At 62.8% G+C, this 56,685-nt stretch carries 57 protein-coding genes and 1 riboswitch (2 of these 58 running past the window's edge); of the genes, 26 read left to right on the plus strand and 31 right to left on the minus strand.

Going from position 1 to position 56,685, the window contains the following annotated elements:
- Window positions 1-514, minus strand: the 5' portion of a protein-coding gene (gene pdxH, locus LVD11_RS10890; protein WP_237058915.1) for a pyridoxamine 5'-phosphate oxidase. It extends 122 nt beyond the left edge of the window; 514 of the gene's 636 nt are visible here — the first part of the coding sequence; the start codon lies at window positions 512-514; the stop codon falls past the left edge of the window.
- 235 nt (window positions 515-749) lie between these two features.
- Between pdxH and LVD11_RS10895 the strand changes: the two genes are divergently transcribed.
- From LVD11_RS10895 to sodC, 6 genes are all read left to right on the plus strand, one after another.
- Window positions 750-2,354: a 5-guanidino-2-oxopentanoate decarboxylase gene (locus tag LVD11_RS10895; protein ID WP_237058917.1), complete on the plus strand. Its 1,605-nt coding sequence runs from the start codon at window positions 750-752 to the stop codon at window positions 2,352-2,354.
- Window positions 2,355-2,397: 43 nt separating this feature from the next.
- Window positions 2,398-3,849: an aldehyde dehydrogenase family protein gene (locus LVD11_RS10900; protein ID WP_369413315.1), complete on the plus strand. Its 1,452-nt coding sequence runs from the start codon at window positions 2,398-2,400 to the stop codon at window positions 3,847-3,849.
- Between the two features lie 65 nt (window positions 3,850-3,914).
- A riboswitch (SAM-I-IV-variant riboswitch) is annotated at window positions 3,915-4,056 on the plus strand.
- Between the two features lie 54 nt (window positions 4,057-4,110).
- The gene (locus LVD11_RS10905) at window positions 4,111-4,326 is read left to right on the plus strand and encodes a hypothetical protein (protein ID WP_237058918.1); all 216 of its coding nucleotides are present in this window, start codon (window positions 4,111-4,113) and stop codon (window positions 4,324-4,326) included.
- A gap of 51 nt (window positions 4,327-4,377) precedes the next feature.
- Complete coding sequence (locus LVD11_RS10910; RefSeq protein WP_237058919.1) at window positions 4,378-5,577, plus strand: glycine C-acetyltransferase; 1,200 nt, start codon at window positions 4,378-4,380, stop codon at window positions 5,575-5,577.
- A gap of 108 nt (window positions 5,578-5,685) precedes the next feature.
- Window positions 5,686-6,711: an L-threonine 3-dehydrogenase gene (gene tdh / locus LVD11_RS10915; protein WP_237058920.1), complete on the plus strand. Its 1,026-nt coding sequence runs from the start codon at window positions 5,686-5,688 to the stop codon at window positions 6,709-6,711.
- A 219-nt stretch (window positions 6,712-6,930) separates the two neighbouring features.
- Window positions 6,931-7,461 (plus strand): superoxide dismutase [Cu-Zn] SodC, encoded by a 531-nt coding sequence (sodC, locus tag LVD11_RS10920; protein ID WP_237058921.1) that lies wholly within the window; start codon window positions 6,931-6,933, stop codon window positions 7,459-7,461.
- Between the two features lie 53 nt (window positions 7,462-7,514).
- Here sodC and LVD11_RS10925 read toward each other — a convergent pair whose 3' ends face one another.
- Window positions 7,515-8,240, minus strand: a complete 726-nt coding sequence (locus tag LVD11_RS10925; RefSeq protein ID WP_237058922.1) for an esterase/lipase family protein — start codon at window positions 8,238-8,240, stop codon at window positions 7,515-7,517.
- A 204-nt stretch (window positions 8,241-8,444) separates the two neighbouring features.
- Between LVD11_RS10925 and LVD11_RS10930 the strand changes: the two genes are divergently transcribed.
- Window positions 8,445-8,999 (plus strand): DUF1439 domain-containing protein, encoded by a 555-nt coding sequence (locus tag LVD11_RS10930; RefSeq protein WP_237058923.1) that lies wholly within the window; start codon window positions 8,445-8,447, stop codon window positions 8,997-8,999.
- Here LVD11_RS10930 and LVD11_RS10935 read toward each other — a convergent pair.
- Both LVD11_RS10935 and LVD11_RS10940 read right to left on the minus strand, forming a co-directional pair.
- Window positions 8,983-10,254 (minus strand): cation:proton antiporter, encoded by a 1,272-nt coding sequence (locus tag LVD11_RS10935; protein WP_237058924.1) that lies wholly within the window; start codon window positions 10,252-10,254, stop codon window positions 8,983-8,985. The two genes, LVD11_RS10930 and LVD11_RS10935, sit on opposite strands and share 17 nt — an antisense overlap.
- Complete coding sequence (locus LVD11_RS10940) at window positions 10,254-11,798, minus strand: FMN-binding glutamate synthase family protein (RefSeq protein ID WP_237058926.1); 1,545 nt, start codon at window positions 11,796-11,798, stop codon at window positions 10,254-10,256. The genes LVD11_RS10935 and LVD11_RS10940 overlap by 1 nt, the downstream gene beginning before the upstream one ends.
- Before the next feature lie 129 nt (window positions 11,799-11,927).
- Between LVD11_RS10940 and LVD11_RS10945 the strand changes: the two genes are divergently transcribed.
- Complete coding sequence (locus LVD11_RS10945) at window positions 11,928-13,022, plus strand: PA0069 family radical SAM protein (protein ID WP_237058928.1); 1,095 nt, start codon at window positions 11,928-11,930, stop codon at window positions 13,020-13,022.
- A 151-nt stretch (window positions 13,023-13,173) separates the two neighbouring features.
- On the opposite strand, the gene LVD11_RS10950 is transcribed toward LVD11_RS10945, so the two are convergent.
- A complete protein-coding gene (locus LVD11_RS10950) occupies window positions 13,174-15,543 on the minus strand; it encodes a nitric-oxide reductase large subunit (RefSeq protein ID WP_237058930.1) in 2,370 nt (789 codons plus the stop codon).
- A 17-nt stretch (window positions 15,544-15,560) separates the two neighbouring features.
- A complete protein-coding gene (gene ytfE, locus LVD11_RS10955) occupies window positions 15,561-16,241 on the minus strand; it encodes an iron-sulfur cluster repair protein YtfE (RefSeq protein ID WP_237058932.1) in 681 nt (226 codons plus the stop codon).
- Window positions 16,242-16,386: 145 nt separating this feature from the next.
- On the opposite strand from ytfE, the gene LVD11_RS10960 reads away from it, so the two are divergent.
- Entirely contained in the window at window positions 16,387-16,812 is a 426-nt protein-coding gene (locus tag LVD11_RS10960) for a YbaN family protein (protein WP_237058934.1), read from the plus strand.
- On the plus strand, window positions 16,809-17,264 hold the full coding sequence (locus LVD11_RS10965) for an Rrf2 family transcriptional regulator (protein ID WP_237058936.1): 456 nt from the start codon (window positions 16,809-16,811) through the stop codon (window positions 17,262-17,264). The genes LVD11_RS10960 and LVD11_RS10965 overlap by 4 nt, the downstream gene beginning before the upstream one ends.
- Before the next feature lie 498 nt (window positions 17,265-17,762).
- Here LVD11_RS10965 and LVD11_RS10970 read toward each other — a convergent pair whose 3' ends face one another.
- On the minus strand, window positions 17,763-17,927 hold the full coding sequence (locus LVD11_RS10970; protein WP_237058938.1) for a hypothetical protein: 165 nt from the start codon (window positions 17,925-17,927) through the stop codon (window positions 17,763-17,765).
- Window positions 17,928-18,273: 346 nt separating this feature from the next.
- Between LVD11_RS10970 and LVD11_RS10975 the strand changes: the two genes are divergently transcribed.
- On the plus strand, window positions 18,274-18,588 hold the full coding sequence (locus tag LVD11_RS10975; protein WP_237058940.1) for a GIY-YIG nuclease family protein: 315 nt from the start codon (window positions 18,274-18,276) through the stop codon (window positions 18,586-18,588).
- A 46-nt stretch (window positions 18,589-18,634) separates the two neighbouring features.
- Here the strand turns inward: LVD11_RS10975 and LVD11_RS10980 are convergent, their stop codons facing one another.
- The 3 genes from LVD11_RS10980 to LVD11_RS10990 form a co-directional block, all read right to left on the minus strand.
- Window positions 18,635-18,871, minus strand: coding sequence for a zf-HC2 domain-containing protein (locus LVD11_RS10980; protein WP_237058942.1), 237 nt, complete (start codon window positions 18,869-18,871; stop codon window positions 18,635-18,637).
- On the minus strand, window positions 18,868-19,512 hold the full coding sequence (locus tag LVD11_RS10985) for an RNA polymerase factor sigma-70 (RefSeq protein ID WP_237058944.1): 645 nt from the start codon (window positions 19,510-19,512) through the stop codon (window positions 18,868-18,870). The genes LVD11_RS10980 and LVD11_RS10985 overlap by 4 nt, the downstream gene beginning before the upstream one ends.
- A gap of 186 nt (window positions 19,513-19,698) precedes the next feature.
- A complete protein-coding gene (locus LVD11_RS10990) occupies window positions 19,699-20,394 on the minus strand; it encodes an SDR family oxidoreductase (protein WP_237058946.1) in 696 nt (231 codons plus the stop codon).
- A 51-nt stretch (window positions 20,395-20,445) separates the two neighbouring features.
- Here LVD11_RS10990 and LVD11_RS10995 point away from each other — a divergent pair, with 51 nt between their 5' ends.
- The 6 genes from LVD11_RS10995 (at window position 20,446) to LVD11_RS11020 (ending at window position 25,945) form a co-directional block, all read left to right on the plus strand.
- Window positions 20,446-20,766: a DUF3301 domain-containing protein gene (locus tag LVD11_RS10995; protein ID WP_237058948.1), complete on the plus strand. Its 321-nt coding sequence runs from the start codon at window positions 20,446-20,448 to the stop codon at window positions 20,764-20,766.
- Window positions 20,767-20,786: 20 nt separating this feature from the next.
- Window positions 20,787-20,999, plus strand: a complete 213-nt coding sequence (locus tag LVD11_RS11000) for a DUF1653 domain-containing protein (protein ID WP_237058950.1) — start codon at window positions 20,787-20,789, stop codon at window positions 20,997-20,999.
- Window positions 21,000-21,182: 183 nt separating this feature from the next.
- Entirely contained in the window at window positions 21,183-22,250 is a 1,068-nt protein-coding gene (locus LVD11_RS11005; RefSeq protein ID WP_237058953.1) for a saccharopine dehydrogenase family protein, read from the plus strand.
- A gap of 163 nt (window positions 22,251-22,413) precedes the next feature.
- Window positions 22,414-22,929, plus strand: coding sequence for a phosphatase PAP2 family protein (locus LVD11_RS11010; RefSeq protein WP_237058958.1), 516 nt, complete (start codon window positions 22,414-22,416; stop codon window positions 22,927-22,929).
- Window positions 22,926-23,936: an MJ1255/VC2487 family glycosyltransferase gene (locus tag LVD11_RS11015; RefSeq protein ID WP_237058960.1), complete on the plus strand. Its 1,011-nt coding sequence runs from the start codon at window positions 22,926-22,928 to the stop codon at window positions 23,934-23,936. Before LVD11_RS11010 ends, LVD11_RS11015 begins: the two co-directional genes overlap by 4 nt.
- A gap of 206 nt (window positions 23,937-24,142) precedes the next feature.
- Window positions 24,143-25,945, plus strand: coding sequence for an acyl-CoA dehydrogenase (locus LVD11_RS11020; protein WP_237058962.1), 1,803 nt, complete (start codon window positions 24,143-24,145; stop codon window positions 25,943-25,945).
- Window positions 25,946-25,963: 18 nt separating this feature from the next.
- Here LVD11_RS11020 and LVD11_RS11025 read toward each other — a convergent pair whose 3' ends face one another.
- From LVD11_RS11025 to LVD11_RS11060, 8 genes are all read right to left on the minus strand, one after another.
- Window positions 25,964-27,307, minus strand: coding sequence for an ATP-binding protein (locus LVD11_RS11025; RefSeq protein WP_237058963.1), 1,344 nt, complete (start codon window positions 27,305-27,307; stop codon window positions 25,964-25,966).
- Window positions 27,308-27,331: 24 nt separating this feature from the next.
- On the minus strand, window positions 27,332-28,006 hold the full coding sequence (locus LVD11_RS11030) for a response regulator transcription factor (protein WP_237058964.1): 675 nt from the start codon (window positions 28,004-28,006) through the stop codon (window positions 27,332-27,334).
- Between the two features lie 37 nt (window positions 28,007-28,043).
- Window positions 28,044-28,373, minus strand: a complete 330-nt coding sequence (locus LVD11_RS11035; protein ID WP_237058965.1) for a PepSY domain-containing protein — start codon at window positions 28,371-28,373, stop codon at window positions 28,044-28,046.
- Window positions 28,374-28,476: 103 nt separating this feature from the next.
- Window positions 28,477-29,013, minus strand: coding sequence for a glycine zipper 2TM domain-containing protein (locus LVD11_RS11040; RefSeq protein ID WP_237058966.1), 537 nt, complete (start codon window positions 29,011-29,013; stop codon window positions 28,477-28,479).
- Window positions 29,014-29,106: 93 nt separating this feature from the next.
- Complete coding sequence (locus tag LVD11_RS11045) at window positions 29,107-29,808, minus strand: alpha/beta fold hydrolase (protein ID WP_237058967.1); 702 nt, start codon at window positions 29,806-29,808, stop codon at window positions 29,107-29,109.
- Window positions 29,809-29,856: 48 nt separating this feature from the next.
- On the minus strand, window positions 29,857-31,224 hold the full coding sequence (locus tag LVD11_RS11050; protein WP_237058968.1) for an L-cystine transporter: 1,368 nt from the start codon (window positions 31,222-31,224) through the stop codon (window positions 29,857-29,859).
- Window positions 31,225-31,407: 183 nt separating this feature from the next.
- Window positions 31,408-31,845 (minus strand): TlpA family protein disulfide reductase, encoded by a 438-nt coding sequence (locus LVD11_RS11055; RefSeq protein WP_237058969.1) that lies wholly within the window; start codon window positions 31,843-31,845, stop codon window positions 31,408-31,410.
- Window positions 31,820-33,247, minus strand: coding sequence for a YihY family inner membrane protein (locus LVD11_RS11060; protein ID WP_237058971.1), 1,428 nt, complete (start codon window positions 33,245-33,247; stop codon window positions 31,820-31,822). The genes LVD11_RS11055 and LVD11_RS11060 overlap by 26 nt, the downstream gene beginning before the upstream one ends.
- A gap of 119 nt (window positions 33,248-33,366) precedes the next feature.
- Between LVD11_RS11060 and arsC the strand changes: the two genes are divergently transcribed.
- The 6 genes from arsC to LVD11_RS11090 all read left to right on the plus strand — a co-directional run bounded on the left by arsC (window position 33,367) and on the right by LVD11_RS11090 (window position 38,388).
- On the plus strand, window positions 33,367-33,711 hold the full coding sequence (gene arsC, locus LVD11_RS11065; RefSeq protein WP_237058973.1) for an arsenate reductase (glutaredoxin): 345 nt from the start codon (window positions 33,367-33,369) through the stop codon (window positions 33,709-33,711).
- Entirely contained in the window at window positions 33,711-34,325 is a 615-nt protein-coding gene (wrbA, locus tag LVD11_RS11070) for an NAD(P)H:quinone oxidoreductase (RefSeq protein WP_237058975.1), read from the plus strand. Before arsC ends, wrbA begins: the two co-directional genes overlap by 1 nt.
- Complete coding sequence (locus tag LVD11_RS11075) at window positions 34,322-34,669, plus strand: DUF2069 domain-containing protein (protein ID WP_237058977.1); 348 nt, start codon at window positions 34,322-34,324, stop codon at window positions 34,667-34,669. The genes wrbA and LVD11_RS11075 overlap by 4 nt, the downstream gene beginning before the upstream one ends.
- A gap of 80 nt (window positions 34,670-34,749) precedes the next feature.
- The gene (sppA, locus tag LVD11_RS11080; protein ID WP_237058979.1) at window positions 34,750-36,609 is read left to right on the plus strand and encodes a signal peptide peptidase SppA; all 1,860 of its coding nucleotides are present in this window, start codon (window positions 34,750-34,752) and stop codon (window positions 36,607-36,609) included.
- Between the two features lie 259 nt (window positions 36,610-36,868).
- Window positions 36,869-37,609 (plus strand): RT0821/Lpp0805 family surface protein, encoded by a 741-nt coding sequence (locus LVD11_RS11085; RefSeq protein WP_237058981.1) that lies wholly within the window; start codon window positions 36,869-36,871, stop codon window positions 37,607-37,609.
- A 320-nt stretch (window positions 37,610-37,929) separates the two neighbouring features.
- Complete coding sequence (locus LVD11_RS11090; RefSeq protein ID WP_237058983.1) at window positions 37,930-38,388, plus strand: nuclear transport factor 2 family protein; 459 nt, start codon at window positions 37,930-37,932, stop codon at window positions 38,386-38,388.
- A gap of 29 nt (window positions 38,389-38,417) precedes the next feature.
- On the opposite strand, the gene LVD11_RS11095 is transcribed toward LVD11_RS11090, so the two are convergent.
- On the minus strand, window positions 38,418-38,825 hold the full coding sequence (locus LVD11_RS11095) for a DUF3175 domain-containing protein (RefSeq protein WP_237058984.1): 408 nt from the start codon (window positions 38,823-38,825) through the stop codon (window positions 38,418-38,420).
- Between the two features lie 202 nt (window positions 38,826-39,027).
- Between LVD11_RS11095 and LVD11_RS11100 the strand changes: the two genes are divergently transcribed.
- The 3 genes from LVD11_RS11100 to LVD11_RS11110 all read left to right on the plus strand — a co-directional run bounded on the left by LVD11_RS11100 (window position 39,028) and on the right by LVD11_RS11110 (window position 42,974).
- Window positions 39,028-39,864: an HAD-IIB family hydrolase gene (locus LVD11_RS11100; protein ID WP_237058986.1), complete on the plus strand. Its 837-nt coding sequence runs from the start codon at window positions 39,028-39,030 to the stop codon at window positions 39,862-39,864.
- A 115-nt stretch (window positions 39,865-39,979) separates the two neighbouring features.
- Window positions 39,980-41,203, plus strand: coding sequence for a glycosyltransferase family protein (locus tag LVD11_RS11105; protein ID WP_237058988.1), 1,224 nt, complete (start codon window positions 39,980-39,982; stop codon window positions 41,201-41,203).
- A 16-nt stretch (window positions 41,204-41,219) separates the two neighbouring features.
- Window positions 41,220-42,974 (plus strand): sugar phosphorylase, encoded by a 1,755-nt coding sequence (locus LVD11_RS11110; RefSeq protein WP_237058990.1) that lies wholly within the window; start codon window positions 41,220-41,222, stop codon window positions 42,972-42,974.
- 31 nt (window positions 42,975-43,005) lie between these two features.
- Here the strand turns inward: LVD11_RS11110 and LVD11_RS11115 are convergent, their stop codons facing one another.
- The 12 genes from LVD11_RS11115 to trpB form a co-directional block, all read right to left on the minus strand.
- Window positions 43,006-44,241, minus strand: a complete 1,236-nt coding sequence (locus LVD11_RS11115; RefSeq protein ID WP_237058992.1) for an MFS transporter — start codon at window positions 44,239-44,241, stop codon at window positions 43,006-43,008.
- Window positions 44,242-44,271: 30 nt separating this feature from the next.
- Window positions 44,272-46,263 carry a transglutaminase TgpA family protein gene (locus LVD11_RS11120; RefSeq protein ID WP_237058994.1) on the minus strand — a complete coding sequence of 664 codons (1,992 nt, stop codon included), beginning with the start codon at window positions 46,261-46,263 and terminating at the stop codon, window positions 44,272-44,274.
- Window positions 46,263-47,261 carry a DUF58 domain-containing protein gene (locus LVD11_RS11125; protein WP_237058996.1) on the minus strand — a complete coding sequence of 333 codons (999 nt, stop codon included), beginning with the start codon at window positions 47,259-47,261 and terminating at the stop codon, window positions 46,263-46,265. Before LVD11_RS11125 ends, LVD11_RS11120 begins: the two co-directional genes overlap by 1 nt.
- Window positions 47,262-47,266: 5 nt before the next feature.
- A complete protein-coding gene (locus LVD11_RS11130; protein ID WP_237058998.1) occupies window positions 47,267-48,178 on the minus strand; it encodes an AAA family ATPase in 912 nt (303 codons plus the stop codon).
- 183 nt (window positions 48,179-48,361) lie between these two features.
- Window positions 48,362-49,546 carry an O-succinylhomoserine sulfhydrylase gene (locus LVD11_RS11135; protein ID WP_237059000.1) on the minus strand — a complete coding sequence of 395 codons (1,185 nt, stop codon included), beginning with the start codon at window positions 49,544-49,546 and terminating at the stop codon, window positions 48,362-48,364.
- Between the two features lie 186 nt (window positions 49,547-49,732).
- A complete protein-coding gene (gene purF / locus LVD11_RS11140; protein ID WP_237059002.1) occupies window positions 49,733-51,220 on the minus strand; it encodes an amidophosphoribosyltransferase in 1,488 nt (495 codons plus the stop codon).
- 45 nt (window positions 51,221-51,265) lie between these two features.
- Window positions 51,266-51,757 carry a CvpA family protein gene (locus LVD11_RS11145; RefSeq protein WP_237059004.1) on the minus strand — a complete coding sequence of 164 codons (492 nt, stop codon included), beginning with the start codon at window positions 51,755-51,757 and terminating at the stop codon, window positions 51,266-51,268.
- A gap of 162 nt (window positions 51,758-51,919) precedes the next feature.
- Window positions 51,920-52,561 (minus strand): SPOR domain-containing protein, encoded by a 642-nt coding sequence (locus LVD11_RS11150; protein ID WP_237059005.1) that lies wholly within the window; start codon window positions 52,559-52,561, stop codon window positions 51,920-51,922.
- Entirely contained in the window at window positions 52,548-53,813 is a 1,266-nt protein-coding gene (gene folC, locus LVD11_RS11155) for a bifunctional tetrahydrofolate synthase/dihydrofolate synthase (protein ID WP_237059006.1), read from the minus strand. The genes LVD11_RS11150 and folC overlap by 14 nt, the downstream gene beginning before the upstream one ends.
- 108 nt (window positions 53,814-53,921) lie before the next feature.
- Window positions 53,922-54,776 (minus strand): acetyl-CoA carboxylase, carboxyltransferase subunit beta, encoded by an 855-nt coding sequence (gene accD / locus LVD11_RS11160; protein WP_237059007.1) that lies wholly within the window; start codon window positions 54,774-54,776, stop codon window positions 53,922-53,924.
- A gap of 152 nt (window positions 54,777-54,928) precedes the next feature.
- The gene (trpA, locus tag LVD11_RS11165; RefSeq protein WP_237059008.1) at window positions 54,929-55,738 is read right to left on the minus strand and encodes a tryptophan synthase subunit alpha; all 810 of its coding nucleotides are present in this window, start codon (window positions 55,736-55,738) and stop codon (window positions 54,929-54,931) included.
- 66 nt (window positions 55,739-55,804) lie between these two features.
- Window positions 55,805-56,685: the 3' portion of a tryptophan synthase subunit beta gene (gene trpB, locus LVD11_RS11170; protein ID WP_439651288.1), read on the minus strand. It continues 337 nt past the right edge of the window; only the last 881 of its 1,218 coding nucleotides appear in the window; its start codon lies beyond the right edge, outside the window; it ends in the stop codon at window positions 55,805-55,807.

A 56,685-nucleotide genomic window follows, 5' to 3' on the forward strand; every position in this document is an offset into this window, starting at 1 on the left:
CGCCCCAGTAATCCGGTAACGGCACCTCATCCGGGTAGCGCTTCCGGGCTTCCAGGAACGCACTCTCCAGCTTGTCACGGGACGCTACCGGCTCGCTCTGGTGGGAGGCCCAGGCGGCCAGCTGGCTATCCCGTGGGCGGGAGTGGAAATAGGTCTCCGCCTCCGCGCGGCCGAGTTCCTCGGCGCGACCGTAGACGATCACCTGGCGATCCAGCGCGTGCCAGGGGAAAAGCAGGCACACCTGCGGGTTGGCGGCAATGTCCCTGGCTTTTTGACTCTGCAGGTTGGTGAAGAAGGTAAAGCCCTGCTCCCCGTAACCCTTCAGCAACACAATGCGCTGGGAGGGCCGGCCACTGGCGTCCACTGTCGCGAGGCTCATCGAGCTCGGGTCCTTGAGGCCTGCCGGGGTAAGTTCCTGCAGCCACTTATCGAACTGCTCCACCGGTGTCTCCAGAAGGTCTTCACGGCTCAGGCCGCCACTGACATACTCACGACGCCACTGATCAATTTCCATCCAGTATTTTTCCTTTTCCTGTACGGTTCACCATTCCGCTAGTCTATAACGTCTGCGCCGCCTTTTCCCGGTTGTCCCCGATTGCGCGATTTTCCTTCTCGGGCCGGGGCGCAAAGCACAATTATCCGGCGATTTTTCCGCGCTTTGTGCAGACTCTGCGGGCGCTTGCGCCCCCCTGTGGTGCCCGCTAGGCTGCTTGCCACTTCATACCAATCACAAAAAGGAACGAGCAGATATGTCCTCCGCGCCAACCTGTGCCCAGGTGCTGATGCGCCTGCTGCGTCAATACCAGGTAGAAAAAGTCTTCGGCATTCCCGGCGTCCACACCATCGAGTTGTACCGGGGCCTGCCGGGCAGCGACCTGCAACATGTGACCCCGCGCCACGAGCAGGGCGCCGCTTTTATGGCGGATGGCTATGCCCGGGCCAGCGGCAGGCCGGGCGTCTGCTTCCTGATCACCGGGCCCGGCCTCACCAATGCGGCCACCGCCATGGCCCAGGCCTATTCCGACTCCATTCCCATGCTGGTCATCTCCGCTGTCAACCGGCGCGAGGACCTGGGCATGGGGCGCGGGCGGCTCCACGAACTGCCGCGGCAGAGCGACGTGAGCCGTGGCTACTGTATCTGGCAACACTCCCTTACCGACGCCGGGCAACTGCCAGAGGTGATGGCCCGGGCATTTCAGGTGCTGACCTCGAGCCGCCCCGGACCGGTACATATTGAAATCCCCATCGACCTGTTCCCGGCACCCATGCCCGGCAACCTGGATGATTACCGCGCATGTCCGCCAGCCGCACTGCCCGCGCCGGGCCCCGGCGCCCTGGCAACAGCCACAGACTGGCTGGCCCGGGCGGAACGCCCGGCGATCCTGCTGGGCGGCGGCGCCCAGGCATGTACCGACAGCGCCACCCGGCTGGCAGAACAGCTGGCGGCACCGGTATTCCTTTCCCTGGCCGCCAAGGGCATCGTCGATGAACGCCACCCACTTTGCGGCGGCGCCAACCTGAGCTTCGACTGTGTGCGGGCGCGGGTGGAGAGTGCCGATGTGGTACTGGCCGTGGGCACCGAGCTGGCGGAAACCGATCGCAACCTGGTACGGGACAACTATGCATTCAAGGGCCGGCTGATTCGCGTGGATATCGATCCCGCCCAGCTGGTGTGCAATGCCGCCCCGGACCTGGCCATCTGCGCCGATGCCGATGCCACCCTCACGCAGCTGTCCGGACAACTGCCGGAAGGTGAAGCAGCTCATCGTGCCAGTGCAGAACAAGAGGTCGCGGAACTGGTGGCCGCCTGCCGCCAGGAGTGGTGGCCGGGCTCTGAAGACCGCTTCCCCTGGGTCGAGGCGCTGCGTGCAGCCCTGCCGGAAGACGGGATACTGGTCACCGACTCCACCCAGCTGGCCTACAACACCAACCACGCGCTGCCGCTCTACAGTGCCCGCAGCCACATCACATGCACCACCGGCTACGGCACACTGGGCTTTGCCCTGCCTGCGGCCGTGGGTGCCCGCCTCGCCGGGGAACGCGATGTGGTGGCGCTGATCGGCGACGGCGGCCTGATGTTTACCCTGGGCGAACTCGCGGTGGCGGTGGAACAGCGGTTGCCGCTGCCGATCCTGGTCTGGAACAATTCCGGTTACGGTGAGATCCGTGACTTTATGGATGAGGCCAGGGTGCCCCAGGAAGGCGTCAACCTGGTCACCCCGGATTTCGTTGCGTTGGCAAAATCTTTCGGTGCCGAAGGCTGCCGGATTGAGCAGCCGCAACAACTGGGCGAGGCGGTGGCGCAGGCGTTACAGCGCAACACACCGACCCTGATCGAAATCACCGCGCCCTGAGGGCGGTTATTCAAGCGAACACGCAAATACTGCGGACAAGCGATTGCAGAGTAATTCAACCATGATCGACTTCAGCAAGATGCAAATGGACAAACTATATATCAACGGCCAGTGGCAGGCTTCCCGCGGCGGTGACCTGCACCCGGTGATCAACCCTGCCACCGAGGAGGAGATCTGCAAGGTGGTCCAGGGCACCGCCGAGGATGTGGATATCGCTGTGGCGGCCGCCCGCGAGGCTTTCAAGAGCTGGCGCTACAGCAGCGCTGCCGAGCGTCGCGATTACCTCAATGCCATCGCCGATGCCATGGAGGCGCGCAAGGACGACCTGGTCCAGGCCGTATCCCAGGCGCTGGGTTGCCCGCCCCATATCAGTGAGTGGCTGCATGTAGAGGGCCCGATTTACTCCATGCGCTACTACGCCGAACGCACCGCGCTGATGGAAAAAACCGAGAAAGCGGCACATTCGCTGGTGCTGCGCGAGCCGGTGGGAGTCTGTGGTTTTATCACTCCCTGGAACTATCCCCTGCACCAGTTCGTGGGCAAGGTGGCGCCGGCACTCGCCGCCGGTTGCACCATGATCACCAAGCCCTCAGAGATGACCCCGCTGCAGGACTATGTAATGGCGGAAATCATTGACTCCGTGAAACTGCCTGCCGGGGTGTTCAACCTGTTGCCGGGCGCAGGGCCGGTAGTAGGCGCGGCACTGTCGGCGCACCCGCACATCGATATGGTGTCGTTCACCGGCTCCACCCGAGCCGGCATCGAGGTGGCCCGGGCGGCGGCCCCCACGGTCAAGCGTGTAACCCAGGAGCTGGGCGGCAAGAGCCCACTGATCATCACGCCCGATGCCGACCTGGAAACTGCGGTACGCTGGGGCTGCGAGGATGTGTTTATCAACACCGGCCAGACCTGCACCGCCCTGACCCGCATGCTGGTGCCTGCGGACCGCTACGAGGAGGCGGTGGAGATCGCCCGGCGCGTGGCTGAGGAAATCACCCTTGGCACCGGCCCGGACAACTTCATGGGGCCCCTGTCTTCCGCGCGCCAGCGGGACATCGTTCGCAGCTATATCGAGAAAGGTATCGCCGAGGGCGCGCGCCTGGTGACCGGTGGAGCCGAGCAGCCGGAAGGGGTTGACCGTGGGTTCTACGTCAAGCCCACCGTGTTCGCGGATGTCACCAATGATATGGCCATCGCCCGCGAGGAAATCTTCGGCCCGGTAACCTGCCTGATCCCCTACCGGGATATGGACGAGGCTATCGCCATTGCCAACGATTCCGAGTACGGCCTGTCCAGCGGCGTCTGGGCCAAAGACCCGGAAAGCGCGCTGCCGGTGGTCCGCCGGATCGAGGCGGGCCTGTGCTTCGTGAACGGGGGCGAGTTCAACTACGATGCCCCCTTTGGCGGCTACAAGCGCTCCGGTAACGGGCGTGAATTCGGCGACGCCGGGCTGGACGAGTTTATCGAACTGAAATCCGTGCAACTGCCCGCATAAAATTCTGTGCCGCGCCACCTCCCGGTGGCGCGGTTGACTGCCTATTCGCACCCCGCTATCTTTGCTCCCGACATCAAGAGAGTGGCTGACGCCAACGCCAACCTGCCGACCGGGGCAAGGTGGTTTTCTCACCGCACATTATCTGTCACTTGTGGCAATCAATATGCGGGAGAGATGGGGCTCTTAGGAGCAATCCAACCGGAGACGCGAACCCGATTTCGCCGCTTCCTCGTCAGCCCTCCAGTTTTTAATGGAGGGACCATGTCCGAATCATCGCTTAACAGCACAGAAGTCATCGAAATTGAGATTGCCAGCCAGCGCAACCGCACTGCCGTACGCGCCCTGCGACGGGCCGACCAGCAGCTGCTGTGGCAACTACTGTTCGACACCGCGGAAGAGGCACTACAATTCGCCACCCATTGCCGCGCCAGCCAGGATCCCGTTACGGCCCACAAGGCCTGCGAACTGGCCGGTTAACAGCTAGACTAAGCGCCAAAAGCGCCAGTTTGAGGAGCTAAAAAGAAGACCATGTCCAAGCCAGAGCAATTCTTCCAGCACCTGCGCGACGAGCTCAAGCAGATCGAGGCGGACGGGCTGTACAAGCGCGAACGCATCATCACCTCGCAGCAGGCCGCACAGATCCAGGTCAATAACGAGGCCGAGGTACTCAACTTCTGTGCCAACAACTACCTGGGGCTCGCCAATCACCCGGACCTGATCGCCGCGGCGAAGGAGGGGCTGGACCAGTACGGCTTCGGCGTGGCTTCGGTGCGCTTTATCTGCGGCACCCAGGATATTCACAAAGCCCTGGAATCCCGGTTGTCTGAGTTCCTGCGCACCGAGGACACCATCCTCTACACTTCCTGTTTCGACGCCAATGGGGGCCTGTTCGAGACCCTGCTGGGACCGGAAGACGCGATTATTTCCGACGCCCTGAACCACGCCTCTATCATTGACGGTGTACGCCTGTGCAAGGCCATGCGCTACCGCTATGCCAACAACGACATGGCGGACCTGGAGTCAAAGCTGAAGGAGGCGGACGCGGCCGGTGCGCGCACCAAGCTGATCGCCACCGATGGGGTCTTCTCCATGGACGGCGTCATCGCCGACCTCAAGGCCCTCTGCGACCTGGCGGACAAGTACAACGCCCTGGTGATGGTGGATGACTCCCATGCGGTGGGCTTCCTCGGCGAGCACGGGCGCGGCACCCATGAGTACTGCGACGTGATCGACCGGGTGGACATCATCACCGGCACCCTGGGCAAGGCCCTTGGTGGTGCTTCCGGCGGTTTCACGTCCGGGCGCCGGGAAATCATCGACTTGTTGCGCCAGCGGTCGCGCCCCTACCTGTTCTCCAATTCGGTAGCACCTTCCATTGTCACTGCCTCGTTGAAAGTGCTGGACATGTTGATGGAGGGCGGCGAGCTGCGGGAAAAGCTGCACGAGAACTCCACCTACTTCCGTAAGCGTATGACCGAGGCCGGCTTTACCCTGGCTGGCGCAGACCATCCGATCATCCCCGTCATGATCGGTGACGCCGCCCTGGCCCAGCAGATGGCGGACAAGATGCTGGAACGCGGCATTTACGTCATTGGGTTCTTTTACCCGGTGGTGCCCAAAGGGCAAGCGCGTATCCGTACCCAGATGTCTGCCGCGCATACCCGCGAACAACTCGATCGCTGTATCGACGCATTCGTGGAAGTGGGCCGCGAGCTCAATATTATTTAATTCTGTTTCCGATCGCGGCCACCGGCCGCTCCAGCGGTGAGCTGAATGGCTGTACCGGGTACTGGAGCGGCCGGTGGCGGCGATCCATGCATATTCTGGCACCGAACTATGAAAGCACTCTCCAAACTGAAATCCGAACCGGGCATCTGGCTCACCGAAGAGGAAGTCCCGGAGCCCGGCCACAACGACCTGCTGATCAAGATTCGCAAAACCGCCATTTGTGGCACCGATATGCATATCTACAGCTGGGATGAGTGGTCCCAGAAGACCATCCCCGTCCCCATGGTGGTGGGGCACGAGTACGTGGGGGAAGTCGTCGGCATGGGCCAGGAGGTCGCCGGCTTTGAAGTCGGCGACCGCGTCTCTGGTGAGGGACACATCACCTGCGGCCATTGCCGCAACTGTCGCGCTGGCCGTCGCCACCTGTGCCGCAATACCTACGGAGTTGGCGTGGACCGTCAGGGGGCCTTTGCCGAGTACCTGGTGATCCCCGCCCTGAACGCCTTCAAGATCCCCGATAATATTTCCGACGAACTGGCCTCCATCTTCGACCCGTTCGGCAATGCGGTGCATACCGCCCTGTCGTTCGACCTGGTGGGCGAGGACGTGCTGATCACCGGTGCCGGCCCCATCGGTATCATGGCGGCGGCAGTGGCCCGCCACGTGGGCGCGCGCCACGTGGTCATCACCGATATCAATGACTATCGCCTGGAGCTCGCGGCCAGGATGGGCGCGACCCGCACCGTCAACGTCAGCCGGGAAAAACTCTCTGATGTAATGAACGAGCTGGGCATGAGCGAGGGCTTCGATGTGGGCCTGGAGATGTCCGGCGTGGCGGTGGCCTTCCGCGATATGCTTGAGGCCATGAACCACGGCGGCAAGGTCGCCATGCTCGGCATCCCACCGGGTGAGATGGCCATCGACTGGAGCCAGGTGATCTTCAAGGGACTGATCCTCAAGGGCATCTACGGCCGCGAGATGTTCGAGACCTGGTACAAGATGGCCAGCCTGATCCAGTCCGGCCTGGACCTGACCCCGGTCATTACCCACCAGTTTCCGGTGGACCAGTTCCAGCAGGGTTTTGACACCATGGCCTCCGGCAAGTCCGGGAAGGTTATCCTCGACTGGCAGTAACCCCCCACACTCGCCGGGCCACCGCCACACGGCCCGGCACCTATTCCAGCGCCCTCCTGGCCCCGATGGTGTGATCCGACCGGGCAGTTCTACCGAAACGGTTCTAGACTCTGGTGACAGGCCTTTGGCATTGAATTTCACGCCAACCCCCGCTGCGGCAATCCAGGCACTGCCGGAACCGCCGTACCGGGAACACTGGAACATACACAGGAGCCAAACATGAATCTGAGCTGTCGTTCCCTGTTGGGCGCCGCCGCATTATCGCTGGCAGCGTTCGCGCACGCAGACGTAGTGATCGAAATGCACGCCGTCAGCAAGGATGGCGTCGGCAAGCCCGTGGGCAAGGTGGTGGCTACCCAGTCCAAATACGGTGTTGTTTTCACCCCGATGCTGGAGGGGCTGCCTTCGCCCGGCACCCTGCACGGCTTCCATGTGCACCAGAATCCCAGCTGCGAGCCGGCCGAGAAAAACGGCAAGGTTGTGCCCGCACTGTCCGCCGGCGGCCACTTTGACCCGAAGAAGACCGATCGGCACAGCTTCCCCTGGGGCACGGGCCACCTGGGTGACCTGCCGGCACTCTATGTGGACGGCAACGGCAAGGCCACCAGCCCGGTGCTGGCACCGCGGCTGAAACTCTCGGACCTGAAGGGCCGCGCACTGATGATCCACGTCGGTGGTGACAATTATTCGGACCAGCCGAAACCCCTTGGGGGCGGTGGTGCCCGCGTTGCCTGTGGAATTATCCAGTGAGGTAAAGCTCGCCAAGCGCCGGATCCCCCCGGGGGATCCGGCGCTCCCGCCTCCTAGTGGATCAGTGACACCTGTCGATCGTAGGTGTATTCCTGCAGCCCGAAGTGCCCATAGGGGTAACTGTAAGTGGCCCGCTCACCGGCGATACGGCTGGAGTGAATACCGCCAACCGTGCACACACCGGTGGCACAGACAATCTGGTCAGACCAGCTTTTGATGCTGTACACCCGCGCCGCAATGTTCCTGCCATAGAGCCAGTCCAGGAACGGGCTCGATACCGACAGGCCGTAGGTGCCACAAGTACTGTTGTAAACATTGAAGGGGTAGGTACCGCAAGTCCACAGGCCCCGGTAGGCGCCGGCGACACCGACAAAAGTATCCACCTGCCCCTGTCTGCCAAGCTTGATTATCTGCTGCGCCGCCAGTGTCACTCCCATTGAGTGGCCAATCACGTCAATCTTTCCGCTGCAGGAACCGGCGATTGCCGCCTCGATAGCATTACGGACCGGCGTCTCCTCCGATCCGCTGTGGTTATTGCAGGCGGCACAGGTCTTGGAGCCCCAGTCCGGACGATGGATCTGCCCCGCATCGTAACCCTGCGCCAGTAATTCATTGTAAGTATTGTCCCAGTCGCCAGGTGCCCCGGTATTGCCGTGCACCAACACCACGCTGTCGCGACAGGCGGCGCCGGCACCGCCAGCCTGAAGCAGGCAAAACCACGCCAGCAGAATACGGGTGGCAACCGCAAGGCCAGTTGTGAAATTCGCTTCGTTATTCATTGTTTTCTCTCGCTTGAGCCACCCGGCACCAGCTGGTACCAGGCGGTGTCACTGGAATCCAGGCCCGACGGCATCGCCACGGGTACCTCACGGCGAACCAGGCTCGCACTGCTACAATTTCCCGCAACCGCGACCGGGCCGAAACCCGACCAAGGTCGCAATCTGTCGCGCAATATCACTCCAATCTGGTTACGGGGATCCTCCATGGCACGGGTTGTAACAGCGCTGCTGATTGCCCTGCTCCTTCTTGTGGCAGCGGGTTACCTCTATTTCTCCGGCAAGGAAGTCGAGGTGAGGATCAGCGAGGCTCAGATACAGGAAACCCTGGAGCGCAGCCTGCCGGTCACCCGCACCTATCTGGTGATTTTCGACCTGACCCTGGAAAATCCTCGCATTGACCTGGAGGCCGGGTCCGGACGGGTCAATGCGGGGCTCGATATCAGTCTGGACATCCAGTCCCGGGAGGGAAGCAGGACCTTTCGCGGCACCGCGGACGTTTCCGGGGTACCCTCATTCGTGGCCCAGAACGGCGAGTTTTACCTGCAGTCGATTGAAGTGGAAAAACTGGAAATCGATGGGCTCGATGAAAAGCAGCAGGCGCGGGCGCGCAGCGCGGTGCAGGTGGCGCTGCGCGAATATTATCGCAATCACCCCATCTATCGCTTGAATGACGAAAGCATGCGCCAACGCCTGGCACGCATGGCTTTAAAGGAGATCAGCATCGGGGACAACGAGCTGGTAATCACTCTTGGGCTTTAGCCTTCACCGCAGCATCCGCCTCGGCCATCTTGCGGATCAGGAAACTGCTGGTGGTCCCCTGCAACAACAGGGAAAAAAGGACCACCCCAAATACCATCGATTGCACCACATACCAGTAGGGCAGCTCGGTGGGCAGGGACAGCACCAGCGCCAGGGCAATCACCCCACGTAGGCCGCCCCAGCTCAGGAGCACCCGCCAGGGCTTGGGAATCGGCGGCCCCACAAAACCACTCAATGGCGCCACCAGGAATATCGCCAGAGCACGCGCACCCACCGCAGCGGCGATAGCTATCAGCATCGCCAGCCAGTACTCGGTAAACATGACAGGGGTAATCACCAGCCCCATAATCACAAATATCAGTGCGCTGAACAGCAGCGCCAGCCACTCCCAGGTTGGTGCGGCATCAGCAAGGTAGGTGCTCTCCTGCTCTCGCAGACAGGTGCGTGCAACAATGGCACAAATCATCACCGCCAATATCCCGGAAACATGCGCCACATGTTCTGCCAGGTAAAAAGTGCCAAAGGCAGACAGTACCAGAGTCACCAGCCCTGCACCGGCGGACCGCAGGAACAGCACGACAATCGCGGTGACAAGCCCACAGACCAAACCCAGCGCCAGCCCACCCAAAAAAATCACTGCGAAATACAGTGCGACGGCACCAAAGCCCGCCAGGGGCTCGCCGGTGACCGCAGCACCCTCCATCACACTATGGGATGCCATCCCCAGGACAAGGGAAAACAGTACGATGGCGGCGGCATCATTAAACAGGCTTTCCCCCTCCACCAGCGTCAGTAATTCCTCACCAGCATCCGTCTGGCGCAGCCGCTTGATCACCGCTACCGGGTCGGTGGCGGCCAGGGTGGCACCGGTGAGGAAAGCAGCGGCCCAGGGGAATCCCGGATGGCCGATACCGTAGTAGAGCAACACCCCGGTCAACAGCGCGGTAATCACCACGCCCAGGGTCGCTAGCAGCAATATTGGACCGAGCCAGCGCTTCAGCACCTCTGGCTCGATACGCCACGCTGCCTCGAAAATCAGTACCGGCAGGATGACAAAAAACACCAGCTGCTGAAGGTTATCCGCACGGATACCGGTATCAAAATCGATGACGGGCAACAGTAGCCCCGCCAGCACCCCGGCGATCAGGCAGCCGAGGGTGTTGTCAGTGCGCAGCACCCGCGCCAGTGCCAGGCCGGCCACAGCGGCCACAGCCATATAGAGTCCCTGCCCCACCAGGGTGGTGACACCGTTCACTACTCAACTCCCCGGTCGCTGGCAATCACGGACTTGGGCTTGACGTCCGGCACCACTTGACTGAGAGGCTCCGCCATACCGCGCTCATTGATCACCTCCACGTGATGGCGGCGCAACTGCCGCGGTTCCGGCACCCCGCACGAGTGGGCGATATAGCCCACCTCATAGGCCATGTTGCGTGCGTAGTTATAGACTCTTTCCGCCTTGTCTATCGGATCCAGGCCCTGCTGCAGGTCCGGGTTGTGCGTGGTTACACCCGTGGGGCAGGTGTTCTTGTTGCATTGCATTGCCTGGATACATCCCAACGAAAACATAAAGCCTCGCCCGCAGTTGACGAAATCCGCACCCATCGCCAGTGCCCAGGCCACCATTGAAGGGGTCAGCAATTTGCCGGCACAGATTACCTTGATACGCTTGCACAAACCGTACTGGTCCAGCAGGTCCACCACCAGCGGCAGGCTGCGGTTCAGGGGCAACCCCACATAGTCCATCAGGCTTTGCGGCGCCGCCCCACTGCCACCATCCGCACTGTCGATAGTGATAAAGTCCGGCGCACTCTCCAGGCCGCGCCGCTGTATCGCCTCGCACATCTGGTGCAACCAGTCACTGGAACCGATCACGCACTTGAACCCGGTGGGTTTGCCGCTGACCTCGCGAATATGCACGATCATGTCCAGCAGGCCGTCGACATCGCCGAATTCCGGATGCGCATTGGGACTGATGGAATCTTCCCCCGCGGGAATGCCACGGATACGCGCGATCTCCGGGGTGACCTTGATCCCGGGCAGAATGCCCCCCTTGCCCGGCTTGGCGCCCTGGGACAACTTCAGCTCGAACATGCGCACCTGCTCGTGCGCGGCCACGGCAGCGAGCTTTTCGTCGGACAGTCGCCCGTCCTGGTCGCGCACTCCGTATTTTGCTGTACCGATCTGGAAGACCACATCGCATCCACCTGCGAGATGCTGTGGTGCCAGGCCACCCTCCCCAGTGTTGAGCCAGATCCCGGCCCTGGCCGCCCCGTGGGACAATGCCGTCACCGCAGGTACCGACAGCGCCCCAAAGCTCATCCCGGAAATATTGAAAAAAGAGCTGGTGGTATAGGGCTGGGCGGCATAGCCCTCCCCCACCGTTACCGGGGTTGGGGGCACAGCGTCTTTCTCCAGGGTGGGGAAAGGGTGGTTCAGGAACAGGACGTCCCCGGGCTGGTTGAGCGGCCGGGTAGAACCGAACGCCAGGGTGGAATCCACATTCTTGGCCGCCCGGTAGACCCAGCTGCGCTGGGCCCGGTTGAAAGGTAGTTCTTCCCGGTCCAGGGCAAAGAAGTATTGGCGGAAGAATTCGCCCAGGTGCTCAAACTTGTAGCGAAGGTGCCCGATGACCGGATAGTTACGCCGTATGGCGTGCTTGGTCTGGCTGATATCGGACAGGTATACATAGATGATGTAAAGCACCAGGACCACTAGTGCGAACGCAAACAGCAGTGCAAACACCTGTAACACCTGCACCACAAAGGCGCGAATGGTATCTACCACGTCTAAATCCATAAACTGCTTCCGGTTGCGATAGGGGAATGTCAGGGTTTCATTGTATGCCCTGCCGGTCACACTTGCATGTACCCAGCCCGCCACAATAAACTGTATGTATATACAGTTACCGGGAAGTAAACCTCCAAGATGGCGAACGAAGATCCCTTCAGCCCGCTGCAGGTACATACCGGTCGCGGCGTGGCCAGCAACCTGGCCGGCCGCTTCGTCCACCATGTCAGCACGCGCGAGAGTGATGGCTGGGAGACCGATATTGAGTCTCTCGAGCGCCTGGTCACCGAGACCATCGAAGAAAAAGCGAAGTCCATTATTGCCACCAACAATTCGCCGGACCTGCCCTTCAGCCAGTCGATCAACCCCTACCGCGGCTGCGAGCATGGCTGTGTCTACTGCTATGCGCGGCCAGCCCATGCATATGTCGACCTCTCACCGGGACTCGATTTCGAAAGCCGCCTGTTCTTCAAGGCCAATGCCGCCGCATTGCTGGAGCAGACCCTGCGCAAACCCGGTTACCAGTGCTCTCCGATTGCATTGGGCTCCAATACCGACCCGTACCAACCGCTGGAAAAGCAGAAGCGCATTACCCGCCAGCTGCTGGAGGTAATGCAGCGCTTTCGGCAACCCGTGACCATTGTCACCAAGGGCCAGCTGGTCCTGCGCGACCTGCCATTACTGGCGGAAATGGCACAGGACAACCTCTGCCAGGTCGCCATCAGCGTAACCACCCTGGACAGGGACCTGAAACGCCGGCTGGAGCCCCGCACAGCCGGGCCGGCTGCACGCCTGCGTACCCTGGAGGCACTGTCGGCTGCCGGAATTCCCACCGCGGTAATGGCCGCACCGATAATACCGGCACTGAACGACAGCGAATTGGAGGCAATCCTGGAGGCTTCCGCTGATGCCGGGGCCTCGCAGGCAGCCTATATCCTGCTGCGCCTGCCCCACGAAGTGGCGCCGCTGTTTCGCCAGTGGCTGGAAGTGCACTACGCTGAGCGCGCCGCGCACGTGATGAGTATTGTGCAGCAGAGTCGAGGCGGGCGGGATTACCAGAGCGATTTCTCCCAGCGTCAGACGGGTACCGGGGTCTTCGCACAGCTGTTGCAACAACGGTTTCGCGTGGCTATCAGGAAGTTGGGGCTAAACCGGCGCAAGCTGAAACTGGACTGCAGCCGCTTCCAGCCGCCGGCCGCACCCGGGGACCAGGGGGACCTGTTCAGTCTCTAGGCGGGCAGAGGATCTCAGAGAATGGGTACAGGGGGCGGGCAGCCCGGCGGGCGCCGCGACCGCCATGAAAGAAAAAGGCGATGCAATGCATCGCCCTGGTTCAGTGAGCCCGGGGAGCCAGGCTCCCCGGTTAGGATTGAGGGGGACCGCGCTAGCGCGTCTCGCCGCTGTCAGCCAATTGACCGGCTGTCATCTCGGCGCCGGCGCTGAATCCCGGTGTGGTCTCTCCCGCATATTCCGGAAAGCCCCCGCGGCCGGCGACCGCCCTGTCGCCGGAAATCGTGCTGTCAGTGGCCAGCAGTCCCTTGACCACCTGCCAGGCCACCGCCAGCGCGCCGAGAATAAACACCACGTCGCCGACGGTGCGCACCCAGCGCAGGGTCTGCAGCAGGCCGCCCTGCATAAAACCCTCGCTGCGCGCATACCAGAGTCCCTCGGAGGCGCTGGCGACGAACTGGATGATGCCGACCGGCAGCAGGCTGGTGAACAGCATGAGCACCAGGCCCCCGTTCAGCCACCAGAAGGCGGTTTTCATCAGCTTCTCGTCAAACACCAGTGACGGGCGGATATAGCGCAATACCAGCAGGGTGAAGCCGAGCGCGAGGAAACCGTAGACCCCGAACAGCGCCGCATGGGCGTGGGTGGCCGTGGTATTCAGGCCCTGCACGTAGTAAAGCGCGATCGGCGGGTTGATGGAGAAGCCCAGCACGCCGGCACCCAGCATGTTCCAGAACGCGACGGCGACGAAGAACATCAGCGGCCACTTCAGCTGCTGCATCCAGGGCGCGCGGCTCCTGAGGCTGTAATGCTCCCAGGCTTCGTAGCCCAGCACGATCAGCGGTACCACCTCGAGCGCGCTGAAAGTCGCGCCTACCGCCATCACCGGGGTGGTGGTTCCGGAGAAGTAGAGATGGTGGAAGGTGCCCGGTATGCCACCCAGCATGAACAGCGACGCCGAGCCCAGTGCAGCAACAGTAGCCAGGCGCCTGGACACCAGCCCCATGCTGCAGAAGATGAACGCCAGCGCCGCGGTGGCAAAGACCTCGAAGAAGCCCTCTACCCACAGGTGCACGATCCACCAGCGCCAGTACTCCATGATGGAGATGTGGGTCTTCTCGCCGTAGAAGAAGCCGGCACCGTAGAACAGGCCGATGGCTACCACCGACGCCGTCAGCAGGGCGAGCAGGTGCTTGTCACCCGGCTGGCGCAGCGCCGGCACGATGGCGCGCAGCATCAGCACCAGCCAGAAGGCCACGCCGGTGAACTTGCCGATCTGCCACAGGCGGCCAAGGTCCACGTACTCGTAGCCCTGGTGTCCCAGCCAGAAACTCCACTCGGGCGGCATCACCTGGGCGATGGCCAGGTAGTTGCCGATAAACGAGCCCGCGACCACCGCCACCAGGGCCCAGAACAGGATGTCGACACCAAGCTTCTGGTATTTCGGGTCGCGCCCGCCATTGATGATCGGCGCCAGGAACAGGCCCGCCGCGAGAAAGCCGGTGGCGATCCAGAACAGCGCCGACTGGATGTGCCAGGTACGCACCAGGCTATAGGGGAACCACTTCGATGTATCTATCCCATAGAAGCCCTGCCCCTCTACCGTGTAGTGGGCAGTAAAGCCGCCCAGGAAAACCTGGAAAGTGAACAGGGCCACCACGATAAACAGGTATTTGCCCAGTGCCCGTTGCGAAGGCGTGAGGGCGAAGCTGGTGAGGGGATCGGTGGCGGGCGCCACGGGATCCTCCTCGTCCTTGCTGCGGGCAAAAGACCAGGCCCATACCAGGCCGCCGATGCCGGCGATCAGCAGCACCACGCTGACAATTGACCAGACGATATTTTCCGCGGTCGGCACATTGTCGATCAGCGGCTCGTGGGGCCAGTTGTTGGTATAGGTGGCCCCACCCGGGGTCCGCTCGGTCGCCGCGGCCCACGCCGTCCAGAAGAAAAACTCGGTCAGCCGCTCGCGGCGCTCGGCATTCGGCAGGGTCGCCTCCTTCATGGCGTAACTGCTGCGCGTCTGCCGCAGTTCCGGCGCATCGCCGAACAGGCGGTGGTAGTACCCCGCAGTGGCGCGGATGGCTTCTAGCCGCCTTTCGGAGAGCACCAGCTCGCCAGTCTGCGGGTCGAAGCTGTTGCTGCGGTAGGCCCGCTTCAGCGCATACTGCAGGGCATTCTGCTGCGCGCCGTCCAGCTCATCGTAAGGCTTGCCGTAATTCTCCCGCGCGGCCAGGTCGAGCCAGTTCACCAGCTCCCGGTGCAGCCAGTCGGCAGTCCAGTCCGGCGCCTGGTAGGCGCCGTGGCCCCAGACCGAGCCCAGCTGCATTCCCCCCACCGACTGCCACGCCGACTGGCCGTCGAGGATGCTCTCCCGGGTCATCATTACCGTGCCCTCTGCGGACACCACCTGGTCCGGGATCGGCGGCGCGGCACGGTAAACCTCCTTGCCGACATAACCCAGGATGCCGAATGTCACTGCCAGGATCGCAATCAGCGTCCACCACAGCTGGTAGTACTTCTTCATGATTTCCCCCTGAGCCCTCAGCTTGCGCGCGGGCTTGTGCTTTGTACGTTGCGTGCAAACAGGATGTCGTTTTCCAGCCGGATATGCTCCTGCAGGTCGGCCCTGAAGGACTCCAGCCCCCGGTAGAGAGTGCGCCAGGTATTGCATGCGCCCGCCGGCGCCGTGATGCCATCAGTCAGGCGGTCGATGCCCTCGATAGCCGCCGCATGTTCGTCGTGCTCGTGCAGCATCACCTGGATCGGGCCGGCGGCCATGGCACCCTGCCCCCGGGCCAGCATCGGGAACAGGATCTGCTCCTCCTTCGCCATGTGCTGTTCCAGCTCCTGGGACACCTTCTGCAGGTGCGCCGCCAGTCCCCGCGGACACTGTGGTTTGTCGCCATGGACCGTCTCCACCCGATCGGCGAGCCGCCGCAGCTCGGCCAGCTGCTCGCGGTGCACCCGGTGAAATCGTTCGAGCAGGTGGTTGATCAGTTCCGCATCGCTGGCCTGTCCCCAGTCCCGGGTTTCTTCCTGCCGGCTCGCCAGGCGGGACAACTCGGCGAGGATCGCGTCCGCGTCCAGCCCCTCCGCCATAATTGCCTGGCCCAGCGGCCTGTCCCCCCCGCAGCAGAAACTCAGCCCCCGCCGGTTAAACACGGCACTGGCACCGGGAATGTCCCGGGCCAGCTGCTCCAGTGGCACGTCAAGAAAGTTCATCAGAGTCTCCCATTACCCATTAACTCTTTTTGGAAGGTGCGGGGGTCACCCCGCAAAGAAGCATTTGAAATGCATCTTTATGGCGGATTGTAGTCACCACCCCATAAGATGTAAACTATATGCATCTTATGAATCGAGTGACCGCATGACTTCTACCTTGGTGAGTTACCGGGAAAGGGGGGTGCGCAAGAGCACCTACCTGCTCTGTGCCTGGCTCTGCCTGGCACTTGCAGCAGCCGGGGCCTTCCTGCCGCTGCTGCCGACGACACCGTTCCTGCTGTGCTGTGTGTGGCTCAGCGTCAAGGCGGATTCCGGCCTGGCCCACTGGCTCGTGAATCACCGTCGCTTCGGACCGCCTATCCGTCGCTGGCAGAGCGAGCGGACACTCGCGCGCTCCAGCAAGTGGCTGGCCACTTCGATGATCACGGCAAACTGGCTGCTGCTGTGGGTTCTGGACGCCAGCCTGCCCCTGCTGGCGGCACTTGCCGCCGGTTTTTGCGTGGCGCTGGTAATGATCTGGCGCATTCCCACCACCCGGCCGGGCGCCGGAACCCCAGAGAATGAAGCATGAACATCACCCGCTACACCGACTATTCGCTGCGCATCCTGATTTACCTGGCAGTGCACAGGGAGGGCCTGTGTACCATCTCGGAAATCGCCGACAGCTACGGGATCTCCAAGAATCATCTGATGAAAATCGTCCAGGAGTTGAACGCCAGGGGCTACATCCAGGCGGTGCGCGGCAAGAACGGCGGCCTGCGGCTCAACCTGGAGCCGGCGGCGATCAATATCGGCAAGCTGGTGCGCGAGACCGAGGACGAAAGCCGGATGGTGGAATGTTTCGGCAGCAATAACCAGTGCGTGATCACACCAGCTTGCCAGCTCAAGGTAATTCTCGGCCGGGCACTTGAGAGCTTTTTCGCTACGCTCGAGGAATACACCCTGGAAGACCTGGTGGGCGGTGGGCAAAGGCCAGTGCTGGCGGAGCTGTTGGATATCAAGGACGCCGCGAGGAATCGGTAGCGCCACCAGCATGACGGAAAAACGCCGCGGGAGCTACGGAAACTCTTCCTGCAAGTTCACGCCACAGGCCGCTCAGCGGGCATACGTGCTACGTTGAATTCGCGAGCGTAAATGGAGAGAAGACAGGGTGCGGCGCCGGGTAGCAGAGTAAAGAGAAGGGAAAGGGAAAAAAGCGGCCCCGATCACTGCAGGCATGGGGTGGGAACCTGCAGAGAATTAACCGGGGCCAAAGGGGTTACAGGGAAATCCAGGATGAAAATCTAAATAACCACTGCGCGAAAACTGGTTGAAAACTGCCGCGGTCTACCTCCACTGGCTCATCTCGTAGCCAAAACCTTCCGGCTCAGACACTGCCGGCCCGGTAAAGGCCAGCGCCGTAAGGAAGGCGATGAAGGTCGTAAACAAAGCTCGCTTGCACGTCGCAAAAAAAACTCGCTTGCACATAGTCGTGTCCTCACCGTCAGGCCGGGTCGCTGTCCGGTCGCGGGTAAATCTGTGTCAGCGCCCCGACACTAAACCCCGGGGCTGGTCGTCCGCCGGGCAACGCTTGTTGCCCGAATAGCTGGCGGAGATTCTGTGTAGGCTCGCATCCACCACGAAGGCCCGCAGCCCGGCTGCCGGTAACCGCATCCATTCACCGGCGGTCTTTTTCAATCTACTCATGGCAACACTCCCGAAAGCTCTCCTGGTTGTTACACCGGCCCTCTTGACCCGGCCGCGACAGCCAGCCATCCTTGCCTGAAGCTTGCGGCCGCCGGGGAATCCGTTTTCCCCGCCACTATCAGCGGGTCAGTCCATGCAGGCTATTGTGCCGATTCCGGCTCGCAGTCGATATCAGATAAGTGGTTGATCATTGCCTGAAACTCCACAGGCATGGAGTTTGTGGCAAGCAAAAGCTTCTGGGTCAATAGCCGGCGGTTATAAGGTGCTGCCGCCGGGCCGATGCACCTCTCCCATTCCGCTGGCCGATAATGGAAAATAGCCGCAAGCTAATCCGTGGAAATGTATTTTGAGTGACTGGTCCCTTTACCTGATCCGCACCGCCGCCGGCAGCCTGTATACAGGTATCACCACCGATGTGGAGCGACGCTTCGCCGAGCATGACGCCGGTGGAGCCAGGGCAGCCAAGGCCCTGCGGGGGCGCGGGCCCCTGTCACTGGCATTCCAGTGTGGCGCGGCGGACAAGTCGGCGGCGCTGCGGCTGGAGGCGCGGATCAAGAAGTGGCCGCGGCGCTGGAAGGAGGAATTGATCCGCGGCGACCGGCCGCTGCCGGAACTTGAACCCGGCGATGTAACCGCGGCGGAGACAGAGACTGGGGCGTAAGGGCCTGCGGATGGATTCCGGGGGGCCGGGTGTCGGGGAGTGCGCATTACTGCCGGTCGGTGTCTTTGCCGCGGCCTTTCCCGGGCGGCCCCCCCGCCCCTTCGTCTTTCGCGCCGCGCGCATAGGCGCGGGCAATATGCCGCAGGCTGGTCATCTGGTGGGAGAAATTGCGGCAGGCACCGCAGATCATCAGGTGCAACCGCAGGGCCAGGCGCTCGCCCCCGTCCAGCTGTCTCTCCTGTGCTTCCGAAAGTAGCCTGGTGACTTCTCGACAGCTCTTCACGCTTCTCCTCCCCGGTCCTGCCCACGGGCAAACCAGTTATTCTCCAGGCACTCGCGCAGCCGCAGGCGGGCCCGGTGCAGGGTGACATTCAGGTTACTGACGGTGATCTCCACCGCCGCGCAGATTTCATGGCTCTCCAGCTCGATAAACTCCCGCATCATGAAGACCCGCGCCTGGCGTCCCGGCAGGTGATCCAGGCAGGCCTCGAAGATGCGCCAGAACTCGCGGTCATCCACAGCGGCTTCCGGGTCCGCCCACTTCGCCGGTCGCTCCTCGGCGCGCCAGTGTCCCCGCTTGTTGAACAGCTCGTCCAGGTCGCTCTCCTCGGCATCCGCACGCAGCAGGCTGTCCGCCTCCACATAGCGGCTGCGCTGGCGCAGCACATCGGCAATCTTGTTCTTCAGGATCGCGAACACCCAGGTTTTCAGTGCCGAGCGGCCACCGAAGGAACGGGCATTCTTGAGCGCCCCGACCAGGGCTTCCTGCACGGCGTCCTCCGCCAGGTGCGGGTCTCCCAGCTGCAGGGTGGCAAACCGCTGCATCTGGTGGCGCAGTTCCTCCAGGTACACGGGATCCGCCAGGGATTCCAAATCGCGGCTCTGCGCACCTGAAGAGGCATCATCTGCCGTCTGCTCGTTCACTCATTTCTCCTGTATCAATGGCCCAACCTGCCGACTGCAAAGGGCTGCCGGGACCACTACAGGATAATCCCGGGGTCGCACGCCGCAGGTACCGGGGGACCCGCTGCCGCGCGGACCCGCAGATTATCCCCTGTGTCGCAGGCACCAACCGATTTATTACAAGCACGTGAGAAGCTTTCGCCATCCTCACCAGGGGATCTCCGTGCCGTCGTAGTTAATGAAATGACCGCTTTGCTCCGGGCCGGCGCCCAGCATTACCTCTTTCAGCCCGGCAACGCTTTCCTCCGCGGAAATAAGGGCATTGGGCCCACCCATATCCGTCTGCACCCAGCCCGGGTGCAGGGCGAGCACATTGATCCCGCGCTCGCGCAGGTCAATGGAAAGGCTCTTCACCACCTGGTTGACCGCGGTTTTGGAGGTCCGATAGATATACCCGCCGCCGGAACTGTTGTCGGCAATACTGCCCACTTTGCTGGACAGCACCGCAATCAGCTTGCGCTCGCCCCGGGCGACATTGTCACAGAAGGTCTCCGCCAGCATGTAGGGGGCGATGGTGTTGGCCTCCAGTACCTTGCGCCACTCATCCCGATCAACGCGACCAAACAGGGTTCCCTTGGGCCCGTAGTAGCCGGCATTGCTGACCAGGATATCGATCGGCTGGTCTCCCAGTTTCTCCGCCAGCTGCGCCATCTGCCGGTAATCGGTGACATCCAGGCAGTGGACTTCCAGCTGGGGATACTGCTGCTCCAGGGCGCGCAGTTCATCGGCACAGGCCGTATCGCGGCAGGTGGCGAAGACCCGCCAGCCATCCTCAGAGAACTGGCGGGTCATCTCCAGGCCAAGTCCGCGATTGCAACCGGTGATCAGTACGGTGCCGGGCATAACGACTCCTTCGTGTTATTCTTGCCCGCCAATCATAACAAGCTTGTGGACATGTATTACTCACTGGGCGATCTTCTCTGGGTATTCCTGCTGGTGCTGGTGGGCTGGTACTTCTGGGCCGGAATGGCGGCCAAGGAGCTGGCGCGACGCGCTGCCGCGTCCCACTGCCACCAGCTGGGTGTGCAGTTACTGGACGATACGGTGGTGCTGGTGCGCACGCGCCCACGGCGCAACCGGCGCGGGCAGCTGGCTCTGCAGCGACAGTATGAATTCGAATTCACATCCACTGGCGAACGCCGTTACAGCGGCATGGCCGTGCTGCACGGTAACCGTGTGGAGCAGCTACAACTCTCCCCCCACCACCTCGCCTGAACAAAGCCCGGAACCAAATCATGCAACGCGGAATCTATCGCCATTACAAAGGCCCACTTTACGAAGTGATGGAAGTGGCCACCCACAGCGAAACCGGCGAGCAGCTGGTGGTTTACCGGGCCCTCTACGGCGAGTACGGCGTCTGGGTAAGACCGCTGGGGATGTTTGCCGAGACCATCGACAAGGGCGGGGATACCGTTCCCCGCTTCGCCCTGGTCAAGGCATTTGACTAGTCGGTTACCACGCCAGTAATGTTGCGTTCCTCCCGTGGAGTATCGTGACGGCGATCCCGCTGTCCGGATGTAATGGAACTGCACGCGCCGCTGGGCGCAATTCCCACCCTGAAGTACCCCGGCACGGACTCCGGGTTTGGAACTGATCCAACAACACAAGCAGCTAGTGAATAAGGTCACTCGGTGAACGACAAAACAATAATGATTTACGGAGCCTACGGTTATACGGGTGAGCTGATCGCCCGTGCCGCCGTAGCCAAGGGTTATCGGCCGATCCTTGCCGGTCGCAGTGCCAGTAAACTGCAACCGCTGGCGGAAGAACTGGGCGTGCCGGCAATGGCCATCAGCCTGGATGCCAGCGAGACACTGGAGCGCATGCTGCAGGACATTCATGTGGTTATTCACTGCGCGGGCCCGTTCTCTGCTACTGCAGAGCCGATGATGCGCGCCTGTATTGCCACCGGCACCCATTACCAGGACATCACCGGGGAAATGCGTGTCTACCAGCAGGCCAACGACCTGCACGGCGAGGCCCGGTCCGCCGGGGTGGTCCTCTGCCCCGGTACCGGTTTCGATGTCATCCCCACCGACTGCCTGGCGGCGGCATTGCACCACGCCATTCCCACCGCCACCCACCTGACCCTGGGCTTTGATTCGGATTCCGGCCTCAGTCCCGGTACCGCCAAGACCTCGATCGAGAGCCTGGGCGTGGGCAGTGCGGTGCGCCGCCAGGGCAAGGTGGAAATCATTGAGCACGCCGAACTGACACGTAAGATCGATTTCGGCCGCGGCGAAAAATTCGCCGTAGCCATTCCCTGGGGTGACGTGGTAACAGCCTACTACACCACCCAGATTCCCAATATCGAGGTCTACATTCCCATGAGCCCGCGCCGGGCAAAGAAGCTCAAGCGGCTGAACAAGCTGCGCTGGCTGCTGCGCATGGAGTGGGTACAGAACTGGCTCAAGGGCAAGGTGGACAAGTCGGTACAGGGCCCGGACGAGGAGAAGCGCGCGGAACAGCAGACCTGGGTCTGGGGTGAAGTGCGCAACGACCGCCGCGGCGAACGCAAGATCGGCCGGGTGGTTACCGCCAATGGCTACGACGTCACCGTACATGGCTCCCTTGCCGTGATGGAGCACCTGCTCACCTACGAGGGCCCGGGCGGCTACTACACCCCATCGAAGCTCTGCGGGGCCGAACTGGTGGAAAAGCTGCCGGGGTCCGGCGCGATCAAGATCGGGATCGACTGACTGCCGCCGGCAATGCCCGCTCCGCAGCCCCGCCCGGTTGCGGAGCCGTTCTCCAGCACATCCAACCTCATCCCCGCTCGCGGCACATTTCACGGTCCTGACATCAACCGGTCAACTCGGCGCAACACAGCCTGCGTAAGTTGGTTGCATGCGAAGCTTACCCGTGACCCTGAAAACGATCGACGCGTCTCTGGTGCTGCACATGGCAGACCGGGCGACACGGCCGGCCTCACGCAGGAATTACCTGTGGCTGTCCCGCTCGGCGGACGGGTGGCTGTACCTGGTCTCGCCACTGGTGCTGGCCCTGTTCAGCACTACCGCCGCCGCGTTGCAGTTTTTCTATGTGTGCGGCACCGCCTATGCTGTAGAGCGGTCGCTTTACTGGGCAATCAAGAACACCACACGCCGGTTGCGGCCGCCACAGGCAATCCCGGGCCTGCGTTCGGTGATCGTCGCCCACGACCGTTTCAGCCTGCCCTCCGGACACACTTCCGGGGCTTTCCTGTTTGTCACCGTCCTGTCCCAGGCGGTGAACCCGCTGTGGCTGCTGGGCTATTTCTGGGCCGCCGGCGTGGGCACTTCCCGGGTCGGGCTGGGCGTACACTTTCCCACCGATGTCTGCGCCGGCGCCGCCCTCGGCAGCAGTGTCGGGCTGCTAATCTGCGGAGCTGTCATGTGAAGATTCTCTATGGTGTCCAGGGCACCGGTAACGGCCATATCTCCCGCGCCCGCGCCATGGCCGGGGCATTCAAAAACCACCCCCAGCTCGAGATCCAGTGGCTGTTTTCCGGCCGCCCACCGGAGAAGCTGTTCCGCATGGAGGCATTCGGCGATTTCTGGTGGCGCGAGGGCCTGACCTTCGTCAACCGCAAGGGCCGCATCGACCAGCTGGCTACTGCGCGCCAGTTGCGCCCGCGCCAGCTGTGGAGGGATATCGCCACGCTCCCGGTCAGGGAGTTCGACCTGGTGATCAGCGACTTCGAACCGGTGACAGCCTGGGCCGCAAAGCGCCGCGACGTGCCCAGCCTGGGCATAGGGCACCAGTATGCGTTCAACTTCCCCATTCCCGCCCCCCGGTTCGGCTGGGCGGCCCGGAGCATCATGCGGGTCTTCGCACCGGTGCAGCAGAGCCTGGGCATGCACTGGCACCATTTCGGCCACCCGATCCTGCCGCCGATTGCGCGCCCCCACGGCCAGGCCGAGAGCGGCGAGCATATTCTGGTATATCTGCCGTTTGAGCACCATGAACCGTTGGTGGGGGAGCTGGCCAAGCTGCCGCACCAGTTCATTGCTTACGGCCTGCCCACCGATATGCAGGTGGCGGGCAATATCCAGCTGAAGGCGCCGGCGATCGAGGAGTTCCAGCAGGATGTGGCCAGCGCCCGCGCCGTAATCTGCAACAGCGGCTTTGAACTGATCGCCGAGACCCTCACCCTGGGCAAGCCGATTCTGACCCGCCCACTGGCGGGCCAGTTCGAGCAGGAAGCCAACGCCATGGCCCTGGCGCGACTGCAGCTGGCCACCGTGGTAAACCGGATCGATGCCACCACGATCCGCGCCTGGCTGGAAAGTAACCCCACCGCCGTGCAGGTCCGGTGGCCGGACGTGGCGGAGAGCATCGCCCGCTGGCTGGCAGACGGACGGCGCCGGGAGACCGCGGGCCTGGCCCGTGAGCTGTGGCAGTAGGTGATACCGGGCGGGGAGAGCGAGCAGCTGCCGGTGGGCAACCTGGCTGAATAGACCGGGGGATCTGAGAGTTGCCGCGCCCACAAAAAATCAGGCGCCCTGGTAACTAAAGGCCGCCGCGATTAGCGTAAAGGTCATTGCGCCATGTCCCGGGCAACGGTCTACTGAATGGCAAGAAACACCGTCACCGGACCAGAGGGGTAGTCATGACCGCGCAACTGCTCAACGACCGCGATATCGATTTCCTGCTGTATGAATTTCTCGACACACTGGAGCTGCTCAACCGGCCCCGCTATAGCGAACACTCCGGGGACACCTTCCGCGCCACCCTGCAGACGGCGCGCACCGTGGCGGAAAAGTTCTTCGCCAACCACAATGCCCGCGGCGATGCCCACGAGCCCACTTTCGACGGTGAGCGGGTACACCTGGTGGAGGAAACCCAGCAGGCGTGGGATGCCTTTGCCGAGGCCGGTTTCCTGGCCGCCCACCACGATTTCGGGGACGGCGGCATGCAATTGCCGGAAGTGGTCCTGCGCACCTGCCTGGCCACCATCAGTGCCGCCAATGTGGCCTCGGCCGCCTACCCGTTTCTCACCATCGGTGCCGCCAACCTGGTGCATGCCTTTGCCAGTGACGCGCTGAAAGACCAATTCCTGCCACCGATGCTGGACGGCCGCTGTGCCGGCACCATGGCGCTGACCGAGCCGGACCAGGGCTCGGCGCTGGCGGATATCCGCACTACTGCCGAGGAAGCCGGCGATGGCACCTACCGCATTCGCGGCCAGAAAATGTATATCTCCGGGGGCGACCAGTCGCTGACCGGCAACACCGTGCATATGGTACTGGCCAAGATCAAAGGCGCCCCGGCCGGGGTCAAGGGCATCTCCCTGTTTATCGTACCCAAGGTACTGCCCGCCGCCGACGGCAAGCCCGCGCAGCGCAACGATGTGAAACTGGCTGGCCTGCTGCACAAGATGGGCTACCGCAATACCACCTCCACAGTGTTGAGTTTCGGTGAGGAGGACGGCGCCGTGGGTTACCTGGTGGGGGAACCCCACAAGGGCCTGAGCTATATGTTCCAGATGATGAACGAGGCCCGTATCGGCGTGGGTGTGGGCGCAGCGGTGCTCGGTTACCAGGGCTACAACCACTCGCTCTTATACGCCCGGGAACGGCCCCAGGGCCGGCTCCCCTCCAACCGCAACCCGCAGTCAAAGCAGGTGCCCATCATCCGCCACGCGGATGTCCGGCGCATGCTGCTGGCCCAGAAGGCCTATGCGGAAGGCGGGCTGGCACTGTGCCTGTACGCCTCGTCCCTGTTCGAGGACCAGCGCACGGCCGGGACCAGCGCGCAGCGCGAGCGGGCGGCAAAGCTGCTGGACCTGTTGACCCCGGTGGTAAAAAGCTGGCCGTCCCGCTATGGGCTGAAAGCCAATGAGCTCGCCATCCAGGTACTCGGTGGTGCCGGCTATACCCGCGAATACCCTCTGGAACAGCTCTATCGCGATAATCGCCTCAACCCGATCCACGAGGGCACCGAGGGCATCCACGGCCTCGACCTGCTGGGGCGCAAGCTGCCCATGGACCAGCTCGAGGCCTATCGCCTGCTGCAGGAGGAGATTCGCCAGACCACCATGCAGGCGCGCGACCGCGAGGCCCTGGCCTCCATGGCCGAAGACCTGGAGCAACACCTGCAACGGCTGGACGCCACCACCCTGGCATTGATGGGCCAGTTGCAGGCCGATGCCGATCGCGGCCTGGCCAATGCCACCGTCTACCTGGATGCCTTCGGGCGCGTGGTGGCGGCCTGGATCTGGCTGCGCCAGGCGCTGGTGGCGGACCTGGCACTGGAACAGGCGGACCGGGAAGGCGAGCGCAATTTCTACCGGGGCAAGCTGCAGGCAGCGCGCTATTACGTTGAATGGGAACTGCCGGAAATCGTTCCCCAGCTGGCGCTGCTGGACAGTGGCAATGCGGTACCGTTCGAGATGCGCGAGGAGTGGTTCTGAGGGGCCACGACGCGCCGCTCAGAGTTCCACCCGTATCTCTGCCCCACCCAGAGCCGACTCGCTGACGGAAATCTCGCCCTTGTAGCTCTCGACGATATCCACCACCACCGCCAGGCCAATGCCCTGCCCCTGTTGCTGCTGGTCGGCGCGCACACCCCGCTCGGTGACCCGGTGCCAGTAATCGGCGCTGATCCCCGGGCCGTTGTCACTCACCGCAAGGCTGAGCCCACGGCTGTCCCCGCCATTGGCCACCCGTACCGCGATCCTGCCGCCCCCGTACTTGTAGGCGTTGTCCAGCAGGTTGCCCAGCAATTCCATCAGGTCGCCCTCATCACCGTAGAAGAGTGTCCCCTCCGCACATTCCACGGTTACCTCGGCCGGCTTGTCCCGGTATACCTTCACAAGGGCGTCAAGGATCTTGTCCAGCACCGGTCGCACTTCCACCCCGCGCAGGATCGACTTGGGTGAGCTGGCCACGGCCCGCTGCAGCTGGTAGCTGATGATGCTGTCCATGCGCTGCACCTGCTCGATCAGGCTGGTATAGGCCTCGCGCGGATCACGGGAAAAGTTCAGGCCTTTCAGCACCGCCAGCGGCGTCTTGAGACTGTGGGCAAGGTCGGCCAGGGTATGCCTGGTCTTCTCGCGCTGGCGCCGCTCGTTCTCGATCAGCAGGTTCAGGTTGTCAGTAAGCGGTTTCAGCTCTCGGGGAAAATTACCCTGCAGGCGGTCGCTGCCACCGCGCTGCATCTCCCGCAGTGATTCCGCCACCGCGCGCAGTGGTGCCAGGCCCCAGCGCATTACCAGCCACTGGGTAACGATCAGCAGCAAGGCACCGAGCCCCAGCCAGCGCCAGATGGTGGAGCGAAACTGCTGCACCTGCGCCAGTAACGGGGCCGCGTCCTCCACTACGATAAATGTGTAACGCTGATCCCCTTCCAGGCCCCAGGCCACCCCCTGGCGAAAGGTGCTGTAGAGACCGTTGCCCCCCAGGCTCATCTGGGCAAAAACCTCCCGCCCCTGGGGTAATGGATGGGAGGGCAACTGCTGCATGGTCACTGCCGACTCCGAGCGCCAGATGATACGCCCACGCTGGTCCGCCACCGCGCCCACCAGGCCCGAGTCGGGCTGGTTGAAGCGTTGCTCCGGTAGCGCCGGCGGTAACTGCAGGCTGTCCCCTTCCGCCTCAGCCACCGCCAGCAGGGTGTAGGTATGTAATTGCAGCTCGCGCTTCTTCGCCTCGGCCAGGGAGGTGCGATAGGCGTGTTCAAGTACTGTGGAAATCAATAACAAAAAGGCCACCAGCACGAGTGTGGTGACCAGAGACAGCCGTCCCTTAAGGGAGTTGAGCCAGGAGGAGAGCACGGGTTGCCTGACCGGTTACACTGGCTATTCGGGAGCCACGAAGCGGTAACCCCGCCCGCGCAGGGTCTGGATGGGACTGGACGCCCCGGCCGCATCCAGCTTTTTGCGCAGGCGTCCGATAAACACCTCAATCACATTGCTGTCGCGGTCGCAGTCCTGCTCGTAAATATGCTCGGTCAGCGTAGTTTTGGAGACCACCTCGTCCGGGTGCAGCATCAGGTATTCCAGCACCTTGTATTCAAACGAGGTGAGGTCCAGCTCGGCATCCTCGACCCGCACACGCTGCGAGGAAGTATCCATCACAATGGGGCCGGCCTTGATGCTGGGGGAGGAAAATCCGGCAGAGCGTCGCACCAGTGCATTCAGGCGCGCCAGCAGTTCTTCTGTGTGGAAAGGCTTGACCAGGTAATCGTCGCCACCGGCCTCAAGGCCCTTGACCCGCTCCTGCCAGTGGCCGCGGGCAGTGAGGATCAGGATGGGGAAATGCTTGTCCTCGCGGCGCAGGGTCTCGATCACCTGGATACCATCGACGCCCGGCAGGCCAAGGTCCATCACCGCCACGTCGTAGGGAAACTCGCGGCCGTAATACAGGGCTTCATTGCCGTCCGGGGCCTCGTCCACCGTGTAGCCCGCCTCACGCAGGGAATTTGCCAGCTGCTGGCGCAGCAGTTCCTCATCTTCCACCAACAGTGCGCGCATACCTTCCCCCTCTGCTCAAATTCGTTGTGCCGGCGACTCAGCGCATGATGCGGCCGCTCTGCTTATCCACGTAGACCACATAAACCTGGCTTTTATCCGACAGGCCCTTGACCCGGTAGGCGGGGCGGCCCTTGCGGCTGGTTTCAGACACCGCCAGTATCTTGCCGCCGTAGCGACGTTTGACCAGCGCCGCCGCCTGTTCGCGGGATATCTCGCGCTTCTGGACCTTGAGGATCCTCACATGCAGGTGCTCAGCCCCCGGCGCGGCCACAGGCGGCATAGCCGCCTGCAGGGGCGCGGCGCACAGAGCAATAAGCAGTGCCAATACAACACGCGTCTGACGGCAAAGGGCACAGATGGATTTCACGTTGCAGCTCCTGGTCGCACATTCTCGGTACCTGCAGTACCGGATACTCTGGCAGTACTGGTTACTTCGTCCCTGGGCATCGATCTTCCCCCGCTCACGGGCATTACCAGGCGGGGGCGACGTCGACGCGGACCCTGATTCTATCGCCCGGATGGCGATCGGTGCGAGTCATATATTCCCTCCCATTATAACGATAGCGGACATCGTACCCGACCAGCTCGCGCCGGGTGACATATTCGTCCACTCTCTGGCAGCGCTGCTCGGTGACATACTGGGCGTTTTTACGACTGCTGATGGAATGGCCAATGGTCGCACCGATTGCGGCACCGGCCAGCGTCCGGGCATTGCGGCCGCGGCGGTGATGGCCGGCCTTGTTGCCAACGGCCGCGCCAATCAGGCCGCCAATCAGGGTACTGGCGGCGGAGCCGCGGCCCGGGTAGGCCACCTGCTCATCCCAACACTGTGTGCGGGGCTCGACCACCTGGATATCGTTGTAGACCGGGATAACATCGGTCACGCGGGCAAAATCGTACTCCCCGCGATCGCCATAGTAGCCACTGCCCCCGGCACTGGCGGTGACACTGAAGCCCACCAGGGCAACCACCAGCACAGCAAAAAGGAAGTTCTTGTTCAGAAGCATGATCGGTCTCCCGTTGATCATCGACGGGAGCACTTTAGTGGGGAATGACTGAATCGAACCTGAACCCGCGGGAACCCGGCCGGGAGAAAGTGGTCATGCGGCCAGCCAGTGCCGGATCTCCCGGGCCAGCGGCAGTGGCTGCTCCAGCGGCAGCATATGACCTGCCCCCTGCACTTCCCGCACCACCACATCCGGCCGCTGCTCCTGCAGTTCATTGACCCAGCTTCGAGTGACCAGGGTGTCATGCTCGCCGTAACAGAAGGTCACCGGCAACGGCAGGCTCACCAGTGCATCAACAAGGTCCCGCCGCTCACTGGTTGCGCCCAGTTGCTCCACCAGGACGTTTTCACCCAGGCTGGCATCCATGGCGCGCATGGTCCGGGCAATATCCTCCCGGTCCCGGTTTTCGGGCGCCAGCATGGCGGCGATCTTGCGCTCGCTGATACCGCTATAGCCATGGCGGGCCACCCAGTTGAGCAGCTGCCGACGCTGCTTCAGCTCGGCATCCGGCAGAGCGCGGGGAGTGTTGGAACAGATAAACAGGCGCGCCACCCGTTCCGGGTAGGTGGTGGCCAACGCTGCCGCCAGGTACCCGCCGAGTGAGAATCCCAGAAGGTTCACCGGTTCGTCCGGTAGCGCCGCCGCCAGCGACCGGACCAGCGCCGCGACACTGTCGCCCGCCGGAATTGCCAGGTGCTGCGGCTGCAGGGGCTCAAGTTCCGGCCACAGTGCCTGCCACAGGCGGCGGTCACACATGGTGCCGGGAATCATCACCAGCGGAAGCTGTTGCGCCATGAAAACTCTCCTACTTTCCTTCCCGTGTCTGGTCCAGTTCGCCCCGCGTCAGTCCCTCAGGGGCTCTTCCACCGGCGGCAAGCTGGATCCCAGCCAGCGCTGGGAAAGGGTGCCGGCGGTCATGGCCCCATTGACGTTCAGCGCCGTACGTGCCATGTCGATCAGCGGCTCCACGGAAATCAGCAGCGCCGCAATGGTAACCGGCAGACCCATGGTGGGAAGCACCACCAGTGCGGCAAAGGTGGCGCCACCGCCTACACCGGCGATACCAAACGAACTGATCACTACCACCGCCACCAGGCTGGTCAGCCACAGCGGGTCAAGCACATTGATGCCCATGGGCACCGCCACCATCACTGCCAGCATGGCCGGGTAGATGCCGGCACAACCGTTCTGGCCGATGGTGGCGCCGAAGGAGGCCGAGAAATTGGCGATCGCGGGCGAATTGCCCAGTTCATCGATCTGGGTCTCAATATTGAGCGGAATCGTGGCGGCACTGGAACGGGAGCTGAAAGCGAACACGAGTACCGGCCACACCCTGGCAAAATAATGCAGCGGGCTGATGCCATTGACCAGCAGCAGCAACCCGTGCACCAGGAACATCAGGCCAATCGCCACAAACGAGGCCACCACAAAGCTGAGCAGGTTGACGATATCCGCCCAGCTGGAGCTGGCAATCAGCTCCGCCACCAGGGCCATGATGCCGTAAGGGGTAAATGCCATCACCAGGCGCACCAGCTTCATTATCCAGGCCTGGGCCACCGATACGGCCGATTCAATGTTAGCCCCCTGCTCCGGGTTCTCACGGCGCACCCCCAGGGCCGCCAGCCCCAGTAAAACAGCAAAAATCACCACCGCGATCACCGAGGTGTCGCGGCTACCGGCCAGGTCGGAGAAGATATTCTCGGGGATAAAGGAGACCAGGATCTCCGGGATGCTGAGTTCGCTGACGCGACCGATCCGCTCTCCCAGTACCTCCGCACGGGCGGCCTCGCGGGATCCCTCCACCAATCCCTCGGCTGACAACCCGAACAGCTGTGCCATGGCCACGCCGACCAGTGCCGCCACCGCTGTGGTGCCAAGCAGCACCGCCAACACGGACACACTGATTTTCCCCAGCGACTGGGTATTGCTTACCCGGACCACTGCCGACAGGATCGACACCAGCACCAGGGGCATCACCAGGACATACAGCAGGTTTACATAGCCGTCGCCCAGCACCGCGATCCAGGGCAGCACCTCCGCCGGCATCGCGCCCCAGTCCCGGGCAACCTGCAACAGGCCGCCGAACAGAAGTCCCAGTACCAGGCCGGCGAACACCGCCGGGGCAAGGCTGTCGTGCCGCCGGTGCCAGCGATTCAACGGCCACAGCAGCACAAAAAACAGCGCAAGGAACAGAAAGGAAGTCAGGTGCATTGCCACCCCGGTATCATCAGCCCAAAAAATTGCGCGGGATGCTACCAAGCAGGCCGCGCCAATATATAGTTGCTTTCGTTATACCCTTAGAAGCAGATCACCGTGGGCGACCGGGCGCAGGCTGTTTACCCACATGCTGCAACACAAAAACCACAGCCGGTTATCACCAGTGGGCATATGGCGTCAGTGCGTACTCTCCTCCCCGGCCAGGTTCCCCACGGCCCGGGCGAGGTCATCCTCGGTCTGGGGCCCCACCAGGGTGGTCACCCAGCGGCCTTCGCTGTCGATGACCAGGGTACTGGGCAATACAGACGGGCGTTGCTGGCCCCAGCTGCCCGCCGGGTCTGCGGCCAGTACCGGGAACTCGATACCGAGTTTTTCAGCCTGTTCGCGGGCCTGCGCCGCCGGTGGTGCATCATAATTAACGCCCAGCACCAGCACATTGCCATGGGCGCGATCGAACCGGTTCAGCTCAGGGATCTCCTCACGGCACGGCGCACACCACTCGGCCCAGTAATTCACCAGCAGTACCTTGCCGCCGGTATCTACATCATCGCCATCCAGGGTGGCCAGCGCCGGCTTTCCCGCGCCACTGTCACACCCGCTTATTGCGGCGGCCAAAAAAAGACAGGCTGCCCATGGCTTCATTACTTTCGATGCTCTCTTTTTCACGTTTCCCGGCTTTGCCCGTGGACTTGCTGCTCTCAGCCGCACTCTTGTCACTCCCGCGCCTGCTTCTGGTTTTTCTGGTCTTTGTGGTATTGCCATTCTTTGCACGCCCGCGGCCAGCCCCTCCAGGCTGATCGTCATCGCTGGCGCTGCGAAACAACTCTCCCACACTGATTGCCAGCTGTTCACCGGTAAATTCACGCACCGCACTGAAACGAGTCTCCACCTCGCCAAACCAGGGCTGGCCCTGCAGTCCGGCATGGCTCGCGGAGGTCAACGGTGCCGGGTTCAGCCAGCTGGCCAGCTGCATCAAGGAGATGGAATCCAGGTCCCGCTGCAGGACAAAGTCATTGCGCTCGGTCTGGGTAAAGATTTTATGGCGCTGCAGGGCCTCGCGAATCCGCCGCCACTGTGCCGGCTTGATGCCCACGCGGGAGATATCACGATCCCGCATCGGCAATCCATGCTGGTACTTGCGGAATGCCTCCCACAGCAACACCAGGGCTGCCATCACATCAGAGTATTTGCGCCCCTGGGCGGCCGCGTCGTACACCGACAGCATCCGCACCAGCACGCAGCCCGCCAGCACGATCATCCACAACAGGAATATCCACATCAGGAACAGCGGCACGAACGCAAAGGCACCGTAAATCGCCTGTACAGAGCTGCGCGCCACCATCACCCCGAACAGGTTTTTTGCCAGTTCAAAGGCGAAAGCCGTAATCACACCACCGGCAATACCATGGCGCAGGGGTACGCGACAGTTGGGCACCGCGGTGAACAGCAGGGTAAAGGCAATAGCAGTAAAGAAAAAAGGCAGCAGGCGCAGGGCCATCGGCACCAGCCCCAGGGTGCCCTCTTCCGGGAGGAACAGCTTCTGGGAAATCACGTAGGTGGACATGGCCAGCCCGGTACCCAGCAGGATGGGGCCGAGGCTGAGGATGGCCCAGTACAGCAGGAAGCTGGAGACGCCACTACGCCCACGCGGAATATCCCAGATTGCATTGAACGTGGCCTCGATGTTGCGCAACATCAGGCCGGCAGTGACCATCAGGATGGCCACACCGGCGCCGGTCAGGCGCTGGGCCTGGGAAGAAAAACTGCTGATGTACTCCTGCACCTCTCGCCCGCTCTCGGGCACAAAGTGCTCGAAGATCTGCTGCTGCAGGCGATTTTCCAGCCCGGCAAAATCCGGGAACAGCGACAGCATGGCATAGCTGACGGTTACCAGCGGCACAATTGCGAACAGGGTCATATACGTGAGTGCCGCCGCATTCTGGCGACAGTTCTTCTCGTTGAACAGCGTCCACAGTGAGACCAGAAAGCGACGCCAGCGATGTACCTGTTCGGTCATGGGATGTCCGTTTCTCTGTTTCTGCGGCGAATACCTCCGCGCCGGCAGTGACATGGATGTTTGTCAGGGCCTTTTATCAAGCCATAGAATACGCCAAACCATAACAGGATACCCAAGACATGTGGACGATTTACCATAACCCACGCTGTTCAAAATCTCGCCAGACACTGCAACTGCTGCAGGAGAAGGGTGTTGAGCCCCAGGTCGTCCTCTACCTGGAGACGCCGCCGGATGCCACCACGCTGGAAACCCTGCTGCAGAAACTGGGCATTGGCGCACGCGAGCTGTTGCGCACCGGCGAGGATGCCTATAAAGAACTGGGCCTGAAAGACAAATCCCTGCCCGATGAGAAACTGGTCGCCGCCATGGTCGAGCACCCGAAGCTGATCCAGCGTCCCATCGTGGTCAAGGGCGATCGCGCCGTGCTCGGCCGGCCACCGGAAAACGTACTGGAGCTACTCTGATGGCCCGGGATCCCGAACCGTACATCCTGGTTCTCTATTACAGCCGCAGCGGCTCCACCGCGCGTATGGCGGCAGAGATCGCCCGCGGGGTAGAGTCCGCAGGCGTCGCCGCACGGCTGCGCACCGTACCGCCGGTATCGCCGGATACCGAGGCCAGCGCACCACCGGTACCCGATGAGGGCGCGCCCTACTGCCGCCCGGAAGAACTGCGCGACTGCGCCGGCCTGCTGATGGGCAGCCCCACCCGCTTTGGCAATATGGCTGCGCCGCTGCGCCACTTCCTCGACCAGACCGGGGACATGTGGCTGGACGGCAGCCTGGTGGGCAAGCCCGCCGGCGTGTTTACCTCCACCGGCAGTATCCACGGCGGCCAGGAGACCACCCTGTTGTCGATGATGCTGCCCCTGATGCACCACGGCATGCTGATTGCCGGTATCCCCTATTCCGAGGCGCGACTGATGCACACGACCAGTGGCGGCACGCCCTATGGCGCCTCGCACTGGGCCGGCGGCAGCGAGGATGCACAGCTGACCGAAGACGAAACCGCACTGTGCCGGGCCCAGGGGGCCCGGGTCGCGGAACTGGTGAAAAAACTGGGAGAACGCGGCCAATGAGCGTACCTGTCGCCCGCAAACTGAAAATCGGGCTGCGCCTGAACTGGATCTGCTATATCGGCCTGCTGGCCCTGTTTGTGGTCTGGAACCTGTTCCTGGAAGGGGGTTCGATCACGTTGTGGGTCCTGCAGACGATGCCACTGCTACTGGTCCTGCCGGGAATGCTGAAGCAGCAGTACCGGAGCTACCTGTGGCTCTGCTTTATCCTGTTGATCTACATCTGCGCCAGTATTGTCGACGTAATGATGCCCGGACGCGGCTGGCAGGATGGCGTACTGCTGGTACTTAGCCTTACCCTGTTCTTCTCTGCCATGATGACCAGTCGCTGGCAGCGAATGGTGTAGATTGCGCACACCGCCCCAATACAGCACTCGCCGCTGGGTGCCGGCGTGCGACCCGCTCTCAAGACAAGGAGACAAGAGGTTTGACCGAATCAACCCATCGCAAAGGATTACTCCGCCGGTTTTTCGGTGGCATCGGCGCCGCCATCACCTGGCTCCGCCGCGTGTTCACCAACCTGATTTTCCTGCTGATACTGCTGTTTATCGGCCTTGCCATCTTCGGCAAGGAGGAACAGCTCACCATTCCCCAGGGCGCGGCCCTGCGCGTGGCACCCACCGGTTTCCTGGTGGATGAGCTGTCCCCCCCCAGGAGCCTTCCCGCTCTGCTGGGCGGCCCGCCCGGCCCGGTAGAGACCCGGGTTAAGGATATTGTCGACGCCATCGATTTCGCCGCCAAGGACCAGCGCATCTCCTCCGTGGTGCTGGAACTGGACTATATGATGGGCGCCAACCTCAGCAAGCTGGAGGAGGTCGGCGCCGCACTGCAGCGCTTCAAGGCCGCCGACAAGCCGGTCTATGCCGTCGGCGATAACTACACCCAGGCGCAGTATTTCCTCGCCAGCCACGCCGACAAGGTTTACCTGAACCCGATGGGTTCGGTGTTGCTTACCGGCTTCGGCAGCTATCGCAATTACTTCAAGAGCGCGCTGGACAAGCTCAAGGTGAACTTCCACGTTTTCCGTGTGGGCGACTACAAGGACTTTATCGAGCCCTATACCCGTGACGACATGTCCCCGGCCTCGCGGGACAACAACCAGCGCTGGCTGAATGAACTGTGGACCGAGTACACCGAGCAGGTAACCGGTCTGCGCAACCTGCCCCCGGAAACTATCGACGGGTTTGTCAACGAGCTGCCCCAACACCTGGCCGCCCACGAAGGTAGCTGGGCCGAGGCCGCCTTCGACCAGCAGCTGGTGGATGAACTCGCCAGTCGCCGCGTGGCCATCGATGCCCTGAAGGAGAGCATCGGCGCCGGCGACGACGACATTGGCTACAAGGGTATCAATGCCCTCAAGTACCTTCGTCACCAGAAACTGACGCGGATTCCGACCCCGGCCGAAAACAAGGTCGGGTTGATTGCCGCCACCGGCGCCATTGTCGATGGCGAGGCCCCGGCAGGCCAGATCGGCAGCGCCTCCCTGGGCAAGCTGATCCGGCAGGCCCGGGACAAGAAGGTGAAGGCACTGGTGCTGCGCGTGGACAGTGGTGGAGGCTCAGCGTTCGCCTCGGAAGCCATCCGCCAGGAGCTGCTGGCAACGCGCGATGCCGGTATCCCGGTGGTGCTTTCGATGGGCAGCGTGGCGGCGTCCGGTGGCTACTGGATTGCCACCGGCGCTGACCGCATCTGGGCCGCCCCATCCACCATCACCGGCTCCATCGGTGTGTTTGGCGCCTTCCCCACCTTCGAGGAATCCCTCGAGTCCCTGGGCATCTACAACGACGGTGTGGGCACCACCGAAATGGCGGGCGCCATGCGCCTCGACCGCCCCCTGCCGGATGCGGCCGCCGACATCCTCCAGCAGGGTGTCGAGAACACTTACTCCCGCTTCCTGCGCATTGTCGCCGAAGCCCGTGGCTCCACGCCCGAAGAGGTACACAAGATCGCCCAGGGCCAGGTATGGACCGGTCGCGCCGCCCAGCAGCTGGGCCTGGTGGACGAACTCGGCTACCTGAACGACGCCATCGCCTCCGCCGCCCAGCTGGCCGAGCTGGAGCAGTACGAGGTGGTGGAGATCAAGCGTGAACTCACCCCCGGGCAGCGCCTGCTGCAGGCACTCTCAGACAATATCGATGCCAGTGTTGCGGCCAGCCTCGAGGCCAACCTGCCCCTGGGCGCCTGGTTGAGCAGCCTGCAGCCGGCCCTGGAACCCCTGGCCGAGCTGCGCAGTTTCCGCGACCCGCGGGCACTCTATGCCCGCTGCCTGGGCTGCCGCGCCCCCTGACCTTCCCCTCCCGCCGGCGGGATCAGCGCCCGCCGGCCCCCTCCCGGCCAATCCTGGCACCAGCGGCCACTGCGGAAAGGGTGACCCCCGTCGCAGTCGCGAAGCCTGCCGCTCCATTACCATGGAACCAATTGGTAAAATAGACGCCATAACACCGGCTCCCGTCCGCGGCTGCCATCTTCCCTGCGCGTCCGGCACCTGGCCGCTGTCGCGAAGGGAGACACCAGAGAACCAGACAAGAACCAACCATGAGGTGCGCATGAAAAAGCTGGCGACCCTGACCTGCCTGCTGCTGTGCGGCAGCCTGTCCGCTGCCGTCTTCGCCGAACCGCCTGAGGGCCGCGGCTGGAAGAAGCACAAACACAAGCATAAGCACGACCACTATGCCGCCAAAGAGGAGTACTGGGACGGCAACTGCAAGGTGGAACGCAAGTGGAAGCGCAATGGCGACTACGAGGAAGAGCGCAAGTGCCGCGGCGACCGCTACTACGACGGACGTCACCACGAGCGCACCGATGTAGTGGTACTGCCGCCCTGGTTTGACCAGCGCGCACCGGAACCCGAATACCGCCCCGAATGGCGCCCCGCGCCGCAGCCCACCGCCGCCCGCTGTAACAGCGATAAGGTTGGCAGTGTACTCGGCGGCCTTATCGGCGGTGTTATCGGCCACCAGATCGGTGATGGCCGCGGCAACACCGCCGCCACCATCGGCGGTGCCATTGCCGGGGTGCTGATCGGTGGCAAGATCGGTGAGCGCATGGACCAGCGCAACCAGGCCTGTGTGGCGCAGGCGCTGGAATTCGCGCCGGAGGGCCAGCGCATCACCTGGGACAGCCAGCAGGGTCACGAGACCTACGCGGTCACCCCGGGCCCGGTCCGTCAGCGCGGTGACAGCTACTGCCGCCCGTTCACCGCCGAGGTGATGGGCTCCGGCGAGCCGGTTGTCACGCAGGGCTCTGCCTGCCGCCGCCCGGATGGCACCTGGGTGCAATCCCAGTAATGTCCCGCTGACAGGGGCTGGCCGCTGCCGCCGGTCCCTGTCTTGGATTGCCTGCCCCCTCGCAGTTTTCCTTCCCCTATCACGAACACCAGAAGAGCCCTCCTGAAACGCTTCTTCCTGCACCCGCGTACTCCCCCCTGATTCCCAGGGCGCCCGGAAATGCAGCTCGGCCATAGCCATCACTGATCATTTATGGCTAGATATGTGCTTTCGTGGCCAGGGCCGTTTCTTGCCTTGCCACGCACCTGGATAAAGGAATTTGGAATGTTGAGAGGCCCCTCTCAACCAGAGAAAACCTCGTGTACTGAAAAGGATTATTTATGTTCAAGGTTTTGCTGCTTTCGACCCTGACTTTCCTGGTGGCCGCCTCCCATGCGAGCCCGTCCACGGATGAGCAGGCCATCAGGAGAGCCGTCCTGGATTATATTGAGTCCCAACATAAGGTTCGGCCGGACCTGGCCAAGAGGGGACTGGACAGGGACCTGGCGAAGCGGACCTTCTGGCTCGACGACAAGGGCAATGAGTTCGTGCTGGAAACAGATTACGATGACATGCTGGAGCTGGCGAGGGTCTACAACAGGGATGGTGACCGGTTCCCAGAGGAGCCCAGGGTCGAAATCAAGATTTTCGATATTGACCAGCGGACGGCCTCGGTAAAGCTTACGGTAGATGAGTGGATCGATTACATGCACCTGTACAAAAGCAATGCCGGCGACTGGAAGATCATTAATGTACTGTGGCAGTTTCACGATACCGGCCGCCACAAATCGAAAAAATAGGCCTCCCCTGTAATCACGGACAGCTTTCGTCACCCCTGGCTTTTATTCCTGCCAAACAGTCGCCGCAACTCGTCCTTGGCCTGTTCAAGGACCTCGCGCCGCTCATCCGGCAGCTTCTTCCCCGCACGGTTGATGTAGAAGGTCAACATCGACATGGCGGAGCGATAGGGATCCGACTTGCGCCGCTCGCTCGCTTCCGCGGAATGCTTCAGTGAGCGGGCGATCTCGGCCGGATCATCGAGCGTGAATACGCCCTGTTCCAGGTCCAGCGCATCACTGGTGCGGGTCACCTTGTCCGACCACTGCCGGTTGTCGCCACTTTCCTTTTCCTTGCCTTTTGCCATAACGGCCTCCACATTCGACACTACCGCAGCGCCCATCAACGGTGCATTGATCTCCCCAGCGGAGAAAACGCACCAATAACGTGCAACTTTCATCTCGAGCCCTTACCCACTTTCACCATATTGCGGCACCACATCAGTAAAGATGACTGACCGCCAGGACACATGGGGAATCAGGCGCCTGCGCGCACAGCGATAGGGCCTTCACAGCGCTGCACTGGCCCATAATTCCGGACTGGCACTATTTTTGGATTCTATTTACCCACAGGCTGTAGAAAAGTGACCGGGAAAGACGTGAATGGCACAAGAAGAAACGCACGACAAGCACTGGCTGATTGTCAGCGACCTGGATGGCACCCTGCTGGATCACTTCACCTACTCCCACACAGCCGTCGATGGCCTGCTGCGCCGGCTGGACGATCATGACATTCCAGTGATCCTGAACAGCAGCAAGACCCGCGACGAAATGATTGAAATCCGCCGCGAACTGGGAAACCGGCATCCCTTTATTGTCGAGAATGGTTCCGCCATCTTTATTCCCGCGGGCTATTTTCCCCAGGCACCAGACGGGGCCCGGGATGAAGCCGGCTTCTGGGTACTGGAACCGGGCGCGCACCGCAAGGCGCTGCTGGAGTACCTGGACAGGGACAGCCGGGCCCATGGGGCACCTTACCTTGGCTTCGCCAATGCCACCCCGGGGCAAATCGTCGATGCTACCGGCCTGTCCCTGGAGCAGGCAGAGGCAGCCAGGACACGCCATTACTCCGAACCGCTGCTGTGGCGCGGCACCGACAAGGAAAAACAGGCATTCTGCGCCCGCGCCCGCGACGCCGGCCTCACAACACTCGAGGGCGGACGTTTTCTCCACCTGCTTGGGGATACCGACAAGGGCCGCGCAACCCTGCAGTTACTCGAATGCTACCGCCACGCCCGGCCGGGCGACTACATGGTGGTGGCCGCCGGCGACAGCCCCAATGACCTGGACATGCTGGCAGTAGCCGATATTGCCGTGATCATTCGCGGCCCGCACCGGCAACCACCGCAACTGGAGGAAACCGGGTCCAGGCGCGTGATCATCAGCCAGCAAGAGGGGCCAGAAGGCTGGCGCGAGTCCATCGCCCCTCTGGTCGAATAGCTCGCTGCAAACAAACCGTGACCCGCATTCACCGACCACTAACATCGATAACGCAATCACTGACCCGACTCAGCGCGAGAAAACGAGAATTGCCCAGGCCCTACAGGAGGCGCCCGTGACCGACTTTTTCCAGAATGGCTCCATTACCACACTGCATAATCTGTCCAACCGCACGCTGGACGAGATGGAGCGGGAGCTGATGGAGTTCTCCCGCCAGCGCCCCATGTCGCTGCTGCTGCCGTCGCTGTACTCTGAGCTGGAGGGCGAGGCCCTGCCGGCCATCCTCGAGCAGCTCAAGCAGGTGCCCTACCTGTCTGAAATCGTCATCGGCCTGGACCGCGCTGACGAGGCCCAGTATCGCGACGCACTGCGACAGTTCAGCGTATTGCCACAGCATGTGCGGGTCCTGTGGAACGACGGCCCACGCCTGCGGGAGCTGGATGCCAAGCTCGAGGCACGCGGCCTGGCACCTCGGGAAGCAGGCAAGGGCCGCAATGTCTGGTATTGCCTGGGCTATATCCTCGCCTCCAAACGTGGCGAGGCCATCGCCCTCCACGATTGCGATATCGTCACCTACGACCGCCTGCTGCTGGCGCGGCTCTTCTATCCCATCGCCAATCCCAACTTCAACTACGAATTCTGCAAGGGGTATTACTCCCGTGTGGCCTCAGGAAAAATCAACGGTCGCGTCTGCCGCCTGCTGGTGACGCCCCTGATCCGGACCCTGAAGAAAATCTATGGGCACACCGAATACCTCGACTACATGGATAGCTTTCGCTATGCGCTGGCCGGCGAATTCTCTTTCCGTCGCGACGTGATCAATGACCTTCGCATCCCCAGCGACTGGGGCCTAGAGATCGGCGTGCTGTCGGAGATGCACCGCAACTATTCCACCAACCGCCTGTGCCAGGTGGATATTGCCCACAGCTATGACCACAAGCACCAGAAAGTCTCTTTCGATGACGAAGACGCGGGCCTGTCGAAGATGTCCATCGATATCTCCAAGTCGCTGTTCCGCAAACTGGCCACCCAGGGCACCGTCTTTTCCACCGAGACGTTCCGTAGTATCAAGGCTACCTACTTCCGCATCGCACTGGATTTTGTCGAGACCTATCGTAACGACGCCATCATCAACGGCCTCGATTTCGATATCCACCGCGAGGAGCAGACCGTGGAGCTGTTTGCCCGCAACCTGATGAAGGCGGGGCAGACGTTCCTGGAAAATCCCATGGAGACACCGTTCATCCCCAGCTGGAGCCGGATTACCAGCGCCGCACCGGAGTTCCTGCAGGAGCTTAAGAGTGCTGTGGAAATGGATTACGAAGAATACGGAACATGACAAGCCGGGAAGCCTCATGAACGCACTGACTGATGAAATGCCGATCCGCGAACTGCTGCAAAAGAAGCTCTGCGAACACCTGGCGGTGATCTACCCGGACCGGGACGGGGAAGCACTGGCACAACGGCTGATGCAGGTAATGCGACTGGATGAAGAATGCCAGAGCCCCCTTGCGCACAAAAACCTCTGGGACCAGACCGATATTGTCGTAATCACCTACGGCAATACGATCCAGCGGGAGAACCAGCATCACCTGCAGACGCTGCACCATTTCCTCAAGACCCACTTCACCATGCTGATCAACAGCGTGCATATCCTGCCGTTCTTCCCCTACTCCAGTGACGACGGCTTTGCAGTAATCGATTACAAGCAGGTGAACCCGGACCTGGGTGACTGGAACGATGTACTGCGCATCAGCACCGACTTCCACCTGATGGCGGACCTGGTCATCAACCACTGCTCGGCCGAGCACCAGTGGTTCAAGAACTTCCAGAACGACGTCTCTCCCGGACGCGATTACTTTTTCTGTGTACACCCGAACGAGAACCTCTCCGGCGTGGTGCGCCCGCGAACCACGCCGTTACTGCGTGCCGTCAGCAACGGAGAGGAGGTGCGCTGTGTCTGGTGCACCTTCGGGCACGACCAGGTGGACCTCAACTTTCGCAACCCCGAAGTGCTGCTGGAGATGGTCGATATCATCCGGATGTATCTCGATATGGGTGTGCGGATTTTCCGCCTCGATGCGGTGGCGTTCCTGTGGAAGAAGCTGGGTACCAGCTGTATCAACCTCGAGGAGACCCATGAAATCGTGCGCCTGCTGCGCACGCTGATCGAACACGCGGATCCCAATGCGGTCATCATTACCGAGACCAACATTCCCAACCGCGAAAACCTCTCCTATTTCGGCAATGCCAATGAGGCACACTGCATCTACAACTTCTCCCTGCCGCCACTGCTGGTGAATACCCTGGTATCAGGCAATTGCCATCACCTGAAAAACTGGCTGATGAGCATGCCACCGGCACAGAACGGCACTACCTACCTGAACTTTATCGCTTCCCACGATGGGATCGGCCTGCGACCGGTTGAGGGGCTGCTCAGCGACGAGGAACAGGAAGCGCTGATCCAGACCATGGAGAATTTCGGCGGGCAGATTTCCTGGCGTGCGCTGGACGACGGTAACCGCAAACCCTACGAAATCAACATTTCGCTGTTCGATGCAATGCGCGGCACCAGCGCCGGGGAAGATGGCCTGCAGCTGGAGCGCTTTGTGTGTGCCCACACCATCATGCTCGCACTGGAGGGCATTCCGGCCTTTTACCTGCACAGCCTGGTAGGCAGCACCAATGACTACCGGCGCATGGAGGAACACGGCCACAACCGCGCCATCAATCGCCGCCAGTGGTGTGAAGAGGACCTTAACCGGGAACTGGCAGATCCGGGGTCCCACCACCACCAGGTCTTCAATCGCCTGCGCAAGCTGATCCAGGTGCGACGTGACCAGCCCGCGTTTCACCCCAACGCCACCCAGTTCACCCTGCACCTGGGGGAACAGATCTTTGCTTTCTGGCGCCAGAGCATGGATCGGCGCCAGAGTATCTTCTGTATCAACAATATTTCCGACTCGGACCAGACCATCACCCTGTCGAGCATCAACCTGATCGGAACCGATGTGTGGAAGGACCTGATCAGCGACCAGATGTTTGAAGATATGCTGGGCTCGGTGACACTGGCGCCCTACCAGACGCTGTGGATCACCAATCGCTGGTGACAACCCGGGCATGCCAGCACCGGGGACAGGGCTAGGCGCTGTCCCCGGAGACCCGCAGCCGTCGCAGCGACCCATTCACGGCTGCCAGCGCAAAGGCGACAAAACTGAGGATGCCGGCCCACAACAGGGTGGTGAGCGGCGCTGCATACTCACTCACCGCACCGGCACCCAGGGCGCCCAGAGCGGCACTACCGAACAGGGCCAGCTGGTAGATTGAAATGATGCGGCTGCGCACCTCTGCCGGTGCCAGCAGCTGCACGATGGCCCGCCCGAGGGCAGCGGATGCCGCCGCCACAGCCCCCCAGCAGAAGCACAGTAACAATAGCCCGATTGCCGTCGGGCCGATACTGATCCCCACCAGCAACACCGCGCTATAGAGCAGGCACATGAGAATACCCCGCCCGGGCGCATCACCCTGCCCTCGCCGCAGCATGACGATGGTCGCCGCCACGGTGCCAGCCACAAATGCCAGCTGCAGCGTCGCGTAATAGCTGGCACCGTGGCCATAGTCAGCGGCCAACAGGGGCAACACCACCAGGAAAACGCCAATGTGGACCAAGCCATTGAATGCCACCAGCGCAATCAGTTCGCGCAGGGCCGGGCTGCGCCAGGCTTCCTCCAGGCCCTCGCGGATCAGTGCCAGTGGCAGCACCCGTTCAAAGGGTCGGGCCGAAGTGCGAAAACGCAGCGAATACAGCACCGCCGCAGCCAGCAGTAATACACTGATCTGCAGGGATAACAGTGGAGCGACGCCCCACTGGTCGAAACGGCTGGCAAACAGCATACCCACTGCCTGGCCGCCGTATTGGGCCAGCATCATCCAGGTCACCGTCGCCTGCACCCGGTCGTGGGAAACCGGCCCGCTGTCACTGTGGGCACTACGCTGCACCAGGTTGTCACGGGCCGGCTGCAGGAACGCCGTGCAGACCCCCAGGCCCGCCCCGTAGAGCAACAGCACCGTCAGGTCCGGCAGGCGCAGGGAGAAATACCACAACAGGGCGCCGTGGCACGCGGCCAGGCCCAGGCAGGCAAAAGCGGACACCGTGGCGGCATCACGGCGATCGGCCAGCACCCCACCCAACAACAGGAACAGCAGGTTGGGCAGCAGCACCGAGGCCTGGACCCAGCCCAGGTGCAGTGCCGGCAGCTCCACTACCGCAACTGCGATCCAGGGCAGCAGGATCACCTGGAGCCCGGTTGCCAGGGACGTGCATCCGTATCCCGTCAGGAATGCATGTAACCTGGCCGGCAATCTGAACAGCGACATTAAATGAATCCGAATATTGGTAACTTTGCCCTACCCGCGCCGCAGTGACGGCCAGAAGCCACGCACCAGCCGGCGCAACTGCTTCAGGGCCGCGGGATCGTCGGCGTAGGCCGCCCGCTGGTAAGCAGTGGTGATGCTCGCCGCCATGGGCCCCAATTGCGGCCGCTCGCGATGCACCCGGGCAACAAAATCTTCCGGCGCCTCGCCCCGGCGACGCTCAACCCCGCAGCGGGCCAGGCGGCGGCAGAACTGTCGATAGAGGCGCGCGGCGGGCGGTGGGCGCCGGCCGCGGCCGCTGAGCCACAACCATGCGCCCACTCCCAGAAGCGCCAGCACTGCCGGCAGCCCCACCAGTAGCGCCAGGCGCACGCTGGTGACCCGGCCGAGCAGGTCGCGCAGCAGGTCTTGCTGCCGCTCACTGTCAAAGCTGACTACTGCCCGGTACCAGCGGTAGTTGATCATATCCCACTGCAGGCGCAACTGCCTGAGCACGGGGAATCGATGCAGTGGTAACAGGGCATCGCGCATAAACTCATCCGCGGCCGCGCTCTGCAGGCCATCACGTACCCGCTCTGGCGCCACTGCAGCCGTAGGATCGACCCGCTGCCAGCCGCGTCCCTCGGTCCAGATTTCGGCCCAGGCGTGGGCATCGTACTGGCGCACCAGCAGATACTGCTCGCCGTCGACCCACTCCCCGCCCTGGTAGCCGGCGACCACCCGCGCCGGGACACCGGCGGCACGCATCAAGAATACGTAGCTACCGGCAAAATGCTCACAGAACCCCCGCTGGCTGTCGTAAAGGAACGCATCCACCGAATCCGCGCCCAGGGTGGGAGGGGACAGGGTATAGATAAACCGGCGGTTGAACACTGACAGGACCGCATCGGAAATCTCCCCCGCAGACAGGTCCTGCGCCCGCAGGCGCCGGGCCCAGGCCCGCGCCCGTGGATTTCCCCCCTCCGGCAGCTGCAGGTTGCGGCGCCGTTCGAAGTCGCTTAACGGCGGCACATCGTTAATGGTATCCCGGGGCCATGAACGTACCTCGTAGGCCAGGCGGCTGAACACCGGCTCCGCACGTACCAGGCGATCATCGCGGGTCTCCCCGACCCCGTCAGTGACCGAGTGCGGGCGCGCCATGGCAAACAGCCACCGGCTGCGGGTAGGTTCCTGGATGACCTGGTAGCGATACCGGGGGCCGACTTCCGGCAACCCCTGTTCGCTGTCGCTCCAGTAAACCCGGCCACCCTCCCGTGGGTCCACACCGAAGCCCTGGCTCCAGCGGCGCCCATCGAAATCCGCGTAAACCAGGCCACGCCAGTAACGTTGCTCCGGCGGCGGCACCGGCCCATCAAAGGTAATTCGCAGGGCAGGTTTATCCGATCTGGACAGGTTGGCGAAATCCCCCGGCGACATACTGTCCGAGACCCCGGTGGACGCACCGGCGTCCTCCTGCGGCACGGCCCAGAGCGGCCCCAGTCGAGGCATCACCACAAACAGCAGCAGCATCAACGGCACTGACTGTGCCAGCAGGCGTGCGGACAGGCCAATGGCGCGCCGTGGCCCCGCACTGCCCGCGCCCGCCTGCGCCACCAGTGCGGCCGTAACCACAAGCACGGCCAGGACACCGTATAACGCGTGAGGAATCCCCTGGTCGAAAACAAACAGGGTCGCGGCGACAAAATACGCCAGCAGCAGGCTGAGAAAACCATCCCGCCGGGTTAACAGTTCCAGGTTCTTGAGGGTAAAGGACACCGCCAGCAGTGCCACCATGGGTTCCAGCGCAAACCACTGCCGGTAGGACAGTAACAGCCCCCCCACCACGGCCGTCACCACCAACAGCTTGACCGGCTTGCCGGGCAGTTCGCGGCGCCCACGGGAAACCTCAGTGCGCCACCAGGCCGCCAGCAACCAGCCGCCCACAATCCAGAGCGGTAGCCGTGCAAAATGCGGCAGCAGGACTGCAAATTGCGCCGCAAATATCCACAACAGGCTCTCCCGCGGCAAACGTTCGCTATATGCCATCACGCCCCCTGTACCGGAAAGCGCGCCAGTGCCGCCAGCAGTTCCCGGCGGTGGTCACTGCCGACGCCGGGCTCGATCACCCGCCCCGGCAACCTCAGGCCATAGGCCAGCTGCTGGCGGTCGGCCTCCAGGGCCCAGTGACACAGGTTGCCCAGCCGGGTCTCCACATCGCGGCCGGCCAGCAGGTCCCAGTCCAGCCACAGGCGGCTGTCGATACCGGTTTCGTGGTCCTTGCTGTACAGGTCCCGGCCGGCGGCAAACTGCTTCCATGCCACCTGGCGCAGGGACTGGCCGGGCTGATAGGGACGCAGCCCGGCAAAGTCGTCGCCGCCGCGCCGCTTCTGCTCCGCCTCACCCTCTGCCAGTGCAACACCCAGTGGCAGTGGCCCGGCCGGTTGCGGCTGCGGGTAGACCAGGAACTCGATATCCAGGTCGATCCAGCTCCAGCAGCGGAACAGCCCCAGCGGAAAACGACTCTCGACCCGCAGCCGCGGAGCGCGCACCAGGCCGCGGCGCGCCACCGGGAGCGTAACCTCCACCTCGGTCTCCTCATCTGCCGCCAGTTGCACAACCACTGGCTCGGATTCCGGCCAGCCAATGGAGATGTGCTCGCCGCGACGCCGCTTGCCGCGAACGACTGCGATCCGCGCCGCGGCAAAATCACCGGCGAAGGCGGTCCCGGTGCCCAGCAGCCGGATCTCAAGGCCGGCAAGGTTGGCAAAGGTGTGCAGGGGCAGCACCACAAACAGGCTGACCAGCAGGAAAGTCAGCGCGAAAACCAGGTTGTTCTCGTAATTGGTCGCCAGCAGCCACAGCAACGCGATCACCAGCAGGAAAGCCAGGCCCGCACGGGTGGGAAGGATAAACAGCCGGCGGTGGTCCAGGGTGGCTTCAGGTGCCGCTGGCGCGCGCCGGTCCAGCCAATCGGACATCAGCAGTCGCCAGTGCCGGCGCCAGGAACCGGCACCATCATCGTGCGCCTTGCGGGTAATTGCCATTGAAGTCAGGCCGCGATGACGTCGACCTGGCGAATCAGACGCTCCACCAGCTGCGCGCCATCGCCGCTCTCACTCTGCAAGCGATGGCCCGCCACCGCTGGCAATACCGCCTGGATATCTTCCGGCAGTACATGTCCGCGACCGTGGATCAATGCCCAGGCGCGTGCCGCATGCAGCAGGGCCAGTGCGCCGCGCGGCGAGAGGCCCACCGGGCAGTCCTGGCTCTGGCGTGTGTGTAGCACCAGTCGCTCAAGGTAATCGAGCAGGCTGCTCGATGCCTTGACCTGCCCCACCAGCCCCTGTAGCTGAGCCAACCCGGCCCGGTCCAGCCGCGGCCGCAACTTGCGCAACTGCTCGCGCGGGTCCACGCCCTGGAACAGGGCCCGTTCCGCTTCGCGCGTCGGGTAGCCCAGGCTGATTCGCATCAGGAAGCGGTCCAGCTGGGATTCCGGCAGGGTGAAAGTGCCGGACTGGTGCAGGGGGTTCTGGGTGGCGATGACAAAAAAGGGCTGGGGCAGCGGGCGGGTCTCGCCGTCGACACTCACCTGGCGCTCCTCCATCGCTTCCAGCAGCGCGCTCTGGGTCTTGGGCGAGGCACGGTTGATCTCGTCGGCCAGTAGTAGCTGGCTGAACACCGGCCCCTCATGGAAGCGGAAGTTGCCGCTATCCCGCTCGAAAATGGAAACGCCAACAATATCCGCAGGCAGCATGTCGCTGGTGAACTGCACCCGCTTGTAGGACAGTCCCAGCACCTGGGCCAGGGCGTGCGCCAGGGTGGTCTTGCCCATGCCGGGCAGGTCCTCAATCAGCAGGTGCCCGCGGGAGAGCAGGCAGGCCAGGGCCAGCTTTACCTGGTGGTCCTTGCCCAGTAACACCTTGCCGATATCGGCGACAACTGCGGAAATGATCTTTTGCACGGCTAATCCATTACTGCTCGGTTCTTTTACATGTGGCGGGTATCCCCGCCGATCCCGCCAACCACTTTAAAGCGCGGGGCACAGGACTTTCGATGGCAACAACCTGTAATGATAGGTCGTTGTATCCCCTGCTCTGCGCGGGAAATCACAAATGGCGCCGCGGCCCTCTCGCTGCGGCAGTGCTCACCCCAGGGTTGCCAGGCCGCGGGCCAGGTCCCGCTGCAGGTCGTCGACATTCTCCAGGCCCACCGAGACCCGGATCAGGTTCTCGGTAATACCGGCCCGCGCCTTGTCCTCCTCGCTCAGGCGGCCGTGGGTCGTGGTCGCGGGGTGCACAATAGTGCTTTTGGCGTCACCCAGGTTGGCGGTGACAGAGAAAATCCGGCAGGCGTCGATCACCTTCCAGGCCTCCTCCCGCCCGCCGCGTACGCGGAAGCTCAGCACACCGCCAAAGGTGCGCTGCTGGCTCGCTGCCAGCAGGTGACCCGGGTGCTTGGGCAAGCCGGTGTAGTTCACCTTCTCCACCGCGTCCTGCTCGTCCAGCCACCAGGCCAGCGCCAGTGCATTATTCGAGTGGGCCTGCATGCGCAGGCTGAGGGTTTCCAGGCCTTTCAGGAATACCCAGGCGTTGAACGGGCTCATGCTGGGCCCGGCGGTGCGCAGGAAGATCACCAGTTCATCCATTACTTCCTTGCGGCCCACGGCAACGCCGCCGACGCAGCGGCCCTGCCCGTCCAGGTACTTGGTGGCGGAGTGCACCACAATATCCGCACCCAGCTCCAGCGGGCGCTGCAGGGCCGGGGTACAGAAACAGTTATCCACCACCAGCTGGGCACCGGCACTGTGGGCCAGCTCCGCCAGCTCACGGATATCCGCCACCTCGCACAGGGGGTTGGACGGCGTCTCCATAAACAGCAGCTTCGTATCGCCGTCGAGCGCCTCGCGCCAGGCCTGCATATCGGTGAGATCGACGAACGCCACGCGCACGCCGAATTTTTCCATGTAGCGGGTGAACAGCGCCGTGGTGGTGCCGAATACACTGCGCGAGCAGATCACCTTGTCACCGCTTTTCAGCAGTGCCATACACAGGCTCAGGATCGCAGCCATGCCACTGGAAGTGGCCACCGCAGCTTCACCGCCCTCGAGCGCGGCGATACGTTCCTCGAACATACGCACGGTGGGATTGGTATAGCGCGAATAGACGTTGCCGGGGGATTCACCGGAAAAACGCGCGGCGGCCTCGGCCGCGGAGGGAAAAACATAACTGGAGGTGAGGAACATGGCCTCGGAGTGCTCGCCCTCCGGTGAGCGTACCTGGCCGGCGCGCACCGCCAGGGTCTCCAGGGAGTAATCGTCGTCTTCGAACATACACCGTCCCGGGTTGGTATTTTTCTGGGCCGGTTATGTTAACTGAATTGGCAGCAAAATGCGGAGCTCGCATGCTTTGCCGGGGAAATGCAGGGGACTGGTGGCGGAGCCGCGGCCCGCCGGGGGAGCGGGCCGACGCCCGCGCCGGGATCAGGGGTCGGGCCGCCAGGAGCGCGGCCGGCTGGCTCAGATCGAGCTCTGGTTACCCTTCTCGTTCTTGGCCTCGTCGTTCCGGGCTGCGTGCAGCTGCTCCAGGTAATCGTCGTCAACATCGCCGGTGATGTAATTGCCGTTAAACACCGAGCAGTCAAACTCGTCGATCTTGTCGTTACCCTCGGCAGAGCACTCCACCAGGTCCTCGAGATCCTGGTAGATCAGCCAGTCTGCGCCGATTTCCTTGCAGATTTCCTCGGTGGTGCGACCGTGGGCCACCAGCTCCTGCGCCGAGGGCATGTCGATACCGTACACGTTGGGGTACTTCACCGCCGGCGCTGCAGAGGCAAAATAAACCTTGGCCGCACCCGCCTCGCGCGCCATCTGGATAATCTGCTTGCAGGTGGTTCCGCGCACGATGGAATCATCCACCAGCAGCACATTTTTGCCGCGGAATTCCAGCTCGATGGCATTGAGCTTCTGGCGCACGGACTTCTTGCGCTGCTTCTGGCCAGGCATGATGAAGGTACGGCCGATATAGCGGTTTTTCACCATACCTTCGCGGAACTTCACCCCCAGCCGATGCGCCACGGTCTGTCCGGCAGTGCGGGCGGAATCCGGGATCGGGATCACCACGTCGATATCATGGTCCGGACGCTGGCGCAGAATCTTCTCCGCCAGGTGCTCACCCTGGCGCAGGCGTGCCTTGTGTACGGACACCCCATCCATGATGGAATCGGGACGGGCGAAGTAAACATGCTCGAAAATGCACGGGTTGAGCGAGGTGTTCTCGGCACAGATCTCCGAGTGCACGGTGCCGTCCAGCTCAATGTAGATGGCTTCGCCCGGGGCCACATCCCGTACCAGGGTATAACCGCCCACATCCAGTGCCACAGACTCGGAAGCCACCATATATTCGGTGCCCTTGTCGGTCTCGCGCTTGCCGTAAACCAGCGGGCGGATGCCATGGGGGTCACGGAACGCCACAATGCCATAACCAACAATCATGGCCACACAGGCATAGCCACCGCGCACGCGCTTGTTGACCGCCCGCATGGCCGTGAAGATGTCCTCGGCCTTGGGCTTCAGCTTGTGCAGCTTGTACAGCTCGTGGGCGAACACGTTGAGCAACACTTCGGAGTCGGAATCGGTATTGATGTGGCGCAGGTCCTGCAGGTAGATCTCTTCAACCACCTCGCGCACATTGGTGAGGTTGCCATTGTGGGCCATGGCGATGCCGTACGGAGAGTTGACATAGAAGGGCTGGGCCAGGGCCGGGCCGGAGCTGCCAGCGGTGGGATAGCGCACGTGACCGATACCAAAGTTACCGGTGAGTCGCTGCATATGGCGCGCGCGGAACACATCCCGGACCAGGCCGTTGGCCTTCTGCTGGTTCAGGCGGTCCCTGTCACAGGTCATGATGCCGGCGGCGTCCTGCCCGCGATGCTGCAACAGGGTGAGTGCATCGTACAACTGCAGGTTGACGTCACTCTTACCGACGATACCGACAATACCACACATAGTCTTAGCCCTACTGGTCGTCATGGGGGCGGCAGCGCCGCCCGGTTAAAACAATTTTACAAAAAAGCCCTGGACCGCCTCGGCGGTATGCCGCGCATGCCCCTCGAATGCAAGAAAATGGGGAATCAGTGCCGACTCCTGCCACCAGGGATCCCCTTCCACCGGGATCAGCGCCGGCGCCATGATAAGCAGTGCCAGCACAATAATGCTGCCCCGCAACAGCCCGAACACCATGCCCAGCGTGCGGTCCGTTCCCGACAGGCCGGTGGCCTCGACAAAGGCCGACAGGGTCATATTCAGGCCGGCACCCGCCAGCAACGTAAACAGGAAAAGGATGGCAAAGGCGGCGATGGCCCGCAGGGAGGGGGTATCCACCATTGAAAGCAACGGGGCCAGTTCATCGCGGAACATCATCGCGATCACAAAGGCGGCTACCCAGGTAAGCAGGGAGAGGATTTCACGTACAAAACCCCGGCTCAGACCAATCAGCGTGGATATGGCCACGATTGCCAGGATGGTCCAGTCAGCCCAATTCATTCAACCTACCTGCCTCGGCAGCTGCCGCGAGAAGCGCGCATTCTAACTTACCGGACCGGGCGCGTGAAGCTGTTCGCAAAAGCACCATTGATTAGGAGCGGCAACCCAATGTTTCCGCTATTCGGCAACAGGAACTCACAAAACTGACCGTAAAGTCCGGCATCAGGCCTTGAAGCGCAGCACCAGGGTCTGCACCTCCAGCAACTTGTCGAGCTCCCGCTTGACCACCGCGGCGTCGGCCTTGCTGGTCTTGGGACCGACGAAAACGCGGGTGTAGCGCCCCTTATCGGTGCGCACATCCCGGGTGAACGCCTTGTAGCCCTCATCCAGCAGCCGATCACGGAGGGCTTCGGCACGGTCACCACGACTGTATGAGGCCACCTGCACCACCCAGGCCACAGGCAGGCCGCTGGCATCCAGGACCGGCGCATCGGTGGCGTTTGCGGGTGCAGACGGCTGGTCGGCTTCCTCAGCGCTGGCGGACGCGCCCCCTGCGGGCGCCGCCTGCGGTTCCTCCGGCGCTTCTTCCGGCCCACTAACCAGGGCCGGCTGGAAAGCATCGTCGGGATGCGGTGCCGGCGCCGCATCGGCCACAGGCTCGGGCTCGGCGATCTCGATCGGCTGGATATCCGGTGCGGGTGGAATCTGGCTGGTGGCATCGATATAGCGTTTCCCCTCGCGGTCAAACAGGGACGGGAGGAATATCACCGCGAGCGCGGTCAATACCAGCGCTCCCACGATACGCTGCTTGAAGCCATCATCCAGGCGCCCCCGCTTGCCCGGGGCGCGATCACGACTCGCCATCGATGTCATCTCTTACATGTTGTAAAACTTCTGCAACGGTAAAGAAAGAACCGAAGACAAGCAACCTGTCCCCGTCACCGGTCTCGCCGACCAACCGGTCGAGCGTCGCCACCACCGCAGCACAGCCACTGTCCACCCGTGTGGCGGGTACCCCCGCCGCCTCCAGTCCCGCCAGCAATGCCTCGCAACCGGCCGCGCGTTCATTGCCCGGCAGCAGGGACGGAAACCACATGTCCACAACCTGAGCCAGCGGCGCGAACAGCCCCGCCAGGTCCTTGTCCGCCATGGCCGCCACCAGTGCCCGGGTCCGGCCCGGCACCGGGTGATCCGCCAGCCAGCGGGCCAGGTAGGCGGCCGCCGCGGGGTTGTGCCCCACGTCCAGCAACAGCTCCCTGCCCCGCCAGGCCAGTTGCTGGCAGCGCCCCGGCAACTGTAACCCTGCCAGTATCCCGGTAATCTCCCCATCCGCCACTGCCGGCATGGCATCCAGCACCAGCAGCGCTGCCAGCGCTGCGGCAATACTGGGGCGTGGCAGCGCGGTATCCGCCGGCAGGCGGATCTCCCGCCCGCCGAAGCGGAACCGGCCGTCGTCGAGGTGATACTCCGAACCCAGGAAATAGCCATCGGCCCCCATACTGCCGGCAGCCGAGACCACCGACAGCGGCGGCTCCGGGTCGGCACAGACGAACGGGGCCCCGGGGCGCAGGATCCCGGCCTTTTCACGACCGATTACCTCCCGGTCACTGCCGAGCCAGGCCTCATGGTCCACCGCCACGCTGGTAATGATGGCCAGGTCCGCATCCACCAGGTTGACCGCATCCAGGCGGCCACCCAGCCCTACCTCCAGCAGGGCATAGTCAATACCGGCACGCTGGAACAGCCACAGGGCAGCCAGGGTGGTGAATTCGAAGTAAGTCAGGCTGGTACCGTCCCGGGCCGCCTCCACCTGCTCGAAAGCCTCTACCAGCTCCGCATCGGTGGCCTCGCGGCCGTCGATACGCACCCGCTCGTTGAATCGCAGCAGGTGCGGCGAGCTGTAAGCCCCGGTCCGCTGCCCGCCGGCGCGCAGCAGCGCCTCCAGGGTGGCCACGCAGGAACCCTTGCCATTGGTGCCGGCCACCGAGATCACCCGCGGGGCGGGCTTTTCCACTCCAAGTTCGCGGGCCACTGCTGCCACACGGGTCAGGCCCAGTTCAATTTCCGTCGGGTGCAGCCTTTCCAGCCGCTCGAGCCAGGCTTGCAGTTCACTCATGGAAAACCCCGTATCGATAGTGCGGGCACCAGTATGCCGCCAGACCGGCGCCGGTAACAGGGGAAAAGGGGAAGCGGGCGCGCCGGCCGGTGCGCCCGCGGATGTGGCTCAGGCGCCGGACAGCTTGCCCAGCAACCGCGCGAGCGTGGTGCGCATCTCGGTGCGGGGAATAATCATGTCGATAGCGCCGTGGTCGAGCAGGAATTCGGCCCGCTGGAAGCCCTTCGGCAGCTTCTGGCGAATGGTCTGCTCGATGATATTCGGCCCCGCAAAACCGGCGCGCGCGCCCGGCTCGGCGGCATTGATATCCCCCAGTAGCGCCAGGGACGCGGACACACCACCATACACTGGGTCGGTCATGACCGAGATATAGGGCACACCGGCCATTTTCATCTTCTCCAGCACCGCGGAGGTCTTGGCCATCTGCATGAGGGAAATCAGGGCCTCCTGCATGCGGGCGCCGCCGGTAGCAGAGAAGCAGACCAGCGGGATACGCTCTTCCAGGGCCAGCTGGGCAGCACGGGTAAAGCGCTCACCCACCACATAACCCATGGAACCGCCGTGGAAAGCAAATTCAAACGCCACCGCCACCAGCGGCTTGCCCTCCAGGGTGCCACGCATGGCGATCAGGGCGTCCTTTTCGCCGGTATTCTTCTGGGCCTGGGTCAGGCGATCCTTGTACTTCTTTACGTCCTTGAACTTCAGGCGATCCACCGGCACCACGTCGGTCGCCAGCTCCTCACGCCCCTCCTCATCGAGGAAAATGTCCAGCCGGCGGCGCGCACCAATTCGCATATGGTGGTCGCACTTGGGACAGACATCCAGGTTACGTTCGAGCTCCGGCCGGTAGAGCATGGCGTCGCACTTGACGCACTTCTTCCACACTCCCTCCGGGACTTTGCTGGCGCCGGGACGGCGCTCGGTGCGGATGACCGCGGGAACGATTTTTTCTAACCAGCTCATTTTGTTTCCAAATCCCGATGCTTCTGAGGGCCAAGTCCTGTCCTTGGCCGGTGGCTTTGAGGACGAGAATTAAAACACTAACACCATTTCCGGGTGCAGCCAGTTCAGCCGCCCACAGGGGCTTTCTGGCCAGCCGGTCACAACCGTGGGGATCAGGCGTCCAACGCCCCGCGAATCTCCCCCACCAGCTGCGCCACGGCGTCGCGCGCGGCAGTGCCATCGGCGGCCTCACCGATCGCCGAGACCAGCACACTCCCCACTACCGCGCCATCGCCGGCCTCGCTGACCGCCCGGGCGGAGGCGCCGTCGCGGATACCGAAACCCACACACAGCGGCAGCTCGGTGAAACCACGGATATGTTCCAGGTTCGTGCGCACCGCCTCCGGGTCCAGGTTGCCCGCCCCGGTGACCCCTTTCAGTGACACATAGTAAATAAAACCGCTGGCCAGCCCTGTGATCGCGCGGATCCGCTCGTCGCTGGTGGTGGGGGTTAGCAGGAAGATATTGCGCAGGTTGCGCTCACTGAGTAACCCGTTCAGTTGTCCCGCCTCTTCCGCCGGCAGGTCTACTGTCAGCGCACCATCGACACCGGCTTCCAGGGCAGCGTCGGCAAACTGCTCGGCCCCCATCTTCTCGATCGGGTTGGCATAGCCCATCAGGATCACCGGCGTCTGGCCGTCCTCGCGCCGGAATTCCCGCACCATCTCCAGGCACTTGCGCAGGGACGTTTTGTGCTCCAGGGCGCGCTCGTGGCCGCGCTGGATCGCCGGCCCCTCGGCCATGGGGTCCGAGAAAGGCACGCCCAGCTCGATCAGGTCCGCCCCGGATGTCACCAGCTGGTGCATCAGTGGCACGGTGTTTTCCGGGCCGCCGTCCCCTGCCACCAGGTAGGTCACCAGTGCCTTACGGCCCTCTTCCCGCAGGCGGGCAAAACGGCGGTCGATTCGGTTGTCTTGTGTCACTCGCTCAATTCCTGTTGATCCGCGCCCTCGCGGCGCCACTTCTGCAATTCTGTGCTGGCCCGTCGCCTAGACCTCGATACCGTCGATAGCAGCCACGGTGAAAATATCCTTGTCCCCCCGGCCGGAAAGGTTCACGACAATGTTCTGCTCCGGGGACATTCCGGCGGCCAGTTTCAGGGCATAGGCTACCGCGTGGCTGGACTCCAGCGCCGGCAGGATTCCCTCCTTGCGGGTCAGCATACGGAAGGCATTCAGCGCCTCCTGGTCATCGGCCACCACATAGTCCACCCGGCCGATGTCTTTCAGCCAGGCGTGCTCGGGCCCGACGCCCGGGTAGTCGAGACCGGCGGACACCGAGTGGGTCTCGATAATCTGGCCATCGTCATCTTCCATCAGGTAGGTGCGGTTGCCGTGCAGCACGCCCGGGACGCCGTCGTTCAGCGGTGCCGCATGGTGGCCGCTGGCCAGGCCCTCGCCGCCCGCCTCGACGCCGTACATCTTCACGTCGCTGTCGCTGAGGAACGGGTGGAACAGGCCGATGGCATTGGAGCCACCGCCGACACAGGCCACCAGTGCATCCGGCAACCGGCCGAACTCCTCCAGGCTCTGTGCGCGCACCTCGCGGCCGATCACCGAATTGAAATCGCGCACCAGCTGCGGGTAGGGGTGCGGGCCTGCCACAGTACCAATGATGTAGAAGGTGTCGTCGACATTGGTTACCCAGTCGCGCATGGCCTCGTTCATGGCGTCCTTGAGCGTCTTCGAACCGGACTCCACCGGGATTACCTCGGCTCCCAGCAGCTTCATGCGGTAGACATTCGGGGACTGTCGCTTTACATCTTCCGCGCCCATATAGACCGCGCATTCGAGTCCCAGCCGCGCCGCAACCGTGGCCGTGGCGACACCGTGCTGGCCGGCACCGGTCTCGGCGATTACACGCCGTTTGC

Source organism: Microbulbifer sediminum (assembly GCF_021729035.1).
In the GTDB taxonomy this organism is placed as follows: Bacteria; Pseudomonadota; Gammaproteobacteria; order Pseudomonadales; family Cellvibrionaceae; genus Microbulbifer; species Microbulbifer sediminum.

Bases quoted from the DNA above. Each gene is read 5' to 3' on its own strand.
- LVD11_RS10895 (WP_237058917.1), top strand. From the start codon at position 750: ATGTCCTCCGCGCCAACCTGTGCCCAGGTGCTGATGCGCCTGCTGCGT.
- LVD11_RS10905 (WP_237058918.1), top strand. From the start codon at position 4,111: ATGTCCGAATCATCGCTTAACAGCACAGAAGTCATCGAAATTGAGATT.
- LVD11_RS10910 (WP_237058919.1), top strand. From the start codon at position 4,378: ATGTCCAAGCCAGAGCAATTCTTCCAGCACCTGCGCGACGAGCTCAAG.
- tdh (WP_237058920.1), top strand. From the start codon at position 5,686: ATGAAAGCACTCTCCAAACTGAAATCCGAACCGGGCATCTGGCTCACC.
- sodC (WP_237058921.1), top strand. From the start codon at position 6,931: ATGAATCTGAGCTGTCGTTCCCTGTTGGGCGCCGCCGCATTATCGCTG.
- LVD11_RS10925 (WP_237058922.1), bottom strand. From the start codon at position 8,240: ATGAATAACGAAGCGAATTTCACAACTGGCCTTGCGGTTGCCACCCGT.
- LVD11_RS10930 (WP_237058923.1), top strand. From the start codon at position 8,445: ATGGCACGGGTTGTAACAGCGCTGCTGATTGCCCTGCTCCTTCTTGTG.
- LVD11_RS10940 (WP_237058926.1), bottom strand. From the start codon at position 11,798: ATGGATTTAGACGTGGTAGATACCATTCGCGCCTTTGTGGTGCAGGTG.
- LVD11_RS10945 (WP_237058928.1), top strand. From the start codon at position 11,928: ATGGCGAACGAAGATCCCTTCAGCCCGCTGCAGGTACATACCGGTCGC.
- LVD11_RS10950 (WP_237058930.1), bottom strand. From the start codon at position 15,543: ATGAAGAAGTACTACCAGCTGTGGTGGACGCTGATTGCGATCCTGGCA.
- ytfE (WP_237058932.1), bottom strand. From the start codon at position 16,241: ATGAACTTTCTTGACGTGCCACTGGAGCAGCTGGCCCGGGACATTCCC.
- LVD11_RS10960 (WP_237058934.1), top strand. From the start codon at position 16,387: ATGACTTCTACCTTGGTGAGTTACCGGGAAAGGGGGGTGCGCAAGAGC.
- LVD11_RS10965 (WP_237058936.1), top strand. From the start codon at position 16,809: ATGAACATCACCCGCTACACCGACTATTCGCTGCGCATCCTGATTTAC.
- LVD11_RS10970 (WP_237058938.1), bottom strand. From the start codon at position 17,927: ATGAGTAGATTGAAAAAGACCGCCGGTGAATGGATGCGGTTACCGGCA.
- LVD11_RS10990 (WP_237058946.1), bottom strand. From the start codon at position 20,394: ATGCCCGGCACCGTACTGATCACCGGTTGCAATCGCGGACTTGGCCTG.
- LVD11_RS10995 (WP_237058948.1), top strand. From the start codon at position 20,446: ATGTATTACTCACTGGGCGATCTTCTCTGGGTATTCCTGCTGGTGCTG.
- LVD11_RS11000 (WP_237058950.1), top strand. From the start codon at position 20,787: ATGCAACGCGGAATCTATCGCCATTACAAAGGCCCACTTTACGAAGTG.
- LVD11_RS11020 (WP_237058962.1), top strand. From the start codon at position 24,143: ATGACCGCGCAACTGCTCAACGACCGCGATATCGATTTCCTGCTGTAT.
- LVD11_RS11030 (WP_237058964.1), bottom strand. From the start codon at position 28,006: ATGCGCGCACTGTTGGTGGAAGATGAGGAACTGCTGCGCCAGCAGCTG.
- LVD11_RS11040 (WP_237058966.1), bottom strand. From the start codon at position 29,013: ATGCTTCTGAACAAGAACTTCCTTTTTGCTGTGCTGGTGGTTGCCCTG.
- LVD11_RS11045 (WP_237058967.1), bottom strand. From the start codon at position 29,808: ATGGCGCAACAGCTTCCGCTGGTGATGATTCCCGGCACCATGTGTGAC.
- LVD11_RS11050 (WP_237058968.1), bottom strand. From the start codon at position 31,224: ATGCACCTGACTTCCTTTCTGTTCCTTGCGCTGTTTTTTGTGCTGCTG.
- LVD11_RS11060 (WP_237058971.1), bottom strand. From the start codon at position 33,247: ATGACCGAACAGGTACATCGCTGGCGTCGCTTTCTGGTCTCACTGTGG.
- arsC (WP_237058973.1), top strand. From the start codon at position 33,367: ATGTGGACGATTTACCATAACCCACGCTGTTCAAAATCTCGCCAGACA.
- wrbA (WP_237058975.1), top strand. From the start codon at position 33,711: ATGGCCCGGGATCCCGAACCGTACATCCTGGTTCTCTATTACAGCCGC.
- LVD11_RS11075 (WP_237058977.1), top strand. From the start codon at position 34,322: ATGAGCGTACCTGTCGCCCGCAAACTGAAAATCGGGCTGCGCCTGAAC.
- LVD11_RS11085 (WP_237058981.1), top strand. From the start codon at position 36,869: ATGAAAAAGCTGGCGACCCTGACCTGCCTGCTGCTGTGCGGCAGCCTG.
- LVD11_RS11090 (WP_237058983.1), top strand. From the start codon at position 37,930: ATGTTCAAGGTTTTGCTGCTTTCGACCCTGACTTTCCTGGTGGCCGCC.
- LVD11_RS11095 (WP_237058984.1), bottom strand. From the start codon at position 38,825: ATGAAAGTTGCACGTTATTGGTGCGTTTTCTCCGCTGGGGAGATCAAT.
- LVD11_RS11100 (WP_237058986.1), top strand. From the start codon at position 39,028: ATGGCACAAGAAGAAACGCACGACAAGCACTGGCTGATTGTCAGCGAC.
- LVD11_RS11110 (WP_237058990.1), top strand. From the start codon at position 41,220: ATGAACGCACTGACTGATGAAATGCCGATCCGCGAACTGCTGCAAAAG.
- LVD11_RS11115 (WP_237058992.1), bottom strand. From the start codon at position 44,241: ATGTCGCTGTTCAGATTGCCGGCCAGGTTACATGCATTCCTGACGGGA.
- LVD11_RS11120 (WP_237058994.1), bottom strand. From the start codon at position 46,263: ATGGCATATAGCGAACGTTTGCCGCGGGAGAGCCTGTTGTGGATATTT.
- LVD11_RS11125 (WP_237058996.1), bottom strand. From the start codon at position 47,261: ATGGCAATTACCCGCAAGGCGCACGATGATGGTGCCGGTTCCTGGCGC.
- LVD11_RS11135 (WP_237059000.1), bottom strand. From the start codon at position 49,546: ATGTTCGAAGACGACGATTACTCCCTGGAGACCCTGGCGGTGCGCGCC.
- purF (WP_237059002.1), bottom strand. From the start codon at position 51,220: ATGTGTGGTATTGTCGGTATCGTCGGTAAGAGTGACGTCAACCTGCAG.
- LVD11_RS11145 (WP_237059004.1), bottom strand. From the start codon at position 51,757: ATGAATTGGGCTGACTGGACCATCCTGGCAATCGTGGCCATATCCACG.
- LVD11_RS11150 (WP_237059005.1), bottom strand. From the start codon at position 52,561: ATGGCGAGTCGTGATCGCGCCCCGGGCAAGCGGGGGCGCCTGGATGAT.
- folC (WP_237059006.1), bottom strand. From the start codon at position 53,813: ATGAGTGAACTGCAAGCCTGGCTCGAGCGGCTGGAAAGGCTGCACCCG.
- accD (WP_237059007.1), bottom strand. From the start codon at position 54,776: ATGAGCTGGTTAGAAAAAATCGTTCCCGCGGTCATCCGCACCGAGCGC.